Origin of the sequence: Leifsonia naganoensis (genome assembly GCF_013410615.1) — a bacterium.
Lineage (GTDB): Bacteria > Actinomycetota > Actinomycetes > Actinomycetales > Microbacteriaceae > Leifsonia > Leifsonia aquatica.
The window spans coordinates 1,748,628-1,803,944 of the sequence record NZ_JACCHJ010000001.1 but is presented as its reverse complement, the minus strand read 5'-3'; the positions used below and the strand labels follow the sequence as shown (position 1 = coordinate 1,803,944).

General features: G+C 69.9%; 60 protein-coding genes (2 of these 60 running past the window's edge). 20 read left to right on the top strand and 40 right to left on the bottom strand.

What is annotated here, in order from left to right:
* The 9 genes from fliF to HNR14_RS08690 all read right to left on the bottom strand — a co-directional run.
* Nucleotides 1-1,108: the 5' portion of a flagellar basal-body MS-ring/collar protein FliF gene (gene fliF / locus HNR14_RS08730; protein ID WP_021763784.1), read on the bottom strand. Its footprint begins 479 nt before the window's first position; 1,108 of the gene's 1,587 nt are visible here — the first part of the coding sequence; the start codon lies at nt 1,106-1,108; its stop codon lies off the left edge, out of view.
* Entirely contained in the window at nt 1,108-1,413 is a 306-nt protein-coding gene (gene fliE, locus HNR14_RS08725; protein WP_179700715.1) for a flagellar hook-basal body complex protein FliE, read from the bottom strand. The genes fliF and fliE overlap by 1 nt, the downstream gene beginning before the upstream one ends.
* The gene (locus HNR14_RS08720; RefSeq protein WP_021763782.1) at nt 1,413-1,805 is read right to left on the bottom strand and encodes a flagellar basal body rod protein FlgC; all 393 of its coding nucleotides are present in this window, start codon (nt 1,803-1,805) and stop codon (nt 1,413-1,415) included. The genes fliE and HNR14_RS08720 overlap by 1 nt, the downstream gene beginning before the upstream one ends.
* Before the next feature lie 14 nt (nt 1,806-1,819).
* Nucleotides 1,820-2,161 (bottom strand): flagellar basal body rod protein FlgB, encoded by a 342-nt coding sequence (locus tag HNR14_RS08715; protein WP_021763781.1) that lies wholly within the window; start codon nt 2,159-2,161, stop codon nt 1,820-1,822.
* 551 nt (nt 2,162-2,712) lie between these two features.
* Complete coding sequence (locus HNR14_RS08710) at nt 2,713-3,039, bottom strand: hypothetical protein (RefSeq protein ID WP_246311547.1); 327 nt, start codon at nt 3,037-3,039, stop codon at nt 2,713-2,715.
* Complete coding sequence (fliS, locus tag HNR14_RS08705; RefSeq protein ID WP_179700714.1) at nt 3,029-3,457, bottom strand: flagellar export chaperone FliS; 429 nt, start codon at nt 3,455-3,457, stop codon at nt 3,029-3,031. Before fliS ends, HNR14_RS08710 begins: the two co-directional genes overlap by 11 nt.
* Nucleotides 3,457-4,839, bottom strand: coding sequence for a flagellar filament capping protein FliD (gene fliD / locus HNR14_RS08700; protein WP_179700713.1), 1,383 nt, complete (start codon nt 4,837-4,839; stop codon nt 3,457-3,459). The genes fliS and fliD overlap by 1 nt, the downstream gene beginning before the upstream one ends.
* Nucleotides 4,840-5,005: 166 nt before the next feature.
* The gene (locus HNR14_RS08695) at nt 5,006-5,839 is read right to left on the bottom strand and encodes a flagellin N-terminal helical domain-containing protein (protein WP_218874998.1); all 834 of its coding nucleotides are present in this window, start codon (nt 5,837-5,839) and stop codon (nt 5,006-5,008) included.
* Nucleotides 5,840-5,956: 117 nt separating this feature from the next.
* Nucleotides 5,957-6,781, bottom strand: a complete 825-nt coding sequence (locus HNR14_RS08690; RefSeq protein ID WP_179700712.1) for a sigma-70 family RNA polymerase sigma factor — start codon at nt 6,779-6,781, stop codon at nt 5,957-5,959.
* A gap of 422 nt (nt 6,782-7,203) precedes the next feature.
* On the opposite strand from HNR14_RS08690, the gene flgN reads away from it, so the two are divergent.
* Genes flgN through fliW form a run of 4 tightly spaced genes read left to right on the top strand, consistent with a single transcriptional unit; the run spans nt 7,204 to nt 10,392 of the window.
* A complete protein-coding gene (gene flgN, locus HNR14_RS08685; protein WP_179700711.1) occupies nt 7,204-7,695 on the top strand; it encodes a flagellar export chaperone FlgN in 492 nt (163 codons plus the stop codon).
* A 4-nt stretch (nt 7,696-7,699) separates the two neighbouring features.
* Nucleotides 7,700-9,124: a flagellar hook-associated protein FlgK gene (gene flgK, locus HNR14_RS08680; RefSeq protein ID WP_179700710.1), complete on the top strand. Its 1,425-nt coding sequence runs from the start codon at nt 7,700-7,702 to the stop codon at nt 9,122-9,124.
* Nucleotides 9,125-9,127: 3 nt separating this feature from the next.
* Nucleotides 9,128-10,012 (top strand): flagellar hook-associated protein FlgL, encoded by an 885-nt coding sequence (gene flgL, locus HNR14_RS08675; RefSeq protein ID WP_179700709.1) that lies wholly within the window; start codon nt 9,128-9,130, stop codon nt 10,010-10,012.
* The gene (gene fliW / locus HNR14_RS08670) at nt 10,009-10,392 is read left to right on the top strand and encodes a flagellar assembly protein FliW (RefSeq protein ID WP_179700708.1); all 384 of its coding nucleotides are present in this window, start codon (nt 10,009-10,011) and stop codon (nt 10,390-10,392) included. The genes flgL and fliW overlap by 4 nt, the downstream gene beginning before the upstream one ends.
* Before the next feature lie 17 nt (nt 10,393-10,409).
* Here the strand turns inward: fliW and HNR14_RS08665 are convergent, their stop codons facing one another.
* A complete protein-coding gene (locus tag HNR14_RS08665) occupies nt 10,410-11,687 on the bottom strand; it encodes a serine hydrolase domain-containing protein (RefSeq protein WP_179700707.1) in 1,278 nt (425 codons plus the stop codon).
* A gap of 155 nt (nt 11,688-11,842) precedes the next feature.
* Here HNR14_RS08665 and HNR14_RS08660 point away from each other — a divergent pair, with 155 nt between their 5' ends.
* From HNR14_RS08660 to HNR14_RS08645, 4 genes are all read left to right on the top strand, one after another.
* Nucleotides 11,843-12,256, top strand: a complete 414-nt coding sequence (locus tag HNR14_RS08660; protein WP_021757536.1) for a DUF4383 domain-containing protein — start codon at nt 11,843-11,845, stop codon at nt 12,254-12,256.
* Nucleotides 12,257-12,285: 29 nt separating this feature from the next.
* Nucleotides 12,286-12,792 (top strand): hypothetical protein, encoded by a 507-nt coding sequence (locus HNR14_RS08655; RefSeq protein WP_179700706.1) that lies wholly within the window; start codon nt 12,286-12,288, stop codon nt 12,790-12,792.
* 173 nt (nt 12,793-12,965) lie between these two features.
* Nucleotides 12,966-14,093, top strand: coding sequence for a nuclear transport factor 2 family protein (locus HNR14_RS08650; RefSeq protein WP_179700705.1), 1,128 nt, complete (start codon nt 12,966-12,968; stop codon nt 14,091-14,093).
* A gap of 120 nt (nt 14,094-14,213) precedes the next feature.
* On the top strand, nt 14,214-14,864 hold the full coding sequence (locus HNR14_RS08645) for a biliverdin-producing heme oxygenase (protein ID WP_021760177.1): 651 nt from the start codon (nt 14,214-14,216) through the stop codon (nt 14,862-14,864).
* Nucleotides 14,865-14,884: 20 nt separating this feature from the next.
* Here the strand turns inward: HNR14_RS08645 and HNR14_RS08640 are convergent, their stop codons facing one another.
* Both HNR14_RS08640 and HNR14_RS08635 read right to left on the bottom strand, forming a co-directional pair.
* Complete coding sequence (locus HNR14_RS08640; protein ID WP_021760175.1) at nt 14,885-15,235, bottom strand: FHA domain-containing protein; 351 nt, start codon at nt 15,233-15,235, stop codon at nt 14,885-14,887.
* Between the two features lie 9 nt (nt 15,236-15,244).
* The gene (locus HNR14_RS08635) at nt 15,245-16,567 is read right to left on the bottom strand and encodes an ATP-dependent DNA helicase (RefSeq protein ID WP_179700704.1); all 1,323 of its coding nucleotides are present in this window, start codon (nt 16,565-16,567) and stop codon (nt 15,245-15,247) included.
* A 92-nt stretch (nt 16,568-16,659) separates the two neighbouring features.
* Here HNR14_RS08635 and HNR14_RS08630 point away from each other — a divergent pair, with 92 nt between their 5' ends.
* The gene (locus HNR14_RS08630; protein WP_179700703.1) at nt 16,660-17,700 is read left to right on the top strand and encodes a hypothetical protein; all 1,041 of its coding nucleotides are present in this window, start codon (nt 16,660-16,662) and stop codon (nt 17,698-17,700) included.
* A gap of 12 nt (nt 17,701-17,712) precedes the next feature.
* Here HNR14_RS08630 and HNR14_RS08625 read toward each other — a convergent pair whose 3' ends face one another.
* From HNR14_RS08625 to HNR14_RS08615, 3 genes are all read right to left on the bottom strand, one after another.
* Nucleotides 17,713-19,686, bottom strand: a complete 1,974-nt coding sequence (locus HNR14_RS08625) for a bifunctional copper resistance protein CopD/cytochrome c oxidase assembly protein (protein ID WP_343064442.1) — start codon at nt 19,684-19,686, stop codon at nt 17,713-17,715.
* A gap of 131 nt (nt 19,687-19,817) precedes the next feature.
* Nucleotides 19,818-20,105, bottom strand: a complete 288-nt coding sequence (locus HNR14_RS08620) for an HU family DNA-binding protein (RefSeq protein ID WP_021760167.1) — start codon at nt 20,103-20,105, stop codon at nt 19,818-19,820.
* A gap of 151 nt (nt 20,106-20,256) precedes the next feature.
* Entirely contained in the window at nt 20,257-21,225 is a 969-nt protein-coding gene (locus HNR14_RS08615; RefSeq protein ID WP_179700702.1) for a helix-turn-helix transcriptional regulator, read from the bottom strand.
* Between the two features lie 56 nt (nt 21,226-21,281).
* On the opposite strand from HNR14_RS08615, the gene HNR14_RS08610 reads away from it, so the two are divergent.
* Nucleotides 21,282-22,385 (top strand): epoxide hydrolase family protein, encoded by a 1,104-nt coding sequence (locus tag HNR14_RS08610; protein WP_179700701.1) that lies wholly within the window; start codon nt 21,282-21,284, stop codon nt 22,383-22,385.
* Nucleotides 22,386-22,453: 68 nt separating this feature from the next.
* Here HNR14_RS08610 and rpsN read toward each other — a convergent pair whose 3' ends face one another.
* From rpsN to HNR14_RS08565, 9 genes are all read right to left on the bottom strand, one after another.
* Nucleotides 22,454-22,759, bottom strand: a complete 306-nt coding sequence (gene rpsN, locus HNR14_RS08605; RefSeq protein ID WP_021760160.1) for a 30S ribosomal protein S14 — start codon at nt 22,757-22,759, stop codon at nt 22,454-22,456.
* Between the two features lie 2 nt (nt 22,760-22,761).
* Nucleotides 22,762-22,929, bottom strand: a complete 168-nt coding sequence (gene rpmG / locus HNR14_RS08600; protein ID WP_021760158.1) for a 50S ribosomal protein L33 — start codon at nt 22,927-22,929, stop codon at nt 22,762-22,764.
* A complete protein-coding gene (rpmB, locus tag HNR14_RS08595; RefSeq protein ID WP_021760156.1) occupies nt 22,929-23,165 on the bottom strand; it encodes a 50S ribosomal protein L28 in 237 nt (78 codons plus the stop codon). The genes rpmG and rpmB overlap by 1 nt, the downstream gene beginning before the upstream one ends.
* Before the next feature lie 270 nt (nt 23,166-23,435).
* Nucleotides 23,436-24,080, bottom strand: a complete 645-nt coding sequence (locus HNR14_RS08590) for an NYN domain-containing protein (protein ID WP_246311546.1) — start codon at nt 24,078-24,080, stop codon at nt 23,436-23,438.
* 116 nt (nt 24,081-24,196) lie between these two features.
* Entirely contained in the window at nt 24,197-24,586 is a 390-nt protein-coding gene (locus tag HNR14_RS08585) for a Fur family transcriptional regulator (RefSeq protein ID WP_179702593.1), read from the bottom strand.
* A 6-nt stretch (nt 24,587-24,592) separates the two neighbouring features.
* Entirely contained in the window at nt 24,593-25,480 is an 888-nt protein-coding gene (locus tag HNR14_RS08580; RefSeq protein WP_179700700.1) for a metal ABC transporter permease, read from the bottom strand.
* Nucleotides 25,477-26,337 carry a metal ABC transporter ATP-binding protein gene (locus tag HNR14_RS08575; RefSeq protein ID WP_179700699.1) on the bottom strand — a complete coding sequence of 287 codons (861 nt, stop codon included), beginning with the start codon at nt 26,335-26,337 and terminating at the stop codon, nt 25,477-25,479. The genes HNR14_RS08580 and HNR14_RS08575 overlap by 4 nt, the downstream gene beginning before the upstream one ends.
* Complete coding sequence (locus HNR14_RS08570) at nt 26,334-27,242, bottom strand: metal ABC transporter solute-binding protein, Zn/Mn family (RefSeq protein WP_179700698.1); 909 nt, start codon at nt 27,240-27,242, stop codon at nt 26,334-26,336. Before HNR14_RS08570 ends, HNR14_RS08575 begins: the two co-directional genes overlap by 4 nt.
* Nucleotides 27,243-27,341: 99 nt before the next feature.
* A complete protein-coding gene (locus HNR14_RS08565) occupies nt 27,342-28,472 on the bottom strand; it encodes a PucR family transcriptional regulator (protein WP_179700697.1) in 1,131 nt (376 codons plus the stop codon).
* Between the two features lie 154 nt (nt 28,473-28,626).
* Between HNR14_RS08565 and HNR14_RS08560 the strand changes: the two genes are divergently transcribed.
* Both HNR14_RS08560 and HNR14_RS08555 read left to right on the top strand, forming a co-directional pair.
* A complete protein-coding gene (locus tag HNR14_RS08560) occupies nt 28,627-29,724 on the top strand; it encodes a zinc-binding dehydrogenase (RefSeq protein WP_021758108.1) in 1,098 nt (365 codons plus the stop codon).
* A 67-nt stretch (nt 29,725-29,791) separates the two neighbouring features.
* Nucleotides 29,792-31,234 (top strand): APC family permease, encoded by a 1,443-nt coding sequence (locus tag HNR14_RS08555; protein ID WP_246311545.1) that lies wholly within the window; start codon nt 29,792-29,794, stop codon nt 31,232-31,234.
* A 110-nt stretch (nt 31,235-31,344) separates the two neighbouring features.
* Here HNR14_RS08555 and HNR14_RS08550 read toward each other — a convergent pair whose 3' ends face one another.
* The 4 genes from HNR14_RS08550 to HNR14_RS08535 all read right to left on the bottom strand — a co-directional run bounded on the left by HNR14_RS08550 (nt 31,345) and on the right by HNR14_RS08535 (nt 36,397).
* Nucleotides 31,345-32,814, bottom strand: coding sequence for a dihydrolipoamide acetyltransferase family protein (locus tag HNR14_RS08550; protein WP_179700696.1), 1,470 nt, complete (start codon nt 32,812-32,814; stop codon nt 31,345-31,347).
* Between the two features lie 25 nt (nt 32,815-32,839).
* The gene (locus HNR14_RS08545; RefSeq protein ID WP_179702591.1) at nt 32,840-33,814 is read right to left on the bottom strand and encodes a transketolase C-terminal domain-containing protein; all 975 of its coding nucleotides are present in this window, start codon (nt 33,812-33,814) and stop codon (nt 32,840-32,842) included.
* A 329-nt stretch (nt 33,815-34,143) separates the two neighbouring features.
* Entirely contained in the window at nt 34,144-35,283 is a 1,140-nt protein-coding gene (gene pdhA / locus HNR14_RS08540) for a pyruvate dehydrogenase (acetyl-transferring) E1 component subunit alpha (RefSeq protein ID WP_179700695.1), read from the bottom strand.
* 4 nt (nt 35,284-35,287) lie between these two features.
* On the bottom strand, nt 35,288-36,397 hold the full coding sequence (locus HNR14_RS08535) for a histidinol-phosphate transaminase (protein ID WP_343064441.1): 1,110 nt from the start codon (nt 36,395-36,397) through the stop codon (nt 35,288-35,290).
* Nucleotides 36,398-36,489: 92 nt separating this feature from the next.
* On the opposite strand from HNR14_RS08535, the gene HNR14_RS08530 reads away from it, so the two are divergent.
* Nucleotides 36,490-36,873 carry a phage holin family protein gene (locus HNR14_RS08530; protein WP_179700694.1) on the top strand — a complete coding sequence of 128 codons (384 nt, stop codon included), beginning with the start codon at nt 36,490-36,492 and terminating at the stop codon, nt 36,871-36,873.
* 78 nt (nt 36,874-36,951) lie between these two features.
* Nucleotides 36,952-38,331, top strand: coding sequence for an adenylosuccinate lyase (gene purB, locus HNR14_RS08525; RefSeq protein ID WP_021765236.1), 1,380 nt, complete (start codon nt 36,952-36,954; stop codon nt 38,329-38,331).
* Between the two features lie 93 nt (nt 38,332-38,424).
* On the opposite strand, the gene HNR14_RS08520 is transcribed toward purB, so the two are convergent.
* Both HNR14_RS08520 and HNR14_RS21345 read right to left on the bottom strand, forming a co-directional pair.
* The gene (locus HNR14_RS08520; RefSeq protein ID WP_021765235.1) at nt 38,425-38,730 is read right to left on the bottom strand and encodes a hypothetical protein; all 306 of its coding nucleotides are present in this window, start codon (nt 38,728-38,730) and stop codon (nt 38,425-38,427) included.
* On the bottom strand, nt 38,727-39,326 hold the full coding sequence (locus HNR14_RS21345) for a DUF308 domain-containing protein (protein ID WP_021765234.1): 600 nt from the start codon (nt 39,324-39,326) through the stop codon (nt 38,727-38,729). The genes HNR14_RS08520 and HNR14_RS21345 overlap by 4 nt, the downstream gene beginning before the upstream one ends.
* Before the next feature lie 97 nt (nt 39,327-39,423).
* Between HNR14_RS21345 and HNR14_RS08510 the strand changes: the two genes are divergently transcribed.
* Nucleotides 39,424-40,125 carry a Pr6Pr family membrane protein gene (locus HNR14_RS08510; protein ID WP_179700693.1) on the top strand — a complete coding sequence of 234 codons (702 nt, stop codon included), beginning with the start codon at nt 39,424-39,426 and terminating at the stop codon, nt 40,123-40,125.
* Here HNR14_RS08510 and HNR14_RS08505 read toward each other — a convergent pair whose 3' ends face one another.
* Together HNR14_RS08505 and HNR14_RS08500 are read right to left on the bottom strand one after the other, a co-directional pair.
* Nucleotides 40,126-40,662, bottom strand: coding sequence for a hypothetical protein (locus HNR14_RS08505; RefSeq protein ID WP_179700692.1), 537 nt, complete (start codon nt 40,660-40,662; stop codon nt 40,126-40,128).
* Between the two features lie 110 nt (nt 40,663-40,772).
* Nucleotides 40,773-43,601 (bottom strand): Ig-like domain repeat protein, encoded by a 2,829-nt coding sequence (locus HNR14_RS08500; RefSeq protein WP_179700691.1) that lies wholly within the window; start codon nt 43,599-43,601, stop codon nt 40,773-40,775.
* A 228-nt stretch (nt 43,602-43,829) separates the two neighbouring features.
* Here HNR14_RS08500 and HNR14_RS08495 point away from each other — a divergent pair, with 228 nt between their 5' ends.
* Nucleotides 43,830-44,111: a hypothetical protein gene (locus HNR14_RS08495; RefSeq protein ID WP_179700690.1), complete on the top strand. Its 282-nt coding sequence runs from the start codon at nt 43,830-43,832 to the stop codon at nt 44,109-44,111.
* Here the strand turns inward: HNR14_RS08495 and HNR14_RS08490 are convergent.
* The 8 genes from HNR14_RS08490 to HNR14_RS08455 form a co-directional block, all read right to left on the bottom strand.
* Nucleotides 44,108-44,560 (bottom strand): HTH domain-containing protein, encoded by a 453-nt coding sequence (locus HNR14_RS08490; RefSeq protein ID WP_179700689.1) that lies wholly within the window; start codon nt 44,558-44,560, stop codon nt 44,108-44,110. The genes HNR14_RS08495 and HNR14_RS08490 overlap by 4 nt on opposite strands.
* Nucleotides 44,557-44,964, bottom strand: a complete 408-nt coding sequence (locus HNR14_RS08485; RefSeq protein WP_179700688.1) for a hypothetical protein — start codon at nt 44,962-44,964, stop codon at nt 44,557-44,559. The genes HNR14_RS08490 and HNR14_RS08485 overlap by 4 nt, the downstream gene beginning before the upstream one ends.
* Nucleotides 44,965-44,984: 20 nt before the next feature.
* Entirely contained in the window at nt 44,985-46,361 is a 1,377-nt protein-coding gene (gene dnaB, locus HNR14_RS08480) for a replicative DNA helicase (RefSeq protein ID WP_179700687.1), read from the bottom strand.
* A gap of 514 nt (nt 46,362-46,875) precedes the next feature.
* Nucleotides 46,876-47,328 (bottom strand): 50S ribosomal protein L9, encoded by a 453-nt coding sequence (gene rplI / locus HNR14_RS08475; RefSeq protein WP_021763564.1) that lies wholly within the window; start codon nt 47,326-47,328, stop codon nt 46,876-46,878.
* Nucleotides 47,329-47,339: 11 nt separating this feature from the next.
* The gene (gene rpsR, locus HNR14_RS08470; RefSeq protein WP_018189012.1) at nt 47,340-47,603 is read right to left on the bottom strand and encodes a 30S ribosomal protein S18; all 264 of its coding nucleotides are present in this window, start codon (nt 47,601-47,603) and stop codon (nt 47,340-47,342) included.
* Nucleotides 47,604-47,666: 63 nt separating this feature from the next.
* Nucleotides 47,667-48,176, bottom strand: a complete 510-nt coding sequence (locus HNR14_RS08465) for a single-stranded DNA-binding protein (RefSeq protein WP_021763563.1) — start codon at nt 48,174-48,176, stop codon at nt 47,667-47,669.
* Between the two features lie 4 nt (nt 48,177-48,180).
* A complete protein-coding gene (gene rpsF / locus HNR14_RS08460) occupies nt 48,181-48,558 on the bottom strand; it encodes a 30S ribosomal protein S6 (protein ID WP_021763562.1) in 378 nt (125 codons plus the stop codon).
* A 272-nt stretch (nt 48,559-48,830) separates the two neighbouring features.
* Entirely contained in the window at nt 48,831-50,255 is a 1,425-nt protein-coding gene (locus tag HNR14_RS08455; RefSeq protein WP_179702589.1) for a CCA tRNA nucleotidyltransferase, read from the bottom strand.
* A gap of 94 nt (nt 50,256-50,349) precedes the next feature.
* Here HNR14_RS08455 and HNR14_RS08450 point away from each other — a divergent pair, with 94 nt between their 5' ends.
* From HNR14_RS08450 to trxA, 4 genes are all read left to right on the top strand, one after another.
* Nucleotides 50,350-52,605 carry a DUF6049 family protein gene (locus HNR14_RS08450; RefSeq protein ID WP_179700686.1) on the top strand — a complete coding sequence of 752 codons (2,256 nt, stop codon included), beginning with the start codon at nt 50,350-50,352 and terminating at the stop codon, nt 52,603-52,605.
* Nucleotides 52,598-54,208 (top strand): murein biosynthesis integral membrane protein MurJ, encoded by a 1,611-nt coding sequence (murJ, locus tag HNR14_RS08445; protein WP_179700685.1) that lies wholly within the window; start codon nt 52,598-52,600, stop codon nt 54,206-54,208. The genes HNR14_RS08450 and murJ overlap by 8 nt, the downstream gene beginning before the upstream one ends.
* A gap of 85 nt (nt 54,209-54,293) precedes the next feature.
* On the top strand, nt 54,294-55,280 hold the full coding sequence (gene trxB, locus HNR14_RS08440; protein WP_021763558.1) for a thioredoxin-disulfide reductase: 987 nt from the start codon (nt 54,294-54,296) through the stop codon (nt 55,278-55,280).
* 13 nt (nt 55,281-55,293) lie between these two features.
* Nucleotides 55,294-55,317, top strand: partial view of a thioredoxin gene (trxA, locus tag HNR14_RS08435; RefSeq protein WP_021763557.1) — the start only. The gene runs 303 nt beyond the window's last position; 24 of the gene's 327 nt are visible here — the first part of the coding sequence; it begins with the start codon at nt 55,294-55,296; the stop codon falls past the right edge of the window.

Genomic DNA, 55,317 nt, shown 5'->3' with positions numbered 1-55,317 from the left:
CGTTGGTGCTGACGCTGCCGACCGCGTCGGAGTTGAGAGCGACGGACACGGTCTGGCGGTTGATCGCGCCGGCGGGGATGGTGCGCTGCTCGGTGACCTTGTCGACCGCGTTGTCCTTCGTCGCCGACTCGGAATTGAACGTGCCGTTGCCGTTCGTGCCGTCCGGGACAGCGATGTTGTCGGGGCCGAGTACGCCGGCGGCCGATCCGCCCGACCCGGTGTAGGTCTCCTTCTGCGTCGTCTCGCTGAGGGACGGCGCGTCGGTCGGCGTCGTGTACGACTCCTCGGTGCGCTGCGCGGACTCCTTGCTGACGTCGGCTGCGACGGCGACCGTCGCGTTGCCCGGGCCGACCACCTTGTCGAGCATGTCCTGCACCGCGGTCTTCACACGAGCCTCGTAGTCGCCGGCCTGCTTGTCCGCTCCCCCGACGGCGCCGGTTCCCACGGCGCTCAGGACGGTGCCGTTCGCGTCGATGACGGCGACGTCGGTCGGCTGCATGCCGGTGACGGCCGCGCTGGTCAGGTGCACGATCGCCTGGACCTGGTCCTGGCTCAGCGTGACGCCGTTCTGCGTCTCGACGAAGACGGAGGCGGTCGGGTCCTTCTTCTCGGAGACGAAGACCGTCTCCTCCGGGATGGCGAGACGCACCGAGGCGGTCTTCACACCCTTCATCGCCGCGATGGTGTTGCCGAGCTCGCCCTCCATCGCCCGCTTGTAGGTGACCGACTGCTGGAACTCGGACGACGTCACGCCCATCTTGTCGAGCAGCGAGTATCCCCCGGTCGACGACGACGGCAGCCCCGCCGACGCGGCCTTCAACCGCTCGTCGTACACGCTCTGCTGCGGGACCAGGATGGTGCCCCCGCCGTCGGTCAGCTGGTACTGCACGCCGTCGGTGCGCAGCTGGTCCACGATGGCCGAGGCGTCGGAGGACTGCAGCCCCGAGAACAGCGGCGTGTACGTGGGCTGGGAGGCCCACATCGCGATCCCGGTGATGCCCAGGGCGAGCACGGCCACGCCGATGATGGCGATGACCCGCTGGGCCAGCGAGAACCCGCGGATCGAGTCACCGATCCGCCGGAAGAAGCTCGTCACCTGCTGGGGCATCAGGCCTGCATCCGCATGATCTCGTTGAACGCGTCGACCGCCTTGTTGCGGACGCCCGCGACGAGCTCGAGGGTGACCTGGGCGCGGGTGGAGGCGAGCGTCGCGTCGTGGATGTCGTCGAGGTTGCCCGTGACGGCCTGGATCGCGAGCTTGTCGCTCGTGCCCTGCAGCTGCTGGAGGTTGTCGATGGCGCCGCTGAGGGCGTCGCCGAAGGCCGCTCCCCCGGTGCCGGCCGTGCCGGTGACGGCGGCGGCGGAGCTGGTCGCGTCGACCGAGCCGATGGCGGAGATCGCAGGGATGGGCATCAGTTCTTTCCGATCTGCAGAGCGGCCTGGTAGGTCTCCTTGGCGCGGTCGACCACGGCGGCGTTCGCCTGGTAGCCGCGCTGCGCCATGATGAGGGCGCCCATCTGCTCGGAGAGGTCGATGTCGGGGTAGCGCACGTAGCCCTCGGCGTCAGCGACGGGGTTGTCCGGCTCGTAGACCATGCGCCCCTCCGCGCTGCCGTAGGCGGCACCCGCGACGTACGCGCCCGAGACGCCCTGGCCCTCCTGGGCCACGACGTACCGCGCCTGGAAGGCCGCGCCGTCGGTGGGCTTCGCGGTGTTGATGTTGGCCAGGTTGTCCGAGACGGCGTCCAGCCACTTGCGGTGCAGGGTGAGACCCGTGCCCGCGATCCCGATCGCGTCGAATGTCATCGCCGGTGCTCCTGTCAGCTCGTCCGCAGCGCGGAGCGGATCGCCGTGAACGTGCCGCCCGCCGCCTGGGAGGCGAACTGGAAGCGCAGGACGGTGTCCACGTTGGAGAGGGTCTCGGTGTCGAGGTTCACGTTGTTGCCGTCGAGACGCGTCGGCTCGAGCGAGCGCGCGGTCGTCGCGGTGGTGTGGCCGTCGTGCTCGGCGACGGAGCGCGCCAGCGCGTCCTCGAACGAGACGCGCTCGGCGGTGTAGCCGGGGGTGTTGACGTTGGCGATGTTGTTGGCGATCGCCCGCTGCCGTGCGGCGAGGCCGTCGAGGGCGCTCGCGAGGGCGGCACTGGTCACGGATTCGAGCACAGCTGCACTCCATCGAGGTCTGGCGGCTCATCCGTGGCCTGGTCGTCGAGCGATCCGTGCTCAGCGTGCTCTATCGGCCGCTCCGGCGACGCCGTTAGCAAGATGTGCGCGAGTCGTCCACGCACGCAGGATCACGGTGTGGAAAGTGTGGATTTTTCCCCTCCGGAAGAGGTATACCCACAGGGTCATCCACAGCTTCAACAGGGGTGTGAATTACACGCCTGTGGTTTCGAAGGGATGTTCGATCCGCGCGATTTTCGCGCGTTCTTGCTGATCAGTGGGCCTTTTGGTTTTCTGTGTGTTCTGAGTCTCCACACATCTCGCGCGTGTCCTCCACACTTTTCGCCCCTCCATCCACCACTTCTCCCCAGAGTTATCCACAGGTGGACAACTCTGGGAACACGCAGTGTCGTGGACTCCCCGGTTCACCCCCACCCGGTGAACGGGTCTTGAACAGCCGATGACGGCCGCGGACACGCCCGGAGCGCCCTCCGCGGCACGCGAGCGACGATTAAGAGTGCTGCTCATATGAGCAGAAGCGACGCGCTCGATCAGCCGAGCAGGTCGAAATACACCGGCCGCGGGCCCTGCTCGGTGCGGGGCACGGACTTCACGGCGGCCAGGTGCTTCGCCGTCGTCTGGCGCACGTCCTCGAGGTAGCGGATGGTGTGCAGTTGAGCCTCCAGCAGGCGGGCGGCACGGTCGTGCAGCTCGGGCGGGATGGGTCCCAGCGCGATCGGCGGACGCCACGGCACGGGCTCGGCCTGCGCGAGCGCGCGGTGGAGCTCGGCCTCCATCCGCTCGAGCGCGTCGGCCCAGGCCCCGGCGGCGTCGACCGTCGCAGCCTCGACCGCGGGGGAGTCCTGCTCAGGCGACACCGAGGTCGCTCCCGCTCGCACCCGCGCCGGCGGCCGGGATCGCCGCGGCGGCCTCGTGCCAGGCCTGGCGCAGCGGCTCGACGAGGTCGATCGCCTCCCGCACCTTGGCGGCGTCGCGCTCGACGGTCACGTCGACGATCAGCTCGGCCAGGTAGGTGTACAGCTGCAGGAGGCCGTCGGCACCGTTCCACAGGTCCACGCGCAGGCTCGAGGCGAGCTCGGCGACGATCTGATCGGCGTGCCGCAGGTTCTCCCAGGCGATCGGCCAGTTGTCGGCCGTCAGGGCCGCCTCGGCGCGCGTCAGGTCGAGCACGAGCCGGTCGTAGAGCATCGTCAGCAGCCGCGCGGGGCTGGCCGAGAGCACGCTGTCCCGGTTGTAGGCGGAGAGCTTGGCGGCGGCGGAGTTGAGCATCGTCATCACGAGCTCGTCGAGAGGGAGGCCAGCTGGCCGGTCAGCCAGTTCGACTGCGACTGGAGCTTCTGGAGGTTGACCTCGAGGTTCGCGTAGGTCTTCTCGAGACTGCTGCGCCGATCGGCGAGGCGCGTGTCCCAGTCGGTGATCTGCGAGTTGAGGCTCTTGACGGTCGACTGCTCGCCGGTGATCTTGGTGGTGATCGTGCCGTCGTACTTGTCGCTCGCCGCCGTGGCAGCATCCGCGACGCGCTGGGCCACGGCCGCGACGGCCGCCTTCACCTTCTCCGGGTCCGCGGCGAGCGCCGCCGCGAACTTGTCGGCGTCGAACGTCATGTTGCCGTCGCTCGTGATGGAGATGCCGTAGGTCGAGGGGGAGATGCCGTCGATGGGCGCGGAGGCCGCGTCGAGCAGCTTCTGGTTTGCGTCGCGCACCGTGGAGTCGCCGGTGAAGGTGCCCGCCGTGACGACGGTGCCGCCGGCGGCATCGGTGGTCGTGGTCACCGCCTGCTTGGTCGCGATCAGCGCGAAGATGTCGTTGAGGCTCGTGACCAGGGATTTCGCGACGTCCGAGATCGCCTTGTCGTCGCGCGCCACGGTCAGCGTGACGGGAGTCGTGGAGGCTGCGCTCACCGTCAGGGAGACGCCCGGCAGGACGTCGGCGAAGGTGTTGGTCGACGAGGTGACCGTCTGGGCGGCGCCCGTGCCGCTCCACAGGGTGATCGAGGCGTCCTGGGCCTGGCGGACCTGGGCGGCACCGGGTTCGGTGAGCAGGTTCGTCGCGGTGCCGGCCGAGACGTCGGCTGTCGACCCGCGGTAGGCGGTGAAGGACCCCTCGGCACCGGTCTTCGTCGAGCTGAGCTGGAGGCGGTAGAGCTTCTCACCGGTCGACGGGTCGAGGCCCGCGGCCACGCGGGTGGCGGTCACGCCCACCCCGGCCTTGTTGATCGCCGCGGCGACGTCGGCGAGCGACGAGCTGCTGGCGGTGATCTGCTTCATCGTGCCGTCCGCTGCGACGAAGGTGAGGACGGGCGGCTCGTCCGGCCACTGGGTGAGCGGGCCGGTGACGGTGACCTGCGACTGGGCCACCGTGTCGACCGTGAAGTCGATGGTGCCGTCCACCGCGCCGGTGCCCGCGGTCACGACGACCTTGTCGGAGCTCGAGGTGGCCGTGTGGAGGTCGCTCGCCGCCGGCTTGGCGGTCTTGCCCGCCAGATCGGCGAGAGCCGCCACCTTGGTGTTCAGCGACTGCATCGCCGTGATGTAGGTCGTGGAGTCGGTGACCTTGTTCTTCAGCAGGGTCTGCGGGACAGCCTCCGCCTGCATGAGCTGGTTGATCAGATCCGTGGTGTTCAGACCACTGATCAGACCGTCGACGGCCATTCCCATCGGTGATCCCTCCCTGCTGGACGGCGGTGGCTGGTGCTGCTGCTGGTGGTGCGGGTGGTGCCGGTGGTGCTGGTGGAGCGGTGCGGCGGCCGGGATGCGCTTTGGGGCATCGCATCCCGGCCGCCTTCACTGCGGCTGGACGAGGGCTAGCGGACTAGCCCGTCGACTAGCGGAGCAGCTGCAGAACGCCCTGGCCCGACTGGTTGGCCTGGGCGAGCATCGCGGTACCGGCCTGCGACAGGATGTTGGAGCGGGTGTACTTCACCATCTCCTCCGCCATGTCGGTGTCGGTGATGCGGGACGACGCGGCCGACAGGTTCTCCTTGGAGACGTTGAGGCTGCGGATCGCGCTCTCGAAGCGGTTCTGCACGGCACCCAGGCTCGCGCGGGCGGTCGACACGTTCTTGATCTGCGTGTCGAGAGCCGTGATCGAGGTCAGGGCGTTGGCCGCCGAGTCGAACGTCAGGGCACCGACCGCGGTTGCGACGGTGGCGACGTTCGCGCCGGACAGGTCGACCGAGATCTGGTCGTTGGCCGCGGTGTCACCGGCGCCGACCTGGAAGGTCAGCGACGCGTTCGAGCCGTCGAGCAGCTTGATGCCGTTGAAGTTGGCGCTGCCCGAGATGCGGGTGAGCTCGCTGGTCAGCTGGTCGACCTCGGTCTTGATGGCGCCGCGCGAGTCGGCGTTGTTCGAGTCGTTGCCGGCCTGGACGGCCAGGTCGCGCACGCGCTGCAGGATCGAGTGGACTTCGGTCAGCTGGCCTTCAGCGGTCTGCACGACGCTGATGCCGTCCTGAGCGTTGCGGGCGGCGACGGTGATGCCGCCGACCTGCGACTTCAGGCCCTCCGAGATGGCCAGGCCCGCCGCGTCGTCCGCCGCACGGTTGATGCGGAGGCCGCTGGACAGCTTCTCGAGCGACTTCGAGAGGTCGCTCTGCGTGTTGTTCAGGTTGCGGTAGGCGTTGTTGGCCGCGATGTTGGTGTTGATCTGCATACCCATGATGTTTCCTCCATGATCCGGGCTTGATGTTCGCGGCCCATCCGTGGTCCGCAAACCCTTCTATCGGCCGTCCCGTCGGCTCCGTTAGGCACCGGCCCGCGCGAGCGGGCGCTGGTGTCAGGAGGCGCGGACGGACGTGGGCGAGGTGGGGGAGAGCGGCGCCGGGTGGGCGCCGAGGTGCGCGACGGCGTGCTGCGCCAGCCGGGCCAGGTAGGCGCTGCGGCGGGCCTGGGAGGTCTTGGCCTCGATGACCTCGGGGTCGCCTTCGTCGGCGTAGTGGGTCGCCATGCCCTCGCGCATCAGGCGGATGGCCTCCGACCGCTGCTGCGACACGGCCGAGTGGGTGATCCCGAGCTCCTCGGCGATCTCGGTGACCGTGCGGTCGTCGAAGTAGATGGCCTCCACGATGGAGCGCATCCGGTCGGGGAGGGCGGCGACGGCGGCGCGCACGTAGGCGGTGCGCTCGCCGGTCATCAACGACTCCTCCGGCCCGACGGTGTCGGAGACGAGCAGCGGCTCGATGGTCTCGTCGAGGGCGGTGACGGTGCGGGCGGCGTCGGCGAGGCCGGCCGCGGCCGTCTGGCGGTCGACGCCGAGCGCGTCGGCGATCTCCTCGACGGTGGGGGTGCGGCCGAGGGCGGCCGTGAGGCTCTCGCGCACCGCGACCGTCTCCTTGATGCGCTTGCGCGCGGAGCGGGTCGCCCAGTCGCTCGCGCGCAGCTCGTCGGCGAGGGCGCCGAGGATGCGGGTGCGGGCGTATGCGCCGAACGGCACACCGGTCGATGCGTCGTACGCGTCGGCGGCGGTCACCAGAGCGAGGGAGCCCGCCGAGGCCAGGTCGTCCCTGGACAGGTGCGTGGCGCGCGAGACCAGGTCGGAGACCAGGTAGCCCACCAGTGGCAGGTTGTCTACGACGAGCGCGTTTCGTTCGTTGCGGTTCACGCGTGCGACCCCTCTTCATCGGACGGGTACCACGAATCCGGCCCTCCAGGATCGGGCGGAACGGGTACTCGGGCGGTGCTGTTGATGCTCGGGCTGGGTCGGGTGCCGAGCGGGTGCTAGGGGTCTTCCGTGTTCACGGTAACAACGCGGACGCACTCCGGTCGCGCCTCCGATGCCCCCACTACAGGGCAGAACGCACCCCCAAAAATGGGAATACTCACATCCACGGATACGACCTGTGAACCTGATAAGGGGATGCTGTGGATCGGCGCTCCGCACTGAGGGTATTCGCAGCCTCCCGCCCCTAACATCGAGGCCACCGGTGCCGATTGTCCCTTGTGTCGACGGGCATTCCGCCCGTCGTCTCCGTCACCCGAGGGGACCGCGTGCGCACAACGACTCACGAGGAAGTCAGGAGCGACATGGCCGCGAGCGAACTGTCCGCGCAGCTCTGGAAGGAGCGCGAGCTCCTGGAGCTGCTGCTGTTCAAGCTGGAGGAGGAGCAGCTCCTGCTCATCGCCGGCAAGTCGCGCTGGATCTCCCACGCCACCCGTGAGGTCGAGCAGGTCATGGAGCGGATGCGCGTCGTCGGCCTGACCCGCACCGTCGAGGTCGCCGAGGTGGCCGAGGGCTGGGGTCTCGGGCCGGACGCGACCCTGCGGGAGCTCGCCACGGCGGCGCCGGACGGCATCTGGTCCGACATCTTCGGCTCCCACCTGGCGGCGATGATCGAGCTGACCGGTCAGATCGCCGAGGTGCGCGACATCAACGAGCGCTTGCTGCGCGAGGCCTCCCGCTCCACGCAGGAGACGCTGAGCGGCCTCTCCGCCGCGGGCGACCCCGGTCTGTACGGGTCGGCGGGCGAGAGCCGGTCCGGCGACGGCGGCGCACGATTCTTCGACACGGAGGCGTAGCGGGATGAGCACCTTCAGCGGTCTGAACACCGCGTACACCGGCCTGGTCGCGGCCAAGGCGGGCCTCGACGTCGTCGGGCAGAACCTGGTCAACGCGAACACCGCCGGCTACACCCGCCAGCGGGTCTCGACCACGGCCGTCGCGCCGCTCGGATCGACCGGCCTGTTCAGCGGGGGAGTGAAGCCCGGTCAGGGCGTGTTCGTCGGCGGCGTCCAGCGGCTCGACGACGCGGCGCTGAGCTCGCGCGTGCGCACCACGTCCGCCGTGGCCGGCTACTCCGGCACCCGGGCCCAGGCGCTCGCCACCCTCGAGTCCTCGCTCAACGAGCCCGGCACCAACGGCATCTCCGCCCAGCTCCAGAAGTTCTGGTCGGCGTGGGGCGACGTCTCCAACCAGGCGGGCGAGCAGGCCCCCGCGGGCGTGCTGCTCGGGCAGGCCGGCAGCCTCGTCACCCAGATCGCCCAGGGGTACCAGGCGGTCGACGACCAGTGGACGGCGCTGCGCACGCAGGCGAGCGGCATGGTCGACGACCTGAACTCCGCGGCGAGCGCCGTCGCCGAGCTCAACGGCCGCATCCGGTCGGCTCTCGCCGCAGGCGACTCGGCCAACGAGCTGATGGACCAGCGGGACACCCTGACCACGAAGATCGCCTCACTGGCCGGGGGAGTGGTCCGGGCCAACGAGGACGGGACCGTGGATGTGCTGGTCGCCGGGAACGCCCTGGTGCAGGGCACCGAGGCGAAGACCGTCGCGCTCGCCGGTGCGCAGCGGATGAGCGATGCGGCCGGCGACCCGTTGCGGCTGGAATGGTCGTACCGGCCCGGCGTCGCGATCGCGATGGAGGGCGGCTCGATCGCGGGAGCCGTCTCGACACTCGCCCCCGCCGACGCGTCCGGCACCGGAGGAGTGCTCGCCGAGGCCGCCGCCGGCTACAACAGCTTCGCTGTGACGATCGCCCAGCGCGTCAACGACATCCACCGCACGGGTTCGACCAGCTCCGGCACGACCGGCCTCGACTTCTTCGCCATCGACGCGAGCAAGCCGGCGGCCCTCGGGCTCTCGGTCGTGCCGACGGATGTCTCGCAGATCGCCACGGGGACGCCGGGAGCCGGCGGCAGCGACGGGAGCGTCGCCGACGCGATCGCGAAGCTCGGCACCGGCACGAACGCCGTCGACAAGCAGTGGTCCGCGTTCGTGGTGCGCATCGGCGTCGCGAGCAAGGTCGCGCAGCAGCAGGGCGACCTGGCCGCGCTCTCCGCGAGCTCGGCCACCAGTGCGCTGCTGGCCAACTCCTCCGTCGACCTCGACGAGGAGAACATGAACATGCTCGCGTTCCAGCACGCCTACCAGGGTGCGGCACGCGTGATGACGGCTGTGGACGAGGCGCTCGACGTGCTCATCAACCACACCGGACTGGTCGGGAGGTAATCCGTGTTCACCCGTGTGACGAACGCCACGCAGACGCTCACCGCGCAGCGCAACCTGCAGCTGAGCCTGCAGCGCCAGGCGCAGCTCTACGACCAGGCGACCAGCCGCCAGCAGATCACCAAGCCGTCGGACGACCCGACGGCCACGGCGAGCGCGCTCGGCGTGCGGGCCGACCAGGCCGCGACGGCGCAGTACCAGCGCAACGTCGACAACGGCGACGCCTGGCTCACCACCGCCGACTCCACGCTCAGCTCGGTCGAGGACATCATGCGCCGCGTGCGCGACCTGACCGTCACGGGCGCGAACGACGGCGCGCTGTCCGCCGAGGCGAAGGAGGCGATCGCCACCGAGCTCGACGGCCTCAAGAAGTCGCTGCTCTCGCTGGCGAACACCACCTACCTCGGCCGCACCGTCTTCGCCGGCAACTCCGACGCCGGCGTCGCCTTCCAGCCCGACTACTCCTTCACCGGAGCGGCGGGAAGTACAGTGGAGCGCAGGATCGGCCCGGACACGACGGTGCGGGTGGATGCGGACGGCGCCGCGGTCTTCGGAACCGGCTCCGGCTCGGTGTTCGCCCTGATCGACGGCATCTCGAACGATCTGCGGACGGGGGTGAACGTCGGCCCCCGCCTGGGCGGGATCGACGACAGGATGAAGGCGATCGTGGGAGAGCACGCGGAGATCGGCGGTCGGCAGACGCGCCTCGACAAGGCGAAGGACACCCTCGCCGTCGGTGCGAACGCGCTGGAGGCGCAGCGGTCGAGCCTCGAGGACGTCGACCTGAGCAAGGTGCTCCTCGACCTCAAGACGCAGGACGTCAACTACCAGACCGCGATCGCCGTCACGGCCCGCGTGCTGCAGCCGACGCTGATGGACTTCCTCCGATGAGCGCCGTCGCGTTCGTCACGCCGCCTCCCGGCCTGGAGCCGCTCGCCGCGTTCGAGCTGACCGCCGTCGACGGAGCCGCCGGCCTCTACACGCTGGCCTCGACCGAGCGCCCGGAGATCCGGCTCTTCACGATCGACGCGGAGCGCCACCTCCCTGGCTACTCGCCGGAGCTGCCCGACGACCGCGCCGTCGAACTGGGCATCGCGGCCGCGGAGCAGGCACTGCTCCTGGTCGTCGTGACCCCGTCGCTGCAGGGCAGCACCGTCAACCTGCTCGCGCCGATCGTCGTGAACCGCGAGACCGGCGCCGCCGTGCAGCTCGTGCTCGACGACGACGCGTTCCCCGTACGCGCCGAGCTGGCCGCCCTCGCGGGCGCCTGAGCGACGGGCGACCGCTCCTACTTGCCCGCTTCCGGCGCCTTCGCCGGGCACGGCGCCGACTTCGTCATCGCGTCCACCGTCTGCGCCTCCGACCAGGGGAGCGCGTCGACGACCTTGGTCCCCTTCGCCGCGGCCGGGACCTTGGAGACGATGGACGAGAGCCGTTGCGCCAGCGCCTGGGCGAACCCGGCGCCCGGTGTCGAGTTGTTCAGTGCGACGACGACCGTGAGGCCCGAGGCCGGGTCCGTGTACATCGCCGACAGATAGCCCGGGATGGCCCCGCTGCTGCCGCGCAGCGGGCCGAGCAGCTGCACGCCGAGCCCCTGCTTCTGCCAGGAGGCTCCGCTCGCCACGCCCTTCATCTGGGCGTCGGCCGTCTTGTCGCCGCGCAGCGAGCCTGCCGCGAGCGCCTCGCTGAACGCCTTCAGGTCGTGGAGGTTCGAGACGACGCCGCCGGCGGTCCAGCCCATCGACGGAGAGAGGTGCGAGACGTCGCGCATCGGCTCGCAGACCACCGCTCCCGCGCCGTCGACGCCGGCGGCGTACCCGGCGGGATGCGGCCCGGGGACGGCGAGGATGGAGGAGGCGGGCAGGGCGCTCGCGTCCATCCCGAGCGGCCCGAAGACATGCGACTCGTAGAGGTCGGGCCAATCGCTGCCCGCGGCGTTGCGCACGGCCATGCCGACGAGCACGGCGTTGGTGCGGGCGGGGGAGTAGTTCTCGCCCGGCTTCCCCGTCCGCGGAGCGGCGATGCCCTCGCTCGCCAGCTCGAGCGGCGGCCACTGCCGAGTCGGGTTCATCAGCATGCGGCTGCTGAGCTGGGCGGAATAGTCCCCGAGGCCGGAGGTCCCCTGGCAGAGCTCTCGCATGGTGACGCCTTCGACGCCGACGAGGCCGGGCACCCACTTGGTCAGCGGGTCGTCGAGGCCCATCGTGCCGTCATCCACCAGATCGAGGAGGACCGAGCACGTCATCGGGACGGTGTTCTGCCCGATCCGGAAGGTCATGGCCTCGGTGACGGGCTTCGGGCCGCCGCGGGTCGTCGTGCCGGTGGCGGCCGTCCAGCTGCCGGCCCAGGGAGCCCACACCCCGGCGAACCCGGCCGACGCGTCGGCGAGAGTCATGGCGTCCGTGAGGGCGCCGTCCAGTCGCTTCTGCACATCGGCGCTGAATCCGCCCGGTCGCTGCGTGGGCAGATCGGTCGCGGCGGACGAGGTGCAGCCTGCCACGGCGAGCAGGAGCATCCCGGCCGTGGCCGCGAGGACGGCCCGTCCGATCCGGTTCGCTCCGCGCATGGACTCCCCCGTCGTCGTGGTGCTGTCGTACGGATTCTAGCCCGGGCACGAGGGGGCGCGAAGAGCCGTCCGGCCGGTCCGCCAATCCGATTCCGCGCGTGCTGCGAAGACCAGATGAGGCGCGCAACCGTGCGCCGTCCAAGGAGGAACGAACCATGCGCACATCACCGAACCGTCTCGTCGCCACCATCTTCGGCGCCGTCTACCTGCTCGTCGGCCTGCTCGGCTTCGCCTTCACCGGCGGCGTCGGCTTCGTGGCCACCAAGGGCGGGCTGCTCCTCGGCATCTTCGAGGTCAACCCGCTCCACAACATCGCCCACCTGCTGATCGGTGCGGCGCTGCTCATCGCCGGCCTCACCCGGGCAGCGGCCGCGAAGGCGGTCAACACGACCGTCGGCGCCGTCTACCTGCTGCTCGGCATCGTCGGCTTCTTCCTGGTCGGGACGGGCGCGAACATCCTCGCGCTCAACACTCCCGACCACTTCCTCCACTTGGCGAGCGCGATCGTGCTCCTCGGTGTCGGTCTCGGTGCCGAGCGGACCGTGCGCTCCACTCCGGCAGCCGTCTGACCGACATGGCCACGGCTCCCTTGAGCAGGATGTCAGGAACCCCGGTCGCCCCTCCGGCCCGGGCGTTCCTCGCCGTGGCCGCACTGGGGGCGGGCCTGCTTCACGCAGCGCTCGCCCCCAGCGCACCTCTTCCGCTCCTCGTCGTGCTCCTGGCCGTCGCGGTGGCGGAGCTCGGCTGGTCGGTCTCGACGCTCGCGCGCGACCGACCCCTCCTCTTCCGTCTCGTCCCCGCCCTGGCCCTCGTGCCGGTCGGACTGTGGGCGGCACTCGCCGTCGTCGGCGCCACCGCCAGCTCGGGCACGGTGATCAGCCTCCCGCTGCTGCCGATGGCCGTCGCGTCGCTGCTCGATGTGGCCGTCGCCGCCGTCAGCGCCGTGGTGCTGCGGAGGGCCCGCCCTGCCTCCCAGCACACCGGAGCGTTGCGCTTCGTCGCCGCCCTGGCCCTGAGCGCCTCGGCCGTCTGCGCGGTCACGATCCCCGCGCTCGGCCTGACCGACGCGGGCTACGCCGCGGTGAAGGTCGGCCACCACCACTGACGGCGGGGCGCGCCCGCTTTGTCCCCCTCACGACTCTCCCCATAGGCTGTTCCCAGGAACTCGGGGATTCCGTCATCCGCCTGCCGGCCGTCGGCCGCACGCCGATGTCCGCGCACGCGCGCCGGGCCCCGGCATGAGCCGACACCAGAAGCACACGATGACAGGGGGATCCCGTGACCGACCCGACCACTCCGCCCGGCGACCAGAGCCAGAACCCGACGGGGGAGCCGCCCGCGGCACCCGCGGCACCGGCCGGGCCCGAGGCGCCCGCCGCGCCGCCCGCCGCCCCTGACGCGCCCGTCGCGTACGCCCCCGCGCCCAACCCGTACGCCCCCGCGCCCGGCACGAAGACGGGGATCCGACCGTGGGTGTGGTGGGTGATCGGAGGCGCGGTCGCACTGGTCGTGGTCATCGTCGTCGCCATCGTGCTCTTCATCTCCCTGCTCGGCGGCAACGGCGCGAAGAGCGTCGCCGAGGAGTACCTCCACGACATCGCGAAGGGCGACGCGTCGGCGGCCAACAAACTCGCCCGCGCCGACTCGTCCGACTTCCTGCTCACCGACGCCGTGCTCGCGAAGGCGAAGCACATCTCGGACCCGGCCGTCACGCGCACGCTCTCGAGCCGCAGCTCCGACCAGACCCAGGTCTCGGTCGCCTACAAGCTCGCGGGCAAGACGTACCGCGACACCATCGAGCTCGACAAGGACGACAAGGGCTGGTACGTCAGCCGTGGACTCGTCTACCAGCTGCCCTACGTCTCGTCGTCGATCGCCGGATTCACGGTGGACGGCGCCAAGCAGACCATCACGTCCGACGATTCCGAGGTCTCGGCGTACCCGGGCGTCTACTCGCTCGGCGCGCCGAACAAGTACTACGACCTGGCGGGCTCGCCCACGCTCACCGTCGCAGCGGGATCCTACGCCGACCTGAAGCTCGACCTCACGCCGTCCGCGGCGTACATCGCCGAGGTACAGAAGCAGGTCGACGCCCACTACGCGGAGTGCGCGACCAAGACCGCCTACTACGACGTGGAGGACTGCGGGATCGACCTCAGCTTCCCGTCCAACATGCCGGCCTCGGGATCGACCGTCGCCGTCACCGTCGTCGAGTCGCCGAAGGTCGAGGTCGGCGACAGCGACTCGTACTACCAGTTCAAGATCGGGGACGGTTCGTTCACCGCCGTGCTGACGGGATCGGACTACCGCGGCAATCCGGCGACGGAGAACCTGACCGGCCGCGCGGGATACATCAGCGCCGACATCTCGGTCAAGGATGACAAGGTCGTCGTCACCTTCAACTGACGGAACGATCTGCGGGAGGCCGGGCGAGTCAGTCGCCCGGCCTCGTCGCGTCCGCGCAGCTTGACGGATGGACCCGGATCCGTCATATTTAGGTAAGCCTTACCTGACCAGGAGACCCGAATGGCCGAACTGATCCCCTTCTCGCAGGCGCTCCGCGAGCGCACCCGTTCCGTTCACGAGGAGAGCGAGGGCGCGACCTTCATGCAGGACCTCATGAGCGGCAAGGGCAGCCGCGAGGACTACATCCACCTCCTGGCCCAGCACTACTTCATCTACGAGGCGCTCGAGGAGGCCGCGGTCAACATGGCCGGGGACCCGGTCGCGGCGCTCTTCATCACCCCGAAGCTGACCCGCCTCCCGGCCATCGAGGCCGACCTCGAGTTCCTGCTCGGCGACGACTGGCGCGACCGCATCTCGCCGTTGCCGAGCACCTTCCGCTACACGGCCCGCATCCGCGAGGTCGGGCACGACTGGCCGGGTGGTTTCATCGCCCACCACTACACGCGCTACCTCGGCGACCTCTCCGGCGGGCAGATCATCCGCACCCTCCTGCAGCGCCAGTACGGCTTCGAGACGAACGGCGTCGGCTTCTACCTGTTCTCCGACATCGCGAAGCCCAAGGTGTTCAAAGACGTCTACCGCTCGCAGCTCGACGCCGTCGACTGGACGGAGGAGGAGCGCGACCGCGTGATCGCGGAGGTCGGGCTCGCCTTCCGCTACAACACGGAGCTCTTCAACGACCTCGCCGCCGCGAAGGCCGCCGCGGCCTGACGCGCCGTCGGCGGTGCGGGTCAGCGCCTGCTGAGGGCGAAGCTCCCGCTGCCGAACCGGACGATAGAGCCCGGGTCGACCTCGTGCCGGGTGTTCGGGTCGCACGCGAACGTGCCGTCGCCCGGATACGCGATGGTCGTGCCGTTCGCCGACCCGAGGTCCATCACCCAGAACACGTCGTCGTACTGACCGAAGGCCAGGTGCGCGCGTGAGACGGACTTCGCGTCGTCGGAGACGGTGATCAGCTCCACGTGCGCCGGGTCGTCGAACTCGGTGCCGGGGGAGTGGACGACCGGGTTGCGGCCGATGACGCCGTTGCCGGTCGTCTCCACATGCTGACCGTCGCTGAAGTCCAGCACGAACGTGATCATCTGCTCTCCCTATGCCTTCGACTCCGCGCTCGCCACGCTCAGCGGCACGTGGACCGGGCGGGCGTCGCTCATGAAGCGCTCGACGTCCGGGTCGACCGTGATGTCGCTCGGCCGCAGCGGCCGCGTCAGGTACAGCCCGTCGAGCGTGGTGATGCGGCTGAGCGCCACATACGTCTGCCCCGAGGTGAAAGCGCGGGTTCCCAGGTCGACGATGGCCGCGTCGTACGTCTTGCCCTGCGACTTGTGGATGGTGACCGCCCACGCGAGCCGCAGCGGGAACTGCGTGAACTCGGCCACCACGTCCTTCGTGAGCTTCTTGGTCTCGGGGGAGTAGCTGTAGCGGAACTTCTCCCAGATCGTCGGCTCGACCTCGTGGATCTCGCCGTCGACGTCCACGTACACCGTGGAGTCGATGCGCGTCACGGTGCCGATCGTGCCGTTGACCCAGCGCGGACCGTCGCCCTGACCGACGTCGTTGCGCAGGAACATCACCTGGGCGCCCACCTTGAGCTCGAGGCTCTCCTCTGCGGGGTAGTTGCGGCCGCCGAAGTCGCCGCTGATCTCGGCCTTCGCCGTCAGTGCCCGGCCGGGGAGACGCTCGAGGGCCTGCGCGTTGATGCGGTTGACCGTGTCGTTGCGCGTGGCGAGCGTGATCGTGCCGTCGTCGGGGGCGGGTCGGGCGCCGACCTCGTTCAGCCGGTCGGCGATCTCCTTCGTGACCTGCCCGTGCCGCACGGCGTTGAGCATGTACCGGAAGTCGGACTCGTGCTGGCGGTGCACCTGCAGCAGCTCCACGATGCGGAGGTCGGCCTCCCGCCACACCTTCGCGTCGAAGAACCACATCGACCGGTAGGTGTCGCTGAAGTAGGCGCGCTCCTCCTGGTCGCCCGGCACGGGGGCGAGCTGGTACGGGTCGCCGAACAGCACCACCTGCACGCCGCCGAACGGCTCAGCCGGGCGCTGCCTGGCCTGACGCAGGCTGCGGTCGACCGCGTCCATCAGGTCGGCGTTCACCATCGAGACCTCGTCGATGACGAGCGTGTCGATCGTGTTGAGGAGCTTGCGCAGCTCGGCGGTCTGCTCGATGTCGTGATCGGCGATGACCCCGATCGGCAGCCGGAAGAGCGAGTGGATGGTCTGCCCGCCGACGTTGAGCGCGGCGACGCCGGTCGGCGCGGCGATGACGATCGACTTCTCCGTGTTCCAGGAGAGGTGGTTGAGCAGCGTCGACTTGCCGGTTCCGGCACGCCCCGTGACGAAGACGTGCTCCCGGGTGTGCTCGATCAGCTCGAACACCGCTTGTTGCTCCGGCGAGAGCGAGAGTCGGCCCATCCGAGTCCCTTTCCCCTCGCGCGACCTGGCGATCTACTCTAACCCGCCCGGCCTCCCGATTCCCTCTCTGCACAGGCCCCTAGGATGGCCTCATGGCTGGGGATGAGTCGGGGCACCGCACGCGCGCCCTGATCCTCTGGTCCGGGATCGGCCTCCTGCTGATCCTCGCGCTCGTCGCCGCGTTCGCGGCCGTGCAGCGCACGTACTACAGCGCCTCCGGGTTCGTCACCGGCTACGTGCAGACGCTCGCCACCCACGACGTCGCCTCCGCCCTGGCCATGCCCGGCGCCGCCCCGACCGCGACCGCGCTGAAGAAGGCCGGCCTCCCCACGGACGCCTCGCACGAGCTCCTCCGCGCCGACCTGCTGCCACGGATCAGCGACATCGCGGTCGTCTCCGACCGCGCCCTCCCGAGCGGCGAGCACAGCGTCACCGTGCGCGCGAAGTCCGACGGTCACGCCGTCACCGCGACCTTCGCCGTCGAGCAGTCCGGATCGGTGCTGGGCATCCTGCCCCTCTGGCGATTCGCGACCACCCCGCTCAGCGTCGCGCACGTGACCGTCGCCCACGCCCAGGACTTCACCATCGCGTCCCACACCGTGAGCCCCCGCGCCGCGGCACCCGATCAGCCCGCGACCGCCTTCAGCGTCGCCGCCGACTACCTCCTGTTCGCCCCGGGCCGCTACGAGCTCGGTCACACCTCGAAGTACCTCGACGCCGCCCCGGCCGTCGTCCTCGCGAAGCCCGCGAGCACGGTCGAGACCACCGTCGACGCCCAGCCGACCGCCGCCTTCACCGCGGCCGTCCAGAAGCAGCTGAACGCCTTCCTGGACCAGTGCGCGACCCAACAGGTGCTCCAGCCGGCCGGCTGCCCGTTCGGCGTCGAGATCGACGACCGCGTGCAGGGCCTCCCGACCTGGACGATGGCCACCTACCCCGCGGTGCACCTGACCGCCGGTCAGACCGCGTGGACGATGGACCAGGCGGTCGGCGTGGCCCACCTCTCGGTCACGGTCCAGTCCCTCTTCGACGGGACCGTGTCGCAGCGCGAGTCGGATGAGCGCTTCGCCGTCTCGCTCACCAGCGTGGTGATCCGCAGCGACGGATCGCTCGACATCGTGGTGGGGCAGTAGCCGCCCCGGCGGTCACTGCTGCTTGGCCCCGTCGCGTTCCGCCAGCCGGGCGAGCTGGTCGTTGTACGCACGCAGCTCCGCCTCGTTCGTGCGGTCGGCGTTGCGGTCGCGGCGTCGCGTCTCCCGCTCGTCGCTGCGGCTCCATTGGATGGCCACCACGATGGCGAGGATGACGGTCGGAATCTCGCCGATGCTCCACGCGATCCCCCCGCCGGTCTGCTGGTCGACCAGCGGCGAGTCACCCCACGTGCGCCCCATCGCCCCGAACCAGTCGGCCAGCAGGAGGCCGTGCATCTGCATGATCGAGAGGCCGAAGAAGGCGTGGAACGCCATGGTCAGCAGCAGGAGCAGCAGCCGGAACGGGTACGGCAGCCGGAACTTCACCGGGTCGATGCCGATCAGCGACTGCACGAAAAGGTAACCCGTGATGAGGAAGTGGACGACCATCCACTCGTGGCCGATATGGTCCGTCGTCGCCCAGCGGAAGATGGGCGTGTAGTAGAACGCCCAGAGCGAGCCCGCGAACAGGATGGCGGCGACGATCGGGTTCGAGATGATGCCGGCGAAGCGCGAGTGCACCGCGAGCAGGATCCATTCGCGTCCACCGCGCGAGCCGTCGTTGCGCTTGCGGATGGAGCGGGCGGCCAGCGTCACGGGTGCGCCCGGCACCAGCAGCAGTGGCACGGCCATCGTCAGCACCATGTGAGCCGACATGTGGGCCGAGAAGAGGTACTTCTCGTAGACGTTCACCCCGCCGTTGGTGATGTAGAAGAGCAGGGCGATGCCGAGCACCCAGAGCACCGTGCGGTAGATCGGCCAGGCGTCGCCGCGCTTGCGGAGGCGCCAGACCCCGGCCAGGTAGAAGAAGAGGGCGAAGGCGCAGGCGAGCACCCAGAGCAGGTCGAAGTTCCAGCTGGTGAAGAGCCGGCCCCAGGTCAGCTCGGGCGGGAGCTTCTCGCCGGTGAGGATCTCGGCCGGCGTCGGTGTCGCCGCACGCGTCTCGGGGACGGGCGTGACCGTGCGCGCGAGCGCGGCCGCCACGCCGGAGGCGATGCCCATGAAGGCGAGCTCGGCCGTGACGATCCACCAGAACGTGCCGCGCTTGCCGCCGGCCTTGAGGCGCCCGATCAGGATGCGCCGCTGCGAGACGCCGAACAGGCCGAGCACGACGAGCACCGCGACCTTGACCAGCACGAGGATGCCGTACGGCGTCGCCAGCTGGGCCAGGTTGCCGATGCGCAACTCGGCGTTCACGTAGCCGGAGGCGGCCACGACGATGAACGCGATGAGCGCGATCGACGAGTACCGCTCCATCACCGTGACGAGCCGGTCGCCGCCGAAGACGCCGCGCAGCACGATGATCGTCACCAGGCCGCCGAGCCAGATCGCCGCGAACAGCACGTGGAGGCCGAACGAGGTGACAGCGGCGTCGTGACCGGCGGCCTCCGCGCTGTGCCCTTGCTGCGCCATGGGGACCACGGCGGCCATCGCGAGGATGGTGACGAAGATGAGCGCCGTGTGGTTGCGCACCGCGAAGCAGAGCACCGTGACGGCGGCGGCGATCAGGGTGACGCCGAGCCAGGCCTGCCCGAGCGAGACGCTGGTGATGAACGAGCTGAGGCCGTTGCTGAAGGTCTCGTCGAACGACCACGGGACGTTCGAGACGCTCACGAAGGTGAAGAGGCCGGTCGCGGCGGCGGCCACGGTCATGACGGCCGCGCATCCCGCGGCGAAGTCGAGCGCTTTGCCGAACTCCTCGCGGTCGGGCGTGAAGACGAAGCACACGAGCACGAGCGCGCCGACGACGCCCGAGAGGCTGAGGTTGACCAGCAGCGTCGCGACCGGGAGGCCCCAGCGCACGAGAGCGCCCGGGTCGGCGAGCAGGGGAGCGTTCGCCCCGCCGCCGAAGGCGAGACCGGCGATGACCGACACCAGGGCGGCGACGAGCAGCGCGGCAGGGCCGATCACACGGACGATACGGGGCACTCGTCCAGCCTACGTCCCCGGGCCTGGACGCCCGCCCACAGCAGGCTCGCGCTCGGAGGCGACAGCGCCCGGATACGCGACGAGGGCGGCACCGCTGTACGCGGCGCCGCCCTCCGGCAAAGCGAGTGGGACTACTTGACAGCAGCCTTCAGCTTCGAGCCCGCGGTCAGCTTGACGCGGTGGCCGGCCGGGATCGAGATCTCGGCACCGGTCTGCGGGTTGCGGCCCGTGCGGGCAGCGGTCTCGGTGCGCTCGGCGGCGAGCCAGCCCGGGATGGTGACCTTGCCACCGGCGGCGACGGTCTCGGAGATCGTCGCGAAGAACGCGTCGACGACACCGGAGACGGTGGCCTGGCTCTGCCCCGACGCCGCGGCGACGGCAGCGACGAGCTCGGTCTTGTTCAGCGACTTGTCAGCCATTGAGTGTCCTCCTCGGACGTTGTGCTGGATCTACAGCTTGCAGTGGAACAGCCACGGCCTCGGAGGGCCATAACGGTTGGTCGGATGACCGCCTCGAATGTATCAGGAATCCGCGGAAACACGCGGATTTTCGGCGTTTCTCACGGCTCTTTCACCTCGGGGAGGGGTCCTGACCGACCGCCCGGCGGTACCGATCGGCGATCTCGCGGAGCAACGGGACCAGTTCCGCGGGCGACTCGACGGTGAAGTCCATGCCCAGCATTCCGACGTATGCGGCGACCGTGTGGAGGCTGTCGCCGCCCGTGAGGAGCACGGAGTGGGTCGCGTCGACGGCCTCGACGGCGCCGACCGCCGGGTTGATCCGCGCGAGGACGGCCTCGGCGCTGGCGTCGACGCGCAGTCGCACGTGCACGTCCCAGCCGCTGTGGGCCGCCTGCCGCACCGCGAATGCCGCGAAGTCGCCGTGCGGGAACGGCACCGGCTCGAACGGGCGCCTGGTCGGCATCCTGAGCTCCAGGTGGTCGAGCCGGTAGCTCGCCCACTCGTCGGCCTCCGGGTCGCGTGCCACGAGATACCAGCGGCGCTGCCAGCTGAGCAGCCGGTACGGCTCGACCAGCACCGGGCGGCCGCGGTGCTCGAAGCGCAGCCAGTGCCGGCTGTGGATGGCATCGGCCACCGCTCGCAGCGCCGCGGGGGAGACCTCCGGGTCCTCCGCGTCGCTTCCCGTGTTCTCGGACGCGGGCTCCATCGACGTGGACACGGCCTCCACCGCGGGTCGCAGCCGCTCCGGGAGCATCTGCTCGAGCTTGGCGAGCGCGCGCCCTCCCGCCTCCCCGATCCCGGGCAGGCGTGCCGTCGAGCGCAGGCCGACCGCTGTCGCCACGGCCTCGTCGTCGTCGAGCAGGAGCGGTGGCATCCGGCCTCCCGAGCCGAAGCGGTAGCCGCCTCCCGGGCCCCGCGCGCCGTCGACGGGATAGCCCAGCTCGCGCAGCCGCTCGATGTCCGTGCGCACCGTGCGCTCGGAGACGCCGAGCTCGGCCGCCAGCTCGGGGCCCGATCGTCCGGAGGGCGTCGCGAGCAGTCCGAGCAAGGCCAGGATGCGCATCGCGGAATCGCTCATCACACTCTCCGAATTCAGGAAGTCATACTGCCGTTATCGACCATAGCGTGGGATCTATGGAAACCAACGCCGCCCTCGCCCTCCGCCCGTTCACGATCCGCGTCGACGAGTCCCAGCTCGCCGATCTGCGCGAGCGTCTCGCACGCACCCGGCTGCCGCAGCCCGCGCCGGCCGACGACTGGAGCGCCGGAACCCCCAACAGCTACCTGAGCGCCGCCATCGACCGCTGGCGCGATGGCTTCGACTGGCGCGCGGTCGAGGAGAAGCTGAACGCACGGCCGCACTTCCTCACGGAGATCGACGGCCAGACCATCCACTTCCTCCACGTGCCCTCGTCCCGGCCCCACGCTCCGGCGCTCCTGCTCGCCCACACCTACCCCGGCTCCTCCGCCGACTTCCTGGGCCTCATCGACGCCCTCGCAGCGGACTTCTCCCTGGTGATCCCGGACGCGCCCGGGTTCGGCTGGTCGCAGCCGGTCACCGAGAGCGGATGGACGACCGCACGCGTCGCCGCGGCCTACGACTCCCTGATGCGCGGCCTCGGCTACGACAGCTACGGCGTGCACGGTTCCGACAACGGCGCCCTGATCGCCCGCGAGCTCGGCCTCGTCTCCCCGGAGGGCTTCCTCGGCCTCCACGTGCAGCAGCTCTTCTCGTTCCCGTCGGGCGACCCCTCGGAGTTCGAGCGGCTCGAGCCGCAGGACTACGCGGGCCTCGAGCACATGAAGTGGTTCCAGTCCGTCGGCGCCTACAACGCGATGAACTCCTCCCGCCCCCAGACCATCGCGGCGGCGCTCAGCGACTCCCCGCTCGGGCTCCTCGCCTACAGCGAGCTGTTCGAGTCGTTCGGCAACGGCACGTCGCGGGTGCCGCTGGACTCGGTGCTCACGGCGGTGAGCATCGCGTGGTTCACCAACGCCTCCGCCGGCATGAGCCGCGCCTACTACGAGAACGCCATCGTGCCGCCGTCGACCGCGGTCAACACCGCGCGCACCGGGGTCGCGGTCTTCGCGGACGACTTCCAGACCACCCGGGTGTTCGCCGAGCGCGACAACTCCCGGATCGTGCACTGGAGCCGGTTCCCGGAGGGTGGCCACTTCGCCGCGCTCGAGTTCCCCGAGGTGCTCGCCGACGACATCCGCTCGTTCTTCATCGCCTGACGTCGCCCGAGAACGCCGAAGGGGCGCCCGGCATGATGCCGGACGCCCCTTCGTGCGTCAGTCGCTGTTTACCAGCTGGACTTGGTGATGCCGGGCAGCTCGCCACGGTGCGCCATGTCGCGGAAGCGAACGCGCGAGATGCCGAACTTGCTGAGGTTTCCGCGCGGACGGCCGTCGACGGCGTCGCGGTTGCGGACGCGGATCGGCGAAGCGTCGCGGGGGAGCTTCTGCAGGCCGAGGCGCGCGGCCTCGCGGGACTCGTCGGAGCCGTTCGGGTCGACGAGAGCCTTCTTGAGCTCGGCGCGGCGGGCGGCGTAGCGCTCGACGACGACCTTGCGCTGCTCGTTCTTGGCGATCTTGGACTTCTTGGCCATGTTTAGCGCTCCTCTCGGAAGTCGACGTGCTTGCGCACGACGGGGTCGTACTTCTTGAGCACGAGACGGTCAGGGTTGTTGCGACGGTTCTTGCGGGTCACGTAGGTGTAACCGGTGCCCGCCGTCGAACGGAGCTTGATGATCGGACGGATGTCCTGCTGCTTTGCCATTAGATCTTCTCCCCACGGGCCAGGAGGTCCTTGACGACGGCCTCGATGCCACGGGCGTCGATGACCTTGATGCCCTTGGCGCTCAAGGTGAGGGTCACTTTACGGCGAAGCGACGGAACGTAGTACGTCTTCTTCTGGATGTTCGGATCGAACCGGCGCTTGTTGCGACGGTGCGAGTGCGAGATCGAGTGACCGAAGCCTGGAACGGCTCCCGTCACCTGGCACACTGCTGCCATTGCTTTCTTCTCCAATACCGTGAGGCCGGACGGCCTCACCCAAGGTCACTTGTCGGCGCACGACTTCCCCACGCTTGGAAGGGTGTGAGGGGTTCGTACGCGATCTGAGCAGGAGGAGCCCACTCAGCCAAAGAACAACTCTACGACACGCCCGGGTTGCTGGCAAATCCGGCGGACGTGGTGGCAGGAGTTCCCGTAGTGCGAAAACTCCGATACTCTATTTCTACCAACCCGCTTCTCCACGTGAGAGCGGGTCTTTTTTTGCCTGTCTCACCATTCAGCGGGCTTACGCGCGTGCTGCACGAGGTCCGGCAGTTGCGCCGCCCGAAAATCGGCGGCGACGAGCCGTCGCCACCAGTGACGACCGACGCCGTCGTCGGGTCGCCCCTTCAACGCCCCGGCGGTGGGGTTGGGAGACGGAATCACCGTTCCGACCGGTACTCGCTGACGCGCCATCCTGAGCGGCAGCTCGAGATCCGAGTCGTTGGACACGACGACGGCTCCATCGACCGCCCCCGTCAGCACATCGAAAAGCAGATGCGCGGCGACATTGACATCCGAACCCTTCTCCTCTCGTTTTCGAATGCGAGCGGTCACGGCGGCACCCTCTGCGCCGCCGAGGTTCCGCACCCGGATCGGGAGCCTGCTATCCCAGGTCTCATCGCTCAGGTCATAGAGAGGCGGTCGATATGTGCCGGGTGCCGCAGCCACAAGCGGTTCTTCCTTGGCCCACGACACGTATCGGCCCACCGCGATGAGATCAACAGACCCCGAGAGCTCCAGCGCGTCGAGATAGATGGACTGATCGAGGTGAGCACTGGGATTGTCGATCGCATCGACGCGCGCCGTGCAGTAGACGACCCTCTCGATCGCCGACCCGGGCCAGCCGAGCAGTGGCTCGATCAGCGCTCGCACATCGAGCCATCGCCATCCCGACGTACCGCGTCCGGAGTGCTTCCTCGCCCCGTAGTAGAGGTTGTAACCGTCGACTTAGACCCCGATGCGCATTCATCGAGTCTAGTGATCACATTTCAGTGCAGCGCGGAGCAGTTCTCGCACAGGCCGAAGACGTCGACGACGTGCTGCGCCTGCGTGAAGCCGTGGGCGGCCGCCGCCGCGCGCGCCCATTCCTCGACGGCGTCGGCCTCGATCTCGACCGTCAGACCGCAGTTGCGGCAGATCAGGTGGTGGTGGTGCCCGCCGGTGCAGGCGCGGTACAGGCTCTCGCCCTCGGGGGACTGCAGGGAGTCGGCGTCGCCCTCGGCCGCGAGGTCGGCGAGCGCGCGGTAGACGGTCGCGAGGCCGATCGGGGAGCCGGTCTCATGGAGGCTGAGGTGCAGCGATTGCGCGCTGATGAAGCCCTCCGTCGAGGTCAGGGCCTCGCGGACGGCCTCCCGCTGCCAGGTGTTGCGCTTCACGATCTCAGGCTAGCCCGCCTGGCTCACGAGACGCCGTGAACCGCGTTCCCGCCGCACGCCGATCAGGCGGCAGACGACGTAGATGACGAACGAGATGGTGGTGACGTACGGGCTGATCGGCAGCGAGCTCCCGAGCGCCAGCATGATGCCGCCCACCACCGAGACCAGCGCGAAGACCACGCTGAGCACCGGGACGCCGATCGGCGACGACGAGACGCGCATCGCCGCCGCGGCCGGCGTGACGAGGAGCGAGAGCACCAGCAGCGCGCCCACGATCTGCACGGACACGGCAACCGCGAGCCCGAGCAGCACCATGAAGGCGAGTGCGACGAAGCGGGTCGGGATGCCGCGCGCGGCGGCGACGTCCGCATCCAGGCTGTCGAAGGTCAGCGGGCGCCACATGAGCAGCAGCCCGATCAGCACGACCACGCCGATCCCGATCAGCCAGCCGAGCTGCGGGTCGTCGACCGAGACGATCTGGCCGGTGAGCAGGCCGAACTTGTTCGCGCTGCGGCCGGGATAGAGCGCCAGGAACAGGATGCCGAGGCCCAGCCCGAACGGCATGAGCACCGCGATGATCGAGTTGCGGTCGCGGGCCTTCGCGCCGAGCAGGCCGATCAGCACGGCGGCGATGAGGGAGCCGAAGAGGGAGCCGACCACGACGTTCGCCCCGAAGAGCAGCGCGGCGGCGGCCCCGGCGAACGAGAGCTCGCTGATGCCGTGCACGGCGAACGCCATGTCGCGCTGCATGACGAAGACGCCGATGAGACCGCCGACAACGCCCAGCACGGCGCCCGCGAAGATCGAGTTCTTCACGAGCGCGAGCAGCTCGCCGTAGTCGGCGAACGAGAACAGCTGCGACCAGAGGTCGCCCGAGGCGGCGAGGTGCATGATCATGGGGCCGGCTCCGGGTGCGGTGCGGTGGTGTGAGCGTGGTGGGCGTGCGTCTCGGAGTCGGGGATGCCGACCACGACGATGCGCCCGCGGCTGCGGATGACGTCGACGGGCGTCCCGTACAGGTCCGTCAGCACCTCGCTGCGCAGCACCTCGTCGGGGGTGCCGGTGCGGAACCGGCCGCCGGCCAGGTAGAGCACGCGGTCGACCATCCCGAGCACCGGGTTCACGTCGTGCGTCACGAAGACGACCGCACTGCCGTTCTCACGCCGGCGCCGGTCGATCAGCTCGCTGACGCCGCGCTGGTGCTGCAGGTCGAGGGAGAGGAGGGGCTCGTCGCAGAGCAGCATGGCCGGACCTCCGGCGAGCGCCTGGGCGACGCGCAGCCGCTGCTGCTCGCCGCCGGAGAGGGAGCCGACGGGCGCGTCCGCGTAGCGGCGGGCGCCCACGGCGTCGATGAGCTCGTCCGTGCGAGCGCGGTCGGCGCGGTTGGGCAGCGGGAACCCCCAGCGGTGGCCGTCGACGCCCAGGCGCACGAGATCCCGCGCGCGCATCGGCGTCCCGGCGGGGATGAGCTTCTGCTGCGGGATGTACCCGATCCGGCGATCGCCGCGGCGCACCGGATGGCCGTCGAACGCGATCGATCCGCCGTCGAGCCGCTGCTGGCCCAGGATGGCGCGCAGCAGGCTGGTCTTGCCCGAGCCGTTCGGGCCGAGCACCGCGACGAACTCGCCGGCGTGCACGTCGAGGTCGAGGCCGCTCCACAGGGTCCGCTCGCCGAAGCCGAGCGAGGCGTCGCGCAGCTGCAGCACGACACCTCGATCGGTGGGCGCGGGGACCCGCGCGAGAGGTTCGGTCATTCCCCGAGTGCCTTGGCCACGGCGTCGACGTTCGCGTTCATCCAGCCGATGTAGTCCTTGCCGCTCGGGAGGGTCTCGGTCACCGGCACGACGGGGACGCCGGCCTGCTTGGCGGCGGCGAGCACTTTCTCGGTCTCGGGGCCGCTGGTCTGCTCATTGTAGGCGAGCAGTTTCACGGAGCCGCCCTGGATCACGCCGAGCATCTCCTGCAGCACGGCGGGTGAGACGTCGGTGCCCTCCTCGATCGCCTCGCTGAAGGCCTCGGGGGTCTTGTTCTCGAGACCGGCGGCCTCGAGCAGGTAGAGCGGGACGGGCTCGGTGATGGCGACGCCCTCACCCGCGTACGTGGTCTTGAGCTCGGCGGTGCGGTTCTCGAGGGCGGTCAGCTTCTCGCCGAACGACTTCGCGTTCGCGGTGAACGTCGACGCCTGCGCGGGGTCAGCCTTCGAGAGGGCGGTGACCAGATCGTCCGCCAGCTTCTGCACCGTCGGGAAGTCGTACCAGACGTGCTCGTTGAGCTCGCCGTCGACGGCCTTCTTGCCGGAGATGTCGACGACGTTCAGGACGGTGCGCTTGTCGTTCGGCGCCGCCGTGAGCATGGTGCCGACGAAGTCGTCGTAGCCGCCACCGTTCTCGATGACGATGTCGGCCTTCGAGATGGCGAGCTGGTTCTGCGCGCTCGCCTCGAACGAGTGCGGGTCCTGCGCGGGGTCGTCCATGATCGAGGTCACCTCGACGGCGTCGCCGGCGATGGTGGAGGCGATGTCGCCGTACACGTTGGTGCTGGCGACGATGCGGACCTTCCCATCGTCGGCGGACGAACCGGAGGAGGCGGCGGAGCAGCCGGTGAGGGCGAGGGCTGCGACGGCCGTGAGGGCGATCGCGAGGAGGGGGCGCTTCTGCATGAGCGGGACCTGTCTAAGTCTGCGTTGCTGTGTCGTGTTCGTGGGCACCGGTGATCGGGCCACTACGAAACTACGCCTTGTTGAGAATGATTGTCAAAATCAACTCCGCGCCTGCAGCGCCAGCCACGCCAGCGCCCGGTCCTCGGCGCTCGTCATCGACAGCCCGGTGAGCTCCTCGATCTTCTGCATCCGGTTGCGCAGCGTGTGCCGGTGCACGCCCAACTGGGTGGCGGCGGCCTCCCAGCTCCCGTTCTCGGCGAGGAACACCCGGAGCGACTCCAGCAGCTGCCCGTCGGCCTCCGCCGCGAGCGGCCGCAGCGGCTCGACGAGCGCGGTGACGGCCGAGGAGGGGAGGGCGCGCAGCAGTTCCGCGACGCTCGCCATGCGCGCGAACTCCACCGCGGGGCGGTCGTCCGCCAGCGCGACGCCGACCGCGCGGTCCGCCTGCGATCGCGCCTCGGCGAGCGCACCGGGAGCGGCCGGGGCGCTGATGCCGCAGCGCACGGGGACGAGCTCGGTCGTCGCCGCCACTACGACACGGTCGATCCACGCCGGCACCGCCTCCGGTGCGATCACCACAACCACGTCGCCGTCGAGCATCCCGGCGACCGGCGGCAGCTCCAGCTCCTCGAGCCAGTCGAGGGCCTTCGTCTCCAGCACGACCGCGCGCGAGCGCGACTTCACGATGCAGACCACCAGCTCGCCGCCGGTGAGGCCCCAGCGGGAGGCGACCGAGCGCGCGAGCGACGCCGGGGCGTTCAGGAGCACCTCCACGACGTCCTGCCGGGCGAGCTGCTCGAGGCGGGCATCCCGCTTCGGGAAATAGGTGAGGTCGAGCAGCGCCGCCGCCTGTGTCGACAGGTCGCGTGTGCGGCTCGTCGCCCCGCGCCGCGCCGAGACGACCAGGGTCGCGCGCGGATCCTCCGCCCGCCCGACCGGGAAGGTCTGCAGCTCGGGGTTGCGCTGACGGCGGCTGCGCTGCGTCGCTGCAGTGATGGCGTCGTCGATGTGGATGCGCCCGGCGCCGACGGCGGCGATCGGCTCGCCGTAGCGGTCCACGAGCACCGCCCAGCCGTTCAGGAGGCGCGAGAGGGTCGTCACGACCCCTTCGGTGCCACCACGGCGCGCGGCCAGGGTCAGGGAGATGATGCCGCTGGAGACCAGCCGCGCCTCGGCCGCGTCGACGATGGGGGAGGTCGCGGCGGGGGAGGTCGCGGCGTCGGCGTCCATGACCTTCCTCTCCTCCCTGCTCGCGGGCACAGGATGACGTTTCGGCGTGCGCACGGCCGCGGGGTGGACGAAACGGCGGGTATCCGGTGCTGAGCACGGCTCATAGCATTTCCACCATCGTAATGACGCGCCCCGAACCCCTGAGGAACCCGCAGTGAAAGCCATCGTCTTCGACAGCACCGACAGCTCCATCGAGTACACCGACGTCGACCTCGCCGAACCCGGCGCGGGGGAGGTGCGGGTACGCATCGCGGCCGCCGGCGTCTGCCACTCCGACCTCCACGTGCGCCGCAACGAGTGGGACGCGCCGTCGCCGCTGGTGATGGGCCACGAGGGCTCCGGCGTCGTCACCGCCGTCGGCCCCGGCGTCTCCACCCTGGCCGAGGGCGACCACGTCGTGCTCTCCTGGGTCGCCCCCTGCAACGAGTGCCGCTACTGCCTGGCCGGCCACGAGGCCCGCTGCCAGGTCGCCGCCAACGTGGTCGCGCCGAATGGCGTGCTGCAGGACGGCACCTCCCGCCTGTCGATCGACGGCGAGCCCCTCCACCACTACCTCGGCGTCTCGTCGTTCGCCGAAGAGGCGGTCGTGCCCGCCTCCGGTGCCATCAAGGTGCGCGACGACGCCCCGCTCGACGTCATCGCGCTCGTCGGCTGCGCCGTCGCGACCGGTGTCGGCGCCGTCACCAACACCGCGGCCGTCGAGCCCGGCTCCATCGTCGTCGTCATCGGCTGCGGCGGCGTCGGCCTCTCCGTCATCCAGGGCGCCCGCCTCGCCGGCGCCTCGCGCATCGTCGCCGTCGACGTGCGCGCCGAGAAGACGGCGCTCGCCCGCCGCCTCGGCGCCACCGACGAGATCGACGCCTCCAAGCAGGACGCCGTCGAGGCGCTCCACGAGATCCTCCCCGACGGCGTCGACTACGCCTTCGACGCCATCGGCAACACCGCCACCACCGAGCAGGCCATTCGCATGCTCGGCCTCGGCGGCGCCGCCGTCATCGTCGGCCTGCCCCCGACAGGCGCCCGCGCCTCGTTCGAGCCGCTCGTGCTCGCGGAGGCCGACCAGCGCATCCTCGGCTCCAACTACGGAAGCGTGCGGCCGTCGATCGACATCCCCGCGCTCGTCGACCGCTACATGGACGGCGATCTGGAGCTCGACCTGCTCGTCAGCGGACGCCGTCCGCTCGCCGAGGCCGAGCAGGCGCTCGACGCCCTGCAGGAGGGCACCGCGCTGCGCACCCTGCTCATCCCCTGAGCACCCCGCCCCACCCCATCCAGCCCCACCTCCTCCCGTCCTCATCCCCCCGAAAGGCAGGACACCGTTGTCTTCGACCGAAACCAGTACCCCGGCACGCCCGGACGCGAGTGAGAGCGGCCTGCGGCGTGGCGCCATGGGCGGCGCCGAGCTCGTCGCCCAGGCCATCGCCAACATCGCCCCCTCCGCCGTCATCGCCTTCACCGCCGCCGCGATCTTCGTCACGGCCGGCAAGGGCACCTGGCTGTCGTTCGCCCTCGCGACCGTCGTCATCCTGGCCGTCGGCTACTGCATCTCGCAGTTCGCCAAGCGCCGCGCTTCCGCCGGCTCGCTCTACAACTACGCGGCGGCCGGCCTCGGCCCGTTCGGCGCGTTCCTGACCGGCCTCACTCTGGTGATCGGCTGCTTCGGGATCGCCGCCGGCTCGCTGAGTGGTGCGGTCATCCACTTCAGCGCGTTCCTCAACCAGATCGGCGTCGGCATCAGCGGCGTCGCCGGGCAGGTCCTCATCGCGGTGGTGCTGGGCGGCCTGGCCGCGCTCTTCACGGTGTGGGGCGTGCGCGTGTCGGCCCGGGTCTCCCTGGTGCTCGAGATCGTCTCGGTCACGATCATCACGATCCTGCTCGTCATCGCCCTGGCGAACGCCGGCCCGGCCGCGTTCGACCCGTCGCAGTTCTCGCTCGAGGGCGTGGAGCCGCAGGGCGTCGCGATCGGCATGGTGCTCGCGATCCTCGGCTTCGTCGGCTTCTCCAGCGCCGACGCCCTGGGCCGGGAGGCGCGCAACCCGTTCAAGGCCATCCCACGCGCCATCATGTGGAGCGCCCTCGGCGTCGGCGTGCTCTACGTCTTCGCCGCGTACACGCAGGTCGTGGTGCTGGGCGACAAGCTCGGCGAGTCGGTCAGCCCGCTCGACGACATCGCGACGATCGTCGGCCTGCCCAGCTGGTTCAACCCCATCCTGAACCTCGGCATCGCCGCGTCGTTCTTCGCCGTCGTCGTCGCCCCGCTCAACGTCATCGGACGCATCGTCTACGTGATGGGCAAGGAGGGCGTCGCCCCGAAGTACGTCGGCACGACGCACGCCAAGCTACTCACCCCGCACCGCGCGCTGCTGGTCTTCGCACCCCTCGTCATCCTCGTGCCCGTCGTGCTCTACCTGTTCGGCGTCGACGCGAACGACGTCCTGGTGTGGGTCGACACCTTCGGCACGTTCGGCTACATGGTCGCCTACGCGGCCGTCGCCATCGCGGCTCCGATCTTCCTGCGCCGCATGGGCATCAGGAACTGGCTCGTCTGGCCGTGCGTGGTCGTGGCCGTGGGCGGGATGGCGTACGTGTTCTGGGTGAACGTCGTGCCGATCCCCGCCTTCCCGCTCAACATCATCCCGCTGCTGTTCCTCGTCGCCGTCATCGCCGGCGTCGGCCGCTACGCGTGGGTGAAGAAGAACCGGCCGGACGTCATCGACGCCATCGGCTCGACGGAGACCGACGTCCTGGAGGGCATCGGCTGACGTCTCGCGAGACCTCGGTATCCCCCACACCGAGGAGGCCCCGTCCGGTCGATCGTTCACGGTCCCGGGCGGGGCTTCTCGCTGTCCGGGGACTGCAAGCTCGCGCGCTCTCAGTCGAGCAGGAGGGCGGGCTCCTCGATGATGGAGGCCACGTCGGCGAGGAAGCGCGAGGCGACGTCGCCGTCGACCACGCGGTGGTCGAACGACGCGCCGACCGTCGTGACGTAGCGCGGACGGACCTCGCCGTCCACGACCCACGGCTTCTGTTTGATGGTGCCGAGCGCCACGATGCCGACCTCGCCCGGGTTCAGGATGGGCGTGCCCGTGTCCATGCCGAAGACGCCGATGTTCGTGATCGTGATGGTGCCGCCCGCCATGTCCGACGGCGGGGTCTTGCCGTCGCGCGCGGTCAGCGTGAGCTGCTCGAGCGACTTCGCGAGGTCGAGGAGCGTCATGCCCTGCGCCTCCTTGACGTTCGGGACGATCAGGCCGCGCGGCGTGGCCGCGGCGATGCCGAGGTTCACGTAGTGCCGGATGATGATCTCCTCGTCCGTCCACGTGGAGTTGACGGTCGGGTTGCGGCGCACGGCCCAGATGATCGCCTTCGCCACGATGAGCAGCGGGGAGATCTTGATGCCGACGAAGTCGGCCGAGTTCTTGAGGCGCTTGATGAACTCCATCGTGCGCGTGGCGTCCACGTCGACGAAGAGGCTGACGTGCGGGGCGCTGAACGCGCTCGTGGTCATCGCGTTCGCGATGGCCTTGCGCACGCCCTTGACCGGGATGCGCTCTTCGCGGTCGTCCGGCCACTCCGGGGTCTGGATGTTGCGGAAGACGCTCGCCTGGGTCGCCTCGCGCAGCACGTCGTCCCGCGTCACGTCGCCGATCGGTCCGGTCGGGGTGACCGTGGTCAGGTCGACCCCGAGGTCCTTGGCGAGCTTGCGGATCGGCGGCTTGGCGATCACGGGGGCACCGGTCGCGACCGCGTGCCCGGCCGGGGCCTGAGCGCTCGGCGAGGCGGGCGCCGACGTGGGAGCGGCGGCGGCGGGCGCGGCTGCTGCAGGTGTCACAGCGGGCGCGGGAGCGGCGGCCGGTGCCGGGGCTGCGGCGGACGCAGCGGCCGCAGCCGGAGCGACCGTCGCCTGCGTGACGACCGGCAGCGCGGCGGTCCCGGGGTGGGAGACCCGGCGGCGACGGCTCGTGCCGTGGCCGGCCGAGCCGTAGCCCACGAGCACGGCCCCCGGCTTCGGCTCGTCGACCTCGTGCGAGACGCTGGCAGCCGCATCGGCGGCGGCCTCCGCCACCTCGCTCACGGGAGCGGCGGGCTCGGCGGATGCGGCCTCCCCCGTCACGGTGATGATCGGGGTGCCGACCTCGACGGTCTGGCCCTCGGAGACGAGTAGCTCGCCGACGGTCCCCTCGAACGGCGACGGCAGTTCGACGAGCGACTTCGCGGTCTCGATCTCGACGATCACCTGGTTGACCGCGACCGGCTCACCCGGGGCGACCTTCCACGAGACGATCTCCGCCTCGGTCAGACCCTCGCCCACATCGGGCAGCAGGAACTGGGACTCGCTCATGTGCGACTTCTTTCGGTTGGCGCGCTCAGTAGGCGAGCGCGCGGTCGACGGCCTCGAGGATGCGGTCGGCGTCGGGGAGGTAGACCTCTTCGAGCTTCGCCGGCGGGAACGGGGTGTCGAATCCGGCCACGCGCAGGATGGGCGACTCCAGCGAATAGAACGCACGCTCGGAGACGGTCGCCGCGATCTCGGAGCCGAGCGAGACGTTGCCGGGCGCCTCCTGCGCGACGATCAGGCGGCCGGTCTTCTGCACCGACTGGACGACGGGCCCGTAGTCGACGGGGGAGAGGGAGCGCAGGTCGACGACCTCGATGCTCCGGCCCTCCTCGGCGGCGATCTCGGCCGCGCGCAGCGCGACGCTGACCATGCCCGCCCAGGCGACAACGGTCACGTCGGTGCCGGTGCGCACGACCCGGCTGGCGTGCAGCGGGGTGTCGTTCTCGACCAGGTCGACCTCGCCCTTGGGCCAGTAGCGGCTCATCGGCTCGAAGAAGATCACCGGGTCGTCGGACCTGATGGCCTCCTGGATCATCCAGTAGGCGTCGTGCGGGGTCGACGGCGCCACGATCCGCAGGCCGGCGGTGTGCGCGAAGTACGCCTCCGGAGCCTCCTGGTGGTGCTCGACGGCGCCGATGTGGCCGCCGTGCGGGATGCGGATCACGATCGGCATCGAGACGGCCCCGCTGTGACGGTTGGTCATCTTGGCCAGCTGGGTCGTGATCTGGTCGAAGCCGGGGAACACGAAGCCGTTGAACTGGATCTCGACGACGGGCCGGTACCCGCGCATGGCGAGCCCGATCGCGGTGCCGACGATGCCGGCCTCGGCGAGCGGGGTGTCCACGACGCGCTGCGGGCCGAACTCCTTCTGGAGGCCCTCCGTCACGCGGAAGACGCCACCCAGCGGGCCGACGTCCTCGCCCAGGACGAGGACCTTCGGGTCCTCGGCGAGCGCGCGACGCAGTCCCGCGTTCAGCGCCTTGACGAGGGGGAGATTCTGCACCGGCGGTTCCGGAGCGGCCGGTGCCGCCGGGGTCTCGACCGCGGCCTCCGTCTCATCCTCGGATGCGACCTCGGCGACCGGCTCGGCCGACGACTCCTCGGCCGCGACATCCGCGGCGCTGACGTCGTCGATCGAGAACTCGCGCGCCCACTCCTGCTCCGCCACGTGCTGCTCGAGCACGCGCGAGTCCGGGTCGCTCTCGACGATCTCGACCACGTCGATGGCCTCCGTGTCGGCCTGCGGCTCGCTCGACGCGTCGTGCGCCGGCTGCCCCTCGTGACCGTCGATCAGCTCGGCCTCCACGTACTCGGCCTCACTCCGCACCTCGTTCACGCGTCACCTCCGAAGGACGACTCGTACTCCTCGAGCCAGCGCCGCTGCTCCTCCATGACGGGGTGCGGCTCGCTGTAGACGTTGTCGAACATCGACTGGATGGGCGGCGGGCCCAGCTGGAGGGTGCGCTTGCGCACGTCGGCGGCCAGGTCGGCCCCCTCCTCCTCCGCACTGTCGAAGAACGCCTGGCCCATGCCCTGCTGCTCCAGGAAGGCCCGGAAGCGCAGGATCGGGTCGCGCTCCGCCCAGTAGGCGGTCTCCTCGTCGGTGCGGTACTTGGTCGGGTCGTCGCTCGACGTGTGGGCGCCGATCCGGTAGGTCAGGGCCTCGATCATGCTGGGGCCCTCACCGTTGCGGGCGTCGTCGAGGTGCTTCGCCGTCACCGCGTACGAGGCGAGGACGTCGTTGCCGTCCACCTGCACGCCCGGGATGCCGAAGCCGCTCGAGCGCAGGTACAGCGGGGTGCGCGACTGCGTCGACACCGGCACCGAGATGGCCCACTGGTTGTTCTGCAGGAAGAAGACCTGCGGGGTCTGGTAGCTCGCGGCGAAGACGAACGCCTCGCTCACGTCGCCCTGGCTGGTGGCGCCGTCGCCGAAGTAGGCGATGACGGCGGCATCCTTCTCGGGGTCGCCGGTGCCGACCGCGCCGTCGAACTTGATGCCCATCGCGTAGCCGGTCGCGTGCAGCGTCTGCGAGCCGATCACGAGCGTGTAGAGGTGGAAGTTGTTCACCGCCGGGTCCGTCGGGTCCCAGCCGCCGTGCGTCACACCGCGCAGGAGAGCGAGGATGCCGACGGGGTCGATGCCGCGCACCATGCCGACCACGTGCTCGCGGTAAGAGGGGAACAGGTGGTCCTGGGGCTTCGCCGCGCGGGCGGAGCCGACCTGGGCGCCCTCCTGGCCGACGCTCGGCACCCACAGGCCGAGCTGGCCCTGCCGCTGCAGGTTCGCCGCCTCGGTGTCGAAGGCCCGCACGCGCACCATGTCGCGGTAGAAGCGGCGGTAGTCGTCTTCGTCGAGGCGCTCCAGGTAGGGGAGGTACTCGCCGGCCGCGTCGCTCGGCTGGAACCGGCCGTCAGCTGTCAGCAGCTGGACGGTGTTCGCCGGGCGCGGAGTATCGTTCGTCGCAACCACCGTTCTAACCTAACCGCTTGGCAGGGTGGTCATTTGGTAGGTTCCGCACAAGATCGGCGGCCACCTCAAGGAGTTTGTCCACAGATTCCTGCTCTCCCACACTGATCCGGATGCCCTCACCCGCGAATGCACGCACGGTGAGCCCGGCATCGAAGAAGGCGTCGTTCGCGACGTCGGTCTGCGCGCCGGTCGCGAGCCACACGAAGTTGCCTTGCGCCTGAGGGACCACCCAGCCCTGCTCGACCAGCGCATCCCGGAGCCGGTCGCGCCGCATCGCCACGCGGGCGACACGCTCCATGAGCTCGTCCTCGGCCTCGATGGAGGCGATGGCCGCGACGCGGGAGGCGTCCGTCACCGACAGCGGGATGGCCGCCGAGCGTGCTGCATCCAGCACCGCGGCCGGACCGACCGCGTAGCCGATGCGCAGAGCGGCGAGGCCGTAGGCCTTCGAGAACGTGCGCAGCACGACGAGGTTCGGGTAACGCGAGAGCAGGGGGATGCCGTCCACCGAGCCGTCGACCGTGACGAACTCGTAGTAGGCCTCGTCCAGCAGCACCAGGAGGTCGCCCGGCACCGACGCCATGAACGTCTCGAACTCCGCCGCGGTCACGACGGGCCCGGTCGGGTTGTTCGGCGTGCAGACGATCACGACGCGCGTGCGCTCGGTGATCGCCGCCGCCATGGCCGCGAGGTCGTGCCCGCCGTCGGCACGGTTCGGCACCTGCACGCTCGTCGCGCCCGCCACGGTCACCAGACCCGGGTACGCCTCGAACGACCGCCACGCGTAGACGACCTCGTCGCCGACGCCGGCCGCGGCCGAGATCAGCTGCGCGAGCAGGGCGACCGAGCCACTGCCCAGGTGCACCTGCCCGACGTCGACGCCGTGCCGCTCGGCCAGGCGAAGGCGCAGGTCGGCCCCACCGGCGTTGGGGTAGCGGTTGAGCTCGCCCAGGGTGGTGGCCACGGCCTCCACGACGGAGGGGAGCGGCGGGTACGGGTTTTCGTTGCTGGACAGCTTGAAGCCGTCCGCCGGTGCGGCTCGTCCCTGCCGGTAGGCGGGGACCGCCACGATCTCGGGCCGGAGCTTCACGCCGAGCGCGTCTTCGGAAGTCACCTGACCAACTTAGTCTCGCCCGCATTCCTCCGGGGGAATTCCTTCGTCGCTCGCCCCTGTCTCGAATCCGCCGCGCCTGGGATGATGGGCGCATGCGATTCCTGCTCAAGGTCATCATCAACGCCCTGGCGCTCTGGCTCACGACGCTCATCGTCAGCGGCGTCACCGTGCACCCGTACGAGGACACCACCGCCGCCACCGTGCTGACGTACCTGCTCATCGCGGTCATCTTCGGCGTGGTGAACGCGGTCATCGGCACGGCCATCCGCATCGTCGCGTTCCCGATCTACATCATCACGCTCGGGCTCATCTCGCTGGTGGTGAACGCCCTCCTGCTGCTGATCGTCTCGTGGATCAGCGATGCGATGGGCTTCGGCCTGCACGTGGACGGCTTCTGGGCGGGCGTGCTCGGCGCGCTGGTGCTCGGCATCATCGCGTGGCTGTTCGGCCTGATCGTGCGCCCGAACCGCAGCTGACGGCGGCGGGAGCGCCGCGCGCGCGGTGATGGGAGAATAGGCGGCGAACCCCACACGCCGATCCTCGCGAGGAGCCCCATGACCGCCCTGCCTCCCCAGCCCCTGAGCCCTCTGGACGGCCGGTACCGCTCCGCCGTCGTCGACCTCGGCGACCACCTCTCCGAGGCGGGCCTCAACCGGGCGCGCGTGCAGGTCGAGGTCGAGTGGCTCATCTACCTCACCGGTCACCGGATGTTCGGCTCCTCGCCGCTGACGGCCGAGCAGATCCGTTCGCTGCGCACCCTGGCCGACGGCTTCGGGCAGCCCGAGATCGACCGCCTGGCGGAGCTGGAGGCGACCACCAAGCACGACGTCAAGGCGGTCGAGTACCTCGTCCGCGAGCGCCTCCACGCCCTCGGCCTCGACCACATCGCCGAGCTGACACACTTCGCGGCCACCAGCGAGGACATCAACAACCTCTCCTACGCGCTCACCGTCAGCGCCGCGGTCAACCGGGTGTGGCTGCCCAAGTTCCGCGCCGTGGTGGCCGAGCTGCGCTCGCAGGCCCTGCAGTACCGCGACGACGCGATGCTCGCCCGCACCCACGGCCAGCCGGCCACGCCGACGACGATGGGCAAGGAGCTCGCCGTCTTCGTGCACCGCCTCGAGCGGATCCGCAAGCAGGTGGAGCAGACCGAGTACCTCGGCAAGTTCAGCGGCGCCACCGGCACGTTCGCCGCGCACCTCGTCGCCGACCCGGGCGCCGACTGGCCGCGCATCTCGCGCGAGTTCGTCAGCAGCCTCGGCCTCGACTGGAACCCGCTCACCACGCAGATCGAGTCGCACGACTGGCAGGCGGAGCTGTACTCCCGCATTTCGCACGCCAACCGCGTGCTCCACAACCTGTGCACGGACCTCTGGACCTACATCTCGCTCGGCTACTTCCGCCAGGTGCCCGAGCCGGGCGCGACCGGCTCGTCGACCATGCCGCACAAGGTCAACCCGATCCGCTTCGAGAACGCCGAGGCCAACCTGGAGCTCTCCAGCGCCGTGCTCGACTCGCTGTCGCAGACGCTCGTCACCAGCCGCCTCCAGCGCGACCTGACCGACTCGACCACGCAACGCAACATCGGCGTCGGCCTCGGCCACTCGGTGCTCGCCCTGGACAACATCCAGCGCGGTCTCGGCCAGATCTCGCTCGACCGGGATGCGCTCGCCGCCGATCTCGACGCCAACTGGGAGGTGCTCGCCGAGGCCATCCAGACCGTGATCCGCGCCGAGGTCACCGCCGGCCGCTCGACGATCACCGACCCATATGCGCTGCTCAAGGAGCTCACGCGCGGCAAGCGGGTCGACCACGCCGGCCTCACCGAGTTCGTGAACGGCCTCGACATCAGCCAGGCGGCCAAGAACCGCCTCCTCGAGCTCACGCCGGCCGGCTACGTCGGTCTCGCGTCGGAGCTCGTCGCGCTGCTCTGATCGCACCCGCCCCGCGTACGCGAGAGGCCGCCGGCGTCCTGCCGGCGGCCTCTCGTACGTCTGCGACCCGGTGGCCTGCCGGCCGCTGACGACTCAGTGACCCGAGGGCTTGTCCTTGTCGCGGGCCTCGGCGTCCTGCTCCAGGATGTCCTTCACCTCGGCGGCGTTCGGCTTGAACGCGAGCGCGAAGAGGGCCATCAGCACGAGCGCGAGGATGAACGCGACCCCGAAGAAGATGCCGGCGAGCAGGAACTCCCTGGTCGCCATCAGCACGATGAGTCCGGTGAAGATCCCGAGTCCGCCCGAGATGGCGAGCAGTTCGACGGGGAGGAAGCGGTCGCGGCGGGTCGGCTTGAGGCTGGAGGTCACGCTGGGGGCTTTCTTGTCGCGCTTGGTCACGAGGTCTCCGTCCGTCCTGCGACGTCGTGTGAGCGCGCGGCGGATCGCAGGGAGACGGCGCCGATGCCCTGGAACACTCCGACGATGACGGCCCAGGCGCCGAACAGCCCGACGGCCAGCAGCGCGTCCGCGGGGACGAGCAGCAGCACGAGGGCGAGCACGGCGGTGAGGGCTCCCGTCACGAGCCAGTCGCGGGCGGCAGCGTCACGGCCGCGGTCGCGCAGGCCGCTGTAGAGCTCGAGGAAGCCGGTGAGGGCGCCCCACACGGTGACGAGATAGAGGAAGAGGCCGAGGCCGCTGCTCGCGAGCGTCAGTGCGAGCACGCCGGCGACGATCCCGATGGCGCCCTGGATGACGAAGAGCGTGCGGGTCAGCGTGCGCGGGCCGAAGACGAACGTCAGGGCGGCCGTGGCGATGCCGTCGGCGATCGCGAAGCAGCCGAAGACGACGAGCCCGAAGACCGGGGTGTGCGCCCCTTGGGTGAAGGTCACGACGACGGCCGCGATGAGCGCGATGACGGCGCGCACGGCGGGGACGACCCAGTATCGGCTCGGAGTCTGAATCCCCTGGATCTGGGCAGGAACGGCGGGTGCCACTCGGCGACCTCTCTCATACAGGTTTCCCGTCCAGTCTAGCCGTGGCCTACCTGCGCGTTTGCCGCGCACGGAGGCCGCCGACCGCTACGATCGCGCCATGCGGATCGGTTTCGGCGCCCTGCGCGCGGTCATGGCCCTGGTCACCCTGGCGGCGATCATCGCCCAGCTCGCGAGCAGCATCGCCCAGACCACGGAGAAGGGCGGCAGCGTCGCCGGGCTCGTCACGAACTTTCTGAGCTTCTTCACGATCGACTCCAACGTCGCGACGGTCGTGGTGCTCGCGATCGGGGCCGTGCTGCTCTTCACCCGCTCGGACGACGATCCCGGATGGTTCACCGCCCTCCGTGCCGCCGTGGTCACCTACATGGTCACGACCGGCGTGGTCTACAACCTCCTGCTCCGCAACCTCCCGTTGCCGCAGGGGCAGACGGTGGCGTGGTCGAACGAGGTGCTGCACGTGATCGCCCCGTTGTACATGCTGCTCGACTGGCTGTTCGCGCCAGGGCGCGCGCCGCTGCGCCGCCGGGTCGTCTGGTGGATCGCGGCGTTCCCGATCGTGTGGGCCGTCTACACGTTGCTGCGAGCGCCGATCGCGGCCGACCCCAACACCGGCAAGCAGCCCTGGTACCCGTACCCGTTCCTCAACCCGGCGACCTCCGCGAACGGCTATCTCTCGGTCGCGTTCTACATCGTGCTGATCGCCGTGGTCATCCTCTGCGCCGGATACGGGGTCGTCTGGGTCTCCCGCCGCTGGCGCGGGAACAGGCCGTTGCCGGTCGAGGGGGAGTCCGCGGCCTGATCAGCGGGCCGCGGGCCGTCCGATCCGCGGCTCCCTGGCGCGGGAGGCCGTGTCGTCCTCTCGCCCCGACCAGACGACGACGGCGGTGATGCCGCCGATGACGAGCAGGAAGGCGCCGGTCGGCGTGATGCGGTCCGCGAGGCCGTGCTGGGCGCAGAGCGCCGAGACGATCCCCGCCGCTGCGCCGGCGAACGACACGACGGCGAAAGAGTACGAGACCGCGCTGGCCGCGCCGGTCTGCACGAGCCCGGTGACGATGAGGGCCGCGGCGGCGATGAGCCACACGGCGGCGAGCGGGAAGGCGAGCGCGAGCCCGATCGTGTCCCGCAGCAGGAGGCCGGGAACGAGGTAGACGACGGCCGCCGCGAGCATCAGCACGACCCCGAGGCCGAGGTACCCGAGGAGGCGCGAGCGCTCGGTTCCGAGGCGGTCCAACGGCGCGCGTAGCGCCGTCCAGGTGAACGCCAGGGAGAACGCGACCACCGCGAGTGCGACCGCGCCTGCGCTCTGCAGGAGGGGGAGGAGGATCGTGTCCATTCCTCCATTGAAGCGCCGGGAGGTCGCGAGCGCGTCATCCCGCAGGATGATCCGCATGGGACGACGGAGGGCCGCCTCGTGACGAGACGACCCTCCGTAGATCCGCGATGCTAGGCGTCGCGACGTGCTCCGTGCGCTGCGCGGCGCCGGCTGAGCAGCAGCGCGCCGCCGGCCGCGAGGAGCGCGGTCGCGATGGCGCCGAACGCGCCGATCGCGAGGCTGGAGCCGGTGGAGGCCAGCGCCGGGTCACCCGCCACCGCCACCGCGGCGACCGTGACGGTCAGCTGCGACGTGGAGGCTGCGAACGAGGCGTCGCCACTGTAGGTCGCGGTGATCGCGTGCGTTCCCGCGCCGAGGGCCGTCGTCCGGCAGGAGGTCGCCGGCAGCGTGACCGTGCAGAGGGTGCGCCCGGTCGCGTCGGTGAACGTGACGGTGCCGGTGGCGCCCGTCGGGAGTCCCGTGGCGGTGAGCGTCACCGCACCGCTGGCGAGGGCGTGCCGCGTTGCGAGCTTCGTCGGCTGGGGCGCCACCACGAGGGTGAAGTCCGATCCCGTCGCGGGCTCGTGGTTGTCGTCGCCGCTGTACTCCGCGTGGACCGTGTACTTCCCGCCGCGGAGCGTGTCCGGGATCGCACAGGTGGTCTCGGGGAGCGTGGCGGTGCAGAGCACGGTGCCGTCGTCCAGCACGAACGAGATCGTCCCAGTCGCGTCCTTCGGCACGCCGTCGACCGTGACGTCGACCGTCTTGCCGTGCTCGACGGTGACGGTGTCCGGGTCGGTGCCGCCGGTGCCCCCGCCGCCCTGGCCGGGTCCGCCGTTGCCGCCGCCCTGACCCGGGCCGCCGGTGCCGATGGTGGAGACGGCCTTGCGGACGGCGAGGGTCGCCTCGGCGGAGTCGGCCTTCGTGTAGACGTCGTCACCCGAGTACGCGACCGTGACCGGGTACTCGCCGGCCGCGAGGGTGGTGAGCGTCGGGCAGCTGGTCACGGGGAGAGTCGTGGAGCAGAGGGTCTTCCCTCCGGAGGTGAAGGTGAGCGTGCCGGTGGCGTCGGACGGCAGACCCGTGGCGGAGAGCGTGGCGGCCGTGCCGTACGGCACCTCGGTCGGCGCGACCGTCAGTGCGACGGCGGTAGAAACCTTGGTCACCGTGAGGGTCAGTTCTGTACGGTCGGTCCCGGTGACGGCGGCGTGGTCGTCGTCGCCGGCGTAACCGATCAGGACGGTGTGCGTACCGATCTCGCTCGCCGCCGTCGTGCAGCTGGCCGTGCCGCCCGAGATCGTCGCCGTGCAGAGCACGTCGCCGGACTCCTGGTCGGTGAAGGTCACGGTGCCCGTCGGCGCGGTGGGCGCGTTCGGGGCGCTCGATGCGACCGTCGCCGTGAGGGTGGCGGTTGCGCCGCGCTCGACCGTGACATCGCCCGCGGTGACGAGCACCGGCTGCTTCTGCACGGCGAACGTGCTCGAGACCGCGACGGCCTCGGCGTCCGTGGAGGCGAGGACCGTGGAGATCGTGGCGCTGCGGGCCTTGCCCGAGACGGTGTACGGGAGGGACAGCGTCGGCAGGTCCGTGCCCGGCTGGATCGGCGAAGCCGCGTCGACCGTGTAGTCGCAGGTCTCGACCTGGCCCGCGATGGTGCAGGACCATCCGGCGGGCAGATCGGTCGGCTGGGTGGGCTGCACGTTCGCCGGGAAGGTGGTGGTCGCACGGATGAGCTGCGATTCCGTTCCCCCGGCCGTCGTCGCGGTCGGGGTGACCGTGTAGGTCCCGGTTCCCGCGTGGGCGACGGAGGTGTCGCCTCCCGCTGCGGCGGAGAGCACGGGGACAGGGCCGGCCGCCGTCTTCGCCTCGAGGTAGTTGACCTCGTGAACGTCGGAGGCGCCGCCGGTGCCGGCGACCCAGCCGTAGGTGAGCTTGTACGGGTATCCGGTGGCCGGGTCGATCCACGAGGCCGGGATGGAGGCGGCGTTGGACGTGGTCGAGAGCGTCGGGAGCGCCCCGGTGAGGACCTGCTGGGAGCCGCCGATCGGCGTGAAGATCACCGCGAACTGGCCGGCGGCGACGGTGACGGTGGTCGCCCGCTGGGCCGGGATCGCGCTCGCGGTCGGGTTGATGACGATCTCGACCGGCACCTTCGCCTGGGCGCGGGAGGTCGCGCCCACCTTGCTCAGCGATCCGGTGAGCGGCGTGTTCGCGGTCGACTTGACGACGCAGTAGCCCGTGGTGCCGTTACCGGGGCCCCGCACCGTGACGCTGTCCGGGTACCGCACGCGCGTCGGCGTCAGGCTGCAGCCGGTCCCCTCGAAGTCGGGGTGGTTGAAGTTGCCGTACCGGTCGAGGCCGATGCCGAGGTAGGCGTGCGCGAGGCCGCTGCCGGACTTCGTGCCGCTGTAGCCCAGCGATCCGCCGAGCTGGCCGATCTGGGTCGGCACCGCCGGGTTGTACGGGTCGGTGGCGGCCAGGTAGAAGACGATGCCGTCCGCCGTGATCCCGGAGCCGTCCGCCGTGCCGTTGTACTGGTAGCTGTCGAAGATCGCGTCGATGCCCTTGGTGATCGGCACGGACTGCTTCGCGCCGACGCCACCGGTCTGGTTGAGCGTCGCCGACGTCAGGCGCAGCGCACCGTTGCCGTCGGCATCCGCTGTTCCACCGCAGCCGGGGATGGTGTCGGTGGCGGTGACCGTCGTCGTGGTGCGCGCGGTCAGGCAGGCCTTGTTGGTACCGGACGGCGCGCTGGGCAGTGTGTAGCCGCTGCCCGCGGTCGTTCCGGTGAAGCCTTCGTTGACGAAGGTGGTCTGCGCCGGCGGCGACACCGGGTCGGCGTACGACGCCGTCGCCCCGGTCAGGACGAGCGCGGCGACACCGAGAGCGGCGACACCGGAGAAGAGGGAACGGGATATGGACGTGACCGTTGCGGGACGGTCGCCGGTTTTCGGGCGCAAAGAAACCTCGGGCAGGTATGGCGGCGCTAGGACGCGCCGGGATCGGGTAGCCGTGCCGCCTTCGGTCGATCGTGTCGGGTGCGAATCGTCGGTGGGGCGACTTCGGTGCTCAGTCGTTATGACATTAGTGAGTTCTCAGCGTCTGGAAGGCCCGAAATCGCCCTCTTTCCCTCGAACTGGGGGCAGGAGCGCGTGTAGGCTGCCCCCAATTGCGGCCGACGGGGGAACGTGATCGAGATGCGGCAGGACGAGGACGGCGTGTTCCGGCCCGAGGGCCCGGACACCCCGCTTCCGTACGGCCTGCCCGAGGATCCGCAGGAGCCGTACGTGGCCATCGTGGCCCCGAACATCGACAAGATCTCGGTAGGGGCCTTCACTCCCGGGACCCTCGCCGGCCGCCGGACACGGCGCGGGCTCATCGCCTTCGCCGCCTCCGTCGCGGGCGGCCTGGTCGTCATCGGCGTCGTCGTCGCCGTTCAGACGGTGATGGCCGCGCTGGGTGCGGACTAGCGTTCTCTCCGCGCCAGGTTGACCGCGTTGATGAGGTGGCCGCCCGCAAGGGCGAGACGGTACTTCTTCTCGGCCGGCAGACTGCCCGGGTCGCGCAGCACGGCATCCACCTCGCCTGCGTCGAGTCCGGCCAAGTCGGCGATGTTCCTCGCCGTGAGGCGGCAGTCGATCGTCAACGACTCGTAGATCGCACGGAGGCGTTCATCGTCGCCGACCTGCATCCCCTCGGTCAGCTGCCCGGCCAGGACGGACAGTCTGACGATCTCGTCGTCGGAGAGCACCTGCGGCCGGGCGGTGAGCCCGACCGGCGCGCCGGCATGCTCGTCGAGAAACGCCTCCAGGCGCTCCGACCGGATGCCCGTGATGGCCTGCAGCGCCTCCTCGGAGATCGCGCCTGCCTCGAGAAGCTCCTTCAGTTCGGCCGCGGGGTCGAACGCCTGCGTCGTCATGGGTGACCGGTGGTCCCTTCTCGCCACGGGACGGCGATGACGTGCACGTCGTCTTCGTGGACGATCCGCCCCGGGTCGGCGGTCTCCACTTTCTCCCACGCCACCTGGTGCGCATCCAGCAGTTCGGTGTAAGGCGTCGTCCTCTCGATCAGTTCGACGGCGGAGAGCTTGAACCACGCCACGGCGCCGGGATGGACAGCACGGTCGTAGACGGCCGGGTCGGCCCGCGTGGGCTCTGCGTATGCGGCCTCGAACCAGTCGTTGCTGCGCCTCCACAGTGCGTACTCGTCCACACTCAGCCTGCCGGTGCGCGCGAGGCCGTTAGCGAGTGCGAAGACACCGACCTGCACACCACGCGCATTGGCGGTGACCGAACGGAATCGCACGAAGAGAGGTGCTGGCATGGGCCCCGGTTACACGAGCGCTACATCGGCGCCATGTCGGCGAAGCGGGAGTACATGCCCTGGAAGGCGACGGTGACGGTCTTGGTGGGGCCGTTGCGGTGCTTGGCGACGATGAGGTCGGCCTCGCCGGCGCGGGGGTTGTCCTTCTCGTAGGCGGACTCGCGGTGGAGCAGGATCACCATGTCGGCGTCCTGCTCGATCGAGCCGGACTCGCGGAGGTCGCTCAGGGCGGGGAGCTTGTCGGCGCGCTGCTCGGGGCCACGGTTCAGCTGCGAGAGGGCGATGACCGGCACCTGGAGCTCCTTGGCGAGGAGCTTGAGGGCACGCGAGAACTCAGAGACCTCCTGCTGACGGCTCTCGACCCGCTTGCCGCTCGTCATGAGCTGGAGGTAGTCGATGACGACCATCTTGAGGCCGACGCGCTGCTTGAGGCGGCGGCACTTGGCACGGATCTCGACGAGCGTCATGTTCGGGCTGTCGTCGATGTAGAGGGGGGCGTCGTTGATGCGGCCACGGGTGGCGGCGATGGTCGTCCAGTCGCGGTTGTCGACCGTTCCCTTGCGCATGTGCTGCAGCGGGACGGTCGCCTCGGCGGAGAGCAGGCGCATCGCGATCTCGCTGCGCCCCATCTCGAGGGAGAAGAAGATGGTCGGCATGTCGTGCTTGATGGCCGCGGCGCGGGCGAAGTCGAGCGCGAGCGTCGACTTTCCGAGCGCGGGTCGGGCGGCGACGATGACCATCTGGCCGGGGTGGAGGCCGTTCGTCAGCTCGTCGAGCTCGCTGAAGCCGGTCGGGACGCCCGTCATCGAGCCGTCCTTGTGCTTGGCCGCCTCGATCTCGTCGATGGCGACGGTGACGGCCTCCGTCAGCGGGACGTAGTCCTCGGCCTCCTGGGCGCCCGTCACCGAGTAGATCTCGGCCTGCGCGTTGTTGACGAGGTCGAGGACCTCACCCTCGGCCTTGTAGCCCATCTGCGTGATGCGGGTCCCGGCCTCGACCAGACGGCGCAGCAGCGCCTTCTCGGTCACGATGTTGGCGTAGTAGCCGGCGTTGGCCGCGGTGGGCACGAGGCTCGTCAGGGTGTGGAGGTACTCGGCGCCGCCGGCCCGGGAGAGTTCGCCGAGCTTGGTCAGCTCGTCGGTGACGGTGATCACGTCGGTGGGCTCACCGTGGGAGTACAGCGAGAGGATCGCGTCGTAGATGATCTCGTGCTTCGGGATGTAGAAGTCGGTGCCGCGCACGACCTCGACCACGTCGGCCACCGCGTCCTTGCTCAGCAGCATGCCGCCGAGAGCGCTCTGCTCGGCGAGCAGGTCGTGCGGAGGAGTCCGCTCGGTGTTCCGCGGCTCGGTCGCGGGTACGCCTCCGTCGGCGAGGCCGATATGGGCGATCGACACGTTCTCTCCTCACTCTGACCGCAGCAGCCACGCGGGCGTGGTCACGGTCTCAGCTTCGCCGTGGGGCGTCGGGATGCCCGCAGGCGCGCCGCCGGTTCGACGACCGACGCGGGCGGCTCGGGAACCGCGCGCCGTCGCCTCCGATGGTCTCTCCGACCACCGACAGAACCGGTCCATCCGGCGGGCGATCCATCGGCGTCGCTTCACCCTACGAACCCGGCAGGGGGTCCACAACTCGGCCTGTGGATAACTGTGTGGAGAATCTGCGCGAAACGCCGCCGTGCTTGTGCAGAACATGTGGGGAAGTCTGTGGACAGGGAAGATATTTCTGTCACTAAAGCGCCTTTGACCTGGCCTTTTTCTATCCCCAGGTTGTGTGTAGAAAGTACTTCGGGGACTGTGGTGAAACGCGTTATCCGGGCGTGTCGACCTGTGTACAAGATCGGGGGAAAAGTCCGTTAACGAGGTGTAGCGGCGGGCATGCGCCCACCGCTACACTGACTCTCTTCGTCGCCTACTTGGCAGCGACCACCTGCAGGGTGATGACGGCCGAGAGGTCGTCGTGCAGACGCACGGTCGCCTCGTGGTCGCCGACGACCTTGATCGCGTTGGGGAGCTCGATCTTGCGCTTGTCGAGCTCGCCGATGCCCGCCGCCTTGACGGCGTCGGCGACATCGCCGGTCTTCACGGAGCCGAACAGACGGCCCTCGCGGCCCGCCTTCACGACGAGCTTGACCTTGGTCGCCTCGAGCTTGGCCTTGAGGTCCTGGGCCTGCTCGACGGTGTGCAGCTCACGAGCGGCGCGAGCCGCCTTGATCTGCTCGACCTGCTTCTCGCCACCACGCGACCACGCGATCGCGAAGCCCTGCGGGACGAGGTAGTTGCGCGCGTAGCCGTTCTTGACGTCGACGACGTCACCGGCCGAGCCGAGGCCAGTGACCTCGTGCGTCAGAATAACTTTCGACATGGGTGATCTCCTTAACGGCCCGAGCCGGCGTAGGGGAGAAGTGCCATCTCGCGCGCGTTCTTGACTGCGCGGGCGATCAGGCGCTGCTCCTGGACGGAGACACCGGTGATGCGGCGGGCGCGGATCTTTCCACGCTCCGAGATGAACTTGCGCAGGGTTGCGACGTCCTTGTAGTCAATGACGCCGACGCGAACGGACTTCGCGGGAGCGGCGTTCTTGCCGTCCTTGCCCTTGCGGATCGGCTTGCGGCGGTCGCCGCTCGACTTTCCAGCCATGATTTCCTTTGCTTTCTGCCCATCCCGGCGCTACCGGGGGGGCTGATGAATGTAAGAGGGCCCTTAGAAGGGGGTCTCGTCGTTGTAGGAACCCGGAGTGTTCCAGACGTCGGCGCCCGCGGACGGATCCGCGGGGGCGGAGGCGGCCCAGGGCTCTTCGACGGCGGCGGGAGCGCCTCCACCGAATCCACCCGGTGCGCGACCGGACGACTGAGCACGGGTCACCTGAGCGGTGGCGTAACGCAGCGACGGCCCGATCTCATCGATCTCGAGCTCCATCGACGTGCGCTTCTCGCCTTCCTTCGTCTCGTAGGAGCGCTGCTTGAGCCGCCCCTGAGCGATGACGCGGGACCCCTTGGTCAGCGAGCCCGCGACGTGCTCGGCGAATTCACGCCAGACGCTCGCCCGGAGGAACAGGGCCTCACCGTCCTTCCACTCGTTCGCCTGACGGTCGAACGTGCGGGGAGTGGACGCGATGGTGAAGTTGGCGACGGCCAGCCCGTTCTGCGTGTAACGCAGCTCGGGGTCGGCCGTGAGGTTGCCCACCACGGTGATGACGGTCTCGCCGGCCATCGGACTAGGCGCCGGCCTTCTCGGTGCCGGCGGAGGCGGCCTTGCGGGCAGCCTTCTCGTCGGCGCGCTGCTGAGCGGCGGCGACCTGAGCGATCGCTTCCTCGGCGCGCAGCACCTTGGTGCGCATGACGGCCTCGCTGAGCTTCAGCTGGCGGTCGAGCTCCTTGGTGGTGTCACCGGTGGCGGTCAGCTGAACGACCGCGTAGATGCCCTCGGACTTCTTGTTGATCTCGTAAGCCAGGCGACGGCGACCCCAGATGTCGACGCTGTCGATCGTTCCACCGTCGTTACGAACGACATTGAGGAACTTGTCAAGGCTGGGAGCAACGGTGCGCTCATCGATCTCTGGATCGAGGATGACCATCAGCTCGTACTGATGCATGACTAACCCACCTCCCTTGGTCTCAGCGGCTGCAGACGGTCTGCAGCAGGAGGGTTGTACATCGGTTGTGCGGGCAGAGTTCTGCCCAGGCAACTTTCCAATGGTACCGGACGGGGCGTGAACATGCCAGCCGGGGGCGGGGAGCTGAGTGGCGGGGGAGTCGAGGAGGTTCGTCATGCCCTCAGCATCGCCGCCGCATCCCGCGCGGGTGCGGGTGTCCGAAGATCCGTGGAGAACTCCGCGCAGCCACAGTTTGTGGAGGGCTCAACGCCTCAGCGGGCGGCCCACCACGCCAGCAGGCGCCGCGTCGCCTCCTCCTCGCCCAGCGGGCCCTCGTCGAGCCGCAGCTCCAGGAGGAACTTCATCGCCTGCCCGACCTCACGCCCGGGCGCGATGCCGAGGATGCTCATCACCTGCTGGCCGTCGAGGTCCGGACGGACCGCGTCCAGCTCCTCCTGCTCCTGGAGCTCGCGGATGCGCTGCTCGAGGTCGTCGTAGGCGAAGCCCAGCCGGTCGGCCTTGCGCCGGTTGCGGGTCGTGACGTCCGCCCGGGTGAGCATGTGGAGGCGCTCGAGCTGCGCCCCGGCATCGCGCACGTAGCGGCGCACGGCCGAGTCGGTCCAGCTCGCGTCGGCGTACCCGAAGAAGCGGAGGTGCAGCTCGATCAGGCGCGCCACGGCCTCGACGGTCGCCTTGTCGAAGCGGAGCGCCGTCAGCCGCTTCTTCGCCAGCTTCGCCCCGACGACATCGTGGTGGTAGAAGCTGACGGCTCCGCCCGGCTCGAACCGACGCGTCGCGGGCTTGCCGATGTCATGGAGGATCGCGGCGAGACGCAGCACGAGGTCGGGCGCCTCGCCCGGGTGGCGCTCCTTCTCGTAGCCGATGGCCTGCTCCAGCACCGTGAGGCTGTGCTGATAGACGTCCTTGTGATGGTGGTGCTCGTCCACCTCCAACCGCAGGGCGGGCACCTCGGGCAGCACCTCGTCGGCCAGCCCGGTCTGCACCAGCAGCTCGATGCCGGGGCGCGGGTCGTCGGCGCAGAGCAACTTGGTGAGTTCGTCGCGCACGCGCTCCGCGCTGATGATGCGGATGCGCTCGGCCATCCGGGTCATCGCGTCGACCGTGGCGTCGTCGACCGCGAAGCCGAGCTGGGCGGCGAACCGCGCCGCGCGCAGCATCCGGAGCGGGTCGTCGCCGAAGGAGATCTCCGGGCTCGACGGAGTGGTGATGACGCCCTGCATGAGGTGCTCGACCCCGCCCGAGGGATCGACGAGGCGGACCTCCGGGACCCGCAGCGCGAGCGCGTTCACCGTGAAGTCCCGGCGCAGGAGGTCGCCCTCCAGCGAGTCGCCGAACACGACGTCCGGCTTGCGGGTCTCGCCGTCGTAGCTGTCGCTCCGGTACGTGGTGACCTCGACCGTGTCGTCGCCGAAGCGCGCGCCGATCGTGCCGAACTGGCGCCCGATGTCCCACACGGCGTCGGCGTGGGGGGAGACGACCTTCAGGATGTCGTCCGGACGCGCGTCGGTGGTGAAGTCGAGATCGTGGACGGCGCGCCCGAGCAGGGCGTCGCGAACAGGGCCTCCGACGAGCGAGAGCTCGTAGCCCGCCGCCGCGAAGAGGGAGGCGAGTCGGGCGACCGTGGGCGAAGCCGCGAGGTCGCCGAGACGTTCGAGGGATTCGGCGACGCTCTGCATGGTCATCCAGTTTACGGGCGTGCTGGCCGGCCTCTCAGGGGGTGGCATCTAGAATCGTCGTCATGGAGGCCGAGCAGGGATCGCGCGTCGTCGCATGAGCGCAGCCGACCCCACCCTCCTCCAGGGTGCCCGTCACCGGCGTGCGACCGGTCGTCTTGCGACGGTCATCGCCGCCTTCGCCGCCGCGACCGCGCTGTTCGCCGCGACGCCCACGGCCGCGTCGGCCGCGCCTGAACCGAGGGATTCCGCGGTGACGACGGCCAGGTCCGCCGCCTCCGACTCCGGGCTCACCGCGAGCGTCACCGCCGAGAACGCCGGCGTGCTGGCCGCCGGGCAAGATCTCACCGTCTCGGTGACCGTCTCCAACCCGACCGACTCGCCCGTCTCCACCGGCACGGTGTCGGTGTGGCTCGACCCGCGGGCGATGGCCTCGCGCGGGTCCCTCACGGACTGGCTCGGATCGGCCGATCCGGTCTCCAATCCCGTGACACTCGGGGAAGCCACGCTCGCTCCTCTGGAGAGCGGGACGAGCACCGTGGTGCGCGTCACCGTCCCGGCCGCGTCGATCCCGTTCGGCACGCGACCGGATTCGGCGGTCTTCGGCATCGGGGCGACCGTCTCCGCCGGCGCCACCGCCACGGAGGCGCGCGGCTCCGTCGTCTGGAGCGCGGCCGACACCGGTTCGCGTTCGAGCATCGGCGTCGTGATGCCGATCGTCAGCCCCTCCACCTCAGACGGCCTCATCTCCTCGGCCGACCTCGCCACCTACACGGCGGCGAACGGCGTCCTCACCCGCGATCTCGACGGCCTGGAGGGGCACAGCGCCGTCACGCTGGGCATCGATCCGATGATCATCGCGTCGATCCGCGCGCTCGGCAATGCCGCACCGGCCACGGCGGTCGACTGGCTGCGCCGTCTCGCGGTCCTCCCCAACGAAACCTTCTCACTCGGTTACGGCGACGCCGACCCCACCGGGCAGATCCAGGCCGGCGCCGCCGCGCCGCTGGTGCCCACCTCCTTCGCCTACGCCCTCGACCCGAAGAACTTCTCGCCGACCCCGACCTCCATCGGCGAGCCCGTCACGCCCCCCACGACGACCGGCACCTCCGCACCCACCCCGACACCCACTCCGACGTCGGGGCCTACCCTCCCCACGCTGGAGGGTCTGACCGCCTGGGACTTCTCCCTCACCGGCATCGCGTGGCCCGGTGACAAGACGGCCCGCGCCGCCGATCTGGCACCGTTGGCCGCGGCCGGTCTGTCGACCGTGATCGTCTCGGGCGACAACACGAACGCGGCCGATCTGGATTCGACCCCGAACGCCGCAGTGACGGCGACCGGCAGCAGCGTCGTGTCGTCCGATCAGCGACTCTCCGACGCCCTCCGCTCCGCGATCTCCGCCCCCAGCGACGTGGCCTGGAACACCGCGATGGGCAAGCTGAACGCGCAGCTGCAGCTCATCACGGCCGAGGGAGGCGACCCACGGCACCTGCTCATCGGCCTCGACCGCTCCTGGCCATCGAGCGGCACCCAGCTCAAACGGACCCTCGACGCACTGTCCTCCTCGCCCTGGGTGACGCCGTCGACGCTCGACTCCGTGACGTCGGCCGCACCGTCGACCGGGCTCTCGCTCACGGACGCCCCCGAAACGCAGACGCGCATCGACTCGATCCGCGCCCTGTTCGCCGACGAGACGTCGCTCGGCGCGTTCTCGTCCGTGCTCGACGCCCCTGAGACGCTCACCGGGCACGTGCGAGCGCAGCTCCTGACGCTGCTCGCCGTCTCCTGGCAGAACCCGCGCACGGACTGGACGGCCGCTGTCACCGCGTCGCAGAAGTCGACCGTCAAGATCCTCCACTCCATCCGCATCCTGCCCACCGAGAACATCAACCTCGTGAGCGCTCAGGGGTCCATCCCGTTCACGGTCAGCAACGAGCTCACGGGGGAGGCGGCGACCGTCGCGCTCACCGCCGCCCCGTCCAACAGCCGGCTCGAGATCGACGACACCGCCACGAAGCGCATCCCGCAGGACTCCCGCGCCACGGTCCTCATCCCGGTGAAGGCCAAGGTCGGCAACGGGCAAGTGGTGCTTTCCCTGCGCCTCTACAGCCCCACGGGCGTCCCGATCGGCGACCCCACGTCGGTGACCGTCGACGTCCACGCCGACTGGGAGGGCATCGGCGCCCTCATCCTGGGCGTCCTGCTGGTGCTGCTCTTCGGCTTCGGCATCGTGCGCAACATCCTGCGACGCCGCAAGGAACGTCGACCGCAGGACGAGGAGGAAGCTGCGGCCGCCGACGGCGCCGAGCCGACCGAACCGCCGACGCCGGAGGACGGCCCGCGTGGCTAGCATCGGGCGCGCCAGCGCGATGCTCGCCTCGGGAACGTTCGTCTCGCGCATCCTCGGCTTCGCGAAGGCGTGGCTGCTGGTGCAGGCCATCGGCACGCTGAGCCTCGCGGCGAACGCCTACGGCACCGCGACGTCGGTGCCCAACAGCCTCTACGCGATCATCGCCCAGGGCATCCTGAACGCCATCCTCGTGCCGCAGATCGTGCGTGCGTCGGTCAACTCCGACGGCGGCCGTGCGTACATCAACAAGCTGGTCACGCTCGGGATGGTCGTCTTCGCCGGTGTGACCATCGTGGCGACCGTGGCCGCTCCGTTGCTCATGAGCCTCTACGGCCTCCGCGGGGAGCAGGCGCAGCTCGCCACGACCTTCGCCTACTGGTCGCTCCCGCAGATCTTCTTCCTCGGCCTGTACACGCTGCTCGGCGAGGTCCTCAACGCCCGCAAATCGTTCGGCCCGTTCACCTGGGCCCCGGTGCTGAACAACGTCGTCGCCATCGCCATGCTCGGCGGCTTCATCCTGCTCTTCGGTGTGTACTCGAAGACGGGCAACCCGCACGACACGTGGTCGCTCGGGATGATCGCCCTGCTGGCCGGGGGAGCGACGCTCGGCATCGCAGTGCAGGCCCTCGTGCTCTTCTTCTTCTGGCGCCGCATCGGCCTGAGGTTCCGATTCGACTTCGGCTGGCGCGGAGTCAACCTCGGGAGCGCGGGCAAGGCCGCCGGCTGGACGTTCGGCATGCTGATCGTGACCCAGATCGCCGGCCTCATCGAGCTGAACGTGTCGAACTCGGCGGGCCAGGGCTACGCGGGCTCGTTCGTCATGAACAACGCCTGGCTGATCTTCATGCTCCCGCACGGCATCATCGCCGTGTCGATCGTCACCGCCTACTACACGCGGATGGCTGAGCACGCCCACCGCGGCGCCCTCGCCGACTTCCGCGCCGACTTCTCCAGCGGGGCGCGGTCGATCATGTTCCTGATCGTCTTCTCGTCGGCCGCGCTGATCGTCATCGCGTATCCCATCGCCCGCGTGTTCACCTCCAGCTATCAGTCCCTGGGCCTCGTCCTCATCGCCTATCTGGTCGGCCTGGTCCCCTTCTCGCTCGTCTTCATGGCGCAGCGCGCCTTCTACTCGCTGGGGGACACCCGCACGCCGTTCGTCTTCACCGTCGCGCAGTCCGTCGTGATCGTGATCGGCGTGCTCGCCTGCTTCACCGTCGGCCCCGAGTTCCGCGCCGCGGCCGTCGCCCTCGTCGTGTCGATCGCGAGCGTCATCCAGGCGGTGCTCGCGTTCGCGCTGCTCCGGCGCCGGGTCGGGGGAGTGGACGGCCGCCGCATCGCCAGCGGGCTGTGGCGGTTCCTCCTGGCCGCCCTCGCCGCGATGATCGCCGGTGCGGGCTTCCTGGTGCTGCTCGGGGGAGTGGAGCCGGGCGCCTTCCCGGTGAGCGGCATCCTCGGCGCCATCGTCTCGTCCGCTGTCGTGGGTGTCGTCATGCTGGTCGTGTACGTCGGATTCCTCGCGATCTTCCGTTCGAGCGACCTGGAAGCGGGAGTCGGACCAATCCTCGACCGCCTTCGGCGCCGAACTCCACACAGCGGGTGACACGGAATACCATCCGCCTAGGATGTGTTCTACAGGTCGGTGCCTCCGGTCCCGGGAGCACTGCAGACAGTCAAGGAGTTCCGCCGTGCGGCAGATCATCATCATCGGTTCCGGCCCTGCCGGTTACACCGCGGCCATCTACGCGGCCCGCGCCAATCTGAAGCCGCTGCTGATCGCCTCCTCCGTCGAGGCGGGTGGCGAGCTGATGAACACCACCGAGGTCGAGAACTTCCCCGGATTCCCCGACGGGATCATGGGCCCCGACCTCATGTTCAAGATGCAGGCCCAGGCCGAGAAGTTCGGCACCGAGGTCGTGCTCGACGACGTCGTCTCGGTCGACCTGACCGGCGAGGTCAAGACCGTCACGCTCGGCTCCGGCGCGGTCCACGAGGCACTGTCCGTGATCTTCGCGACCGGTTCCGCGTACCGCAAGCTGGGCCTGGAGGACGAAGAGCGTCTGTCCGGCCACGGCGTCTCGTGGTGCGCCACCTGCGACGGGTTCTTCTTCCGCGAGCGCACGATCGCCGTCGTCGGCGGCGGCGACTCCGCGATGGAGGAGGCCAACTTCCTCACCCGCTTCGCGGACAAGGTCTACGTCATCCACCGTCGCGACAGCCTCCGCGCCTCCAAGATCATGCAGGAGCGCGCCTTCGCCAACGAGAAGATCGAGTTCGTCTGGAACTCGGAGGTCGTCGGCATCGGCGGCAGCGAGCAGGTGCAGCACGTGAAGCTGCGCAACCTCGAGACCGGCGCGGAGAGCGAGCTGGAGCTCCAGGGCCTCTTCATCGCGATCGGCAACGACCCCCGCGTCCACCTCGTCCACGGTCAGCTCGACCTCACGGCCGAAGGCACCATCGCGGTCGACGGACGCACGTCGAAGACCAACCTCCCCGGTGTCTTCGCCGCGGGCGACGTGATCGACCCGACCTACCGTCAGGCCGTCACGGCTGCGGCGTCGGGCACCGTCGCCGCACTCGACGCGGAGCACTTCCTCGCGTCCCTCCCCCAGAACCTGCTGGAGAAGGCGGTCGAGCCCGCCTCCAGCGACCTTTCACTCTCGACCACCGTCTAAGGAGAAACAGACAATGTCAGCAGCACGTTCGGTCACG

Bases quoted from the DNA above. Each gene is read 5' to 3' on its own strand.
- HNR14_RS08620 (WP_021760167.1), bottom strand. From the start codon at position 20,105: ATGGCTGACAAGTCGCTGAACAAGACCGAGCTCGTCGCTGCCGTCGCC.
- flgN (WP_179700711.1), top strand. From the start codon at position 7,204: ATGGCCGCGAGCGAACTGTCCGCGCAGCTCTGGAAGGAGCGCGAGCTC.
- HNR14_RS08695 (WP_218874998.1), bottom strand. From the start codon at position 5,839: ATGGGTATGCAGATCAACACCAACATCGCGGCCAACAACGCCTACCGC.
- HNR14_RS08510 (WP_179700693.1), top strand. From the start codon at position 39,424: ATGCGGATCGGTTTCGGCGCCCTGCGCGCGGTCATGGCCCTGGTCACC.
- HNR14_RS08630 (WP_179700703.1), top strand. From the start codon at position 16,660: ATGGCTGGGGATGAGTCGGGGCACCGCACGCGCGCCCTGATCCTCTGG.
- HNR14_RS08655 (WP_179700706.1), top strand. From the start codon at position 12,286: ATGTCAGGAACCCCGGTCGCCCCTCCGGCCCGGGCGTTCCTCGCCGTG.
- rplI (WP_021763564.1), bottom strand. From the start codon at position 47,328: ATGTCGAAAGTTATTCTGACGCACGAGGTCACTGGCCTCGGCTCGGCC.
- HNR14_RS08565 (WP_179700697.1), bottom strand. From the start codon at position 28,472: ATGGACGCCGACGCCGCGACCTCCCCCGCCGCGACCTCCCCCATCGTC.
- HNR14_RS08485 (WP_179700688.1), bottom strand. From the start codon at position 44,964: ATGCCAGCACCTCTCTTCGTGCGATTCCGTTCGGTCACCGCCAATGCG.
- HNR14_RS08660 (WP_021757536.1), top strand. From the start codon at position 11,843: ATGCGCACATCACCGAACCGTCTCGTCGCCACCATCTTCGGCGCCGTC.
- rpsF (WP_021763562.1), bottom strand. From the start codon at position 48,558: ATGCATCAGTACGAGCTGATGGTCATCCTCGATCCAGAGATCGATGAG.
- rpsN (WP_021760160.1), bottom strand. From the start codon at position 22,759: ATGGCCAAGAAGTCCAAGATCGCCAAGAACGAGCAGCGCAAGGTCGTC.
- HNR14_RS08455 (WP_179702589.1), bottom strand. From the start codon at position 50,255: ATGCAGAGCGTCGCCGAATCCCTCGAACGTCTCGGCGACCTCGCGGCT.
- HNR14_RS08610 (WP_179700701.1), top strand. From the start codon at position 21,282: ATGGAAACCAACGCCGCCCTCGCCCTCCGCCCGTTCACGATCCGCGTC.
- fliW (WP_179700708.1), top strand. From the start codon at position 10,009: ATGAGCGCCGTCGCGTTCGTCACGCCGCCTCCCGGCCTGGAGCCGCTC.
- purB (WP_021765236.1), top strand. From the start codon at position 36,952: ATGACCGCCCTGCCTCCCCAGCCCCTGAGCCCTCTGGACGGCCGGTAC.
- flgK (WP_179700710.1), top strand. From the start codon at position 7,700: ATGAGCACCTTCAGCGGTCTGAACACCGCGTACACCGGCCTGGTCGCG.
- HNR14_RS08550 (WP_179700696.1), bottom strand. From the start codon at position 32,814: ATGAGCGAGTCCCAGTTCCTGCTGCCCGATGTGGGCGAGGGTCTGACC.
- rpsR (WP_018189012.1), bottom strand. From the start codon at position 47,603: ATGGCTGGAAAGTCGAGCGGCGACCGCCGCAAGCCGATCCGCAAGGGC.
- HNR14_RS08645 (WP_021760177.1), top strand. From the start codon at position 14,214: ATGGCCGAACTGATCCCCTTCTCGCAGGCGCTCCGCGAGCGCACCCGT.
- HNR14_RS08570 (WP_179700698.1), bottom strand. From the start codon at position 27,242: ATGCAGAAGCGCCCCCTCCTCGCGATCGCCCTCACGGCCGTCGCAGCC.
- rpmG (WP_021760158.1), bottom strand. From the start codon at position 22,929: ATGGCAAAGCAGCAGGACATCCGTCCGATCATCAAGCTCCGTTCGACG.
- HNR14_RS08465 (WP_021763563.1), bottom strand. From the start codon at position 48,176: ATGGCCGGCGAGACCGTCATCACCGTGGTGGGCAACCTCACGGCCGAC.
- fliS (WP_179700714.1), bottom strand. From the start codon at position 3,457: ATGACGATGCTCAACTCCGCCGCCGCCAAGCTCTCCGCCTACAACCGG.
- HNR14_RS08575 (WP_179700699.1), bottom strand. From the start codon at position 26,337: ATGACCGAACCTCTCGCGCGGGTCCCCGCGCCCACCGATCGAGGTGTC.
- HNR14_RS08720 (WP_021763782.1), bottom strand. From the start codon at position 1,805: ATGACATTCGACGCGATCGGGATCGCGGGCACGGGTCTCACCCTGCAC.
- HNR14_RS08505 (WP_179700692.1), bottom strand. From the start codon at position 40,662: ATGGACACGATCCTCCTCCCCCTCCTGCAGAGCGCAGGCGCGGTCGCA.
- HNR14_RS08490 (WP_179700689.1), bottom strand. From the start codon at position 44,560: ATGACGACGCAGGCGTTCGACCCCGCGGCCGAACTGAAGGAGCTTCTC.
- rpmB (WP_021760156.1), bottom strand. From the start codon at position 23,165: ATGGCAGCAGTGTGCCAGGTGACGGGAGCCGTTCCAGGCTTCGGTCAC.
- HNR14_RS08580 (WP_179700700.1), bottom strand. From the start codon at position 25,480: ATGATCATGCACCTCGCCGCCTCGGGCGACCTCTGGTCGCAGCTGTTC.
- HNR14_RS08635 (WP_179700704.1), bottom strand. From the start codon at position 16,567: ATGGGCCGACTCTCGCTCTCGCCGGAGCAACAAGCGGTGTTCGAGCTG.
- HNR14_RS08640 (WP_021760175.1), bottom strand. From the start codon at position 15,235: ATGATCACGTTCGTGCTGGACTTCAGCGACGGTCAGCATGTGGAGACG.
- fliE (WP_179700715.1), bottom strand. From the start codon at position 1,413: ATGCCCATCCCTGCGATCTCCGCCATCGGCTCGGTCGACGCGACCAGC.
- fliD (WP_179700713.1), bottom strand. From the start codon at position 4,839: ATGGGAATGGCCGTCGACGGTCTGATCAGTGGTCTGAACACCACGGAT.
- HNR14_RS08530 (WP_179700694.1), top strand. From the start codon at position 36,490: ATGCGATTCCTGCTCAAGGTCATCATCAACGCCCTGGCGCTCTGGCTC.
- HNR14_RS08665 (WP_179700707.1), bottom strand. From the start codon at position 11,687: ATGCGCGGAGCGAACCGGATCGGACGGGCCGTCCTCGCGGCCACGGCC.
- HNR14_RS08450 (WP_179700686.1), top strand. From the start codon at position 50,350: ATGAGCGCAGCCGACCCCACCCTCCTCCAGGGTGCCCGTCACCGGCGT.
- HNR14_RS08615 (WP_179700702.1), bottom strand. From the start codon at position 21,225: ATGAGCGATTCCGCGATGCGCATCCTGGCCTTGCTCGGACTGCTCGCG.